This window comes from Paenibacillus sp. P46E, assembly GCF_001909095.1.
Taxonomy (GTDB): domain Bacteria; phylum Bacillota; class Bacilli; order Paenibacillales; family Paenibacillaceae; genus Paenibacillus_AQ; species Paenibacillus_AQ helianthi.
Genome location: NZ_LVYZ01000088.1, coordinates 57,672 through 115,342, shown reverse-complemented (window position 1 = coordinate 115,342; position 57,671 = coordinate 57,672). Strand labels below are relative to the sequence as shown.

General features: G+C 51.3%; 23 protein-coding genes (2 of these 23 cut by a window edge). 2 read left to right on the top strand and 21 right to left on the bottom strand.

Features of this window, described 5'->3' with window-relative positions; translation table 11 throughout:
• The 8 genes from A3849_RS29420 to A3849_RS29385 all read right to left on the bottom strand — a co-directional run.
• Positions 1 to 8, bottom strand: partial view of a glycosyl hydrolase gene (locus tag A3849_RS29420; protein ID WP_143191937.1) — the beginning only. 2,980 nt of this gene lie to the left of the window's left edge; only the first 8 of its 2,988 coding nucleotides appear in the window; it begins with the start codon at positions 6 to 8; its stop codon lies beyond the left edge, outside the window.
• Between the two features lie 149 nt (positions 9 to 157).
• Positions 158 to 2,443: a beta propeller repeat protein gene (locus A3849_RS29415; protein ID WP_074114620.1), complete on the bottom strand. Its 2,286-nt coding sequence runs from the start codon at positions 2,441 to 2,443 to the stop codon at positions 158 to 160.
• A gap of 689 nt (positions 2,444 to 3,132) precedes the next feature.
• The gene (locus tag A3849_RS29410) at positions 3,133 to 8,826 is read right to left on the bottom strand and encodes a HAMP domain-containing protein (RefSeq protein ID WP_256701078.1); all 5,694 of its coding nucleotides are present in this window, start codon (positions 8,824 to 8,826) and stop codon (positions 3,133 to 3,135) included.
• Between the two features lie 14 nt (positions 8,827 to 8,840).
• Positions 8,841 to 10,070: an ATP-binding protein gene (locus A3849_RS29405; RefSeq protein ID WP_074114618.1), complete on the bottom strand. Its 1,230-nt coding sequence runs from the start codon at positions 10,068 to 10,070 to the stop codon at positions 8,841 to 8,843.
• Between the two features lie 164 nt (positions 10,071 to 10,234).
• Complete coding sequence (locus A3849_RS29400) at positions 10,235 to 12,595, bottom strand: beta-galactosidase (protein WP_074114617.1); 2,361 nt, start codon at positions 12,593 to 12,595, stop codon at positions 10,235 to 10,237.
• A complete protein-coding gene (locus A3849_RS29395; protein WP_143191935.1) occupies positions 12,595 to 13,584 on the bottom strand; it encodes a hypothetical protein in 990 nt (329 codons plus the stop codon). Before A3849_RS29395 ends, A3849_RS29400 begins: the two co-directional genes overlap by 1 nt.
• Before the next feature lie 28 nt (positions 13,585 to 13,612).
• The gene (locus A3849_RS29390) at positions 13,613 to 15,565 is read right to left on the bottom strand and encodes a glycoside hydrolase family 2 protein (RefSeq protein WP_074114615.1); all 1,953 of its coding nucleotides are present in this window, start codon (positions 15,563 to 15,565) and stop codon (positions 13,613 to 13,615) included.
• Positions 15,566 to 15,598: 33 nt separating this feature from the next.
• Positions 15,599 to 18,943 carry a DUF5107 domain-containing protein gene (locus A3849_RS29385; protein WP_372237815.1) on the bottom strand — a complete coding sequence of 1,115 codons (3,345 nt, stop codon included), beginning with the start codon at positions 18,941 to 18,943 and terminating at the stop codon, positions 15,599 to 15,601.
• Positions 18,944 to 19,054: 111 nt separating this feature from the next.
• On the opposite strand from A3849_RS29385, the gene A3849_RS29380 reads away from it, so the two are divergent.
• Positions 19,055 to 19,945, top strand: a complete 891-nt coding sequence (locus A3849_RS29380; protein WP_083613723.1) for an AraC family transcriptional regulator — start codon at positions 19,055 to 19,057, stop codon at positions 19,943 to 19,945.
• Between the two features lie 199 nt (positions 19,946 to 20,144).
• Here A3849_RS29380 and A3849_RS29375 read toward each other — a convergent pair whose 3' ends face one another.
• The 6 genes from A3849_RS29375 to A3849_RS29350 form a co-directional block, all read right to left on the bottom strand.
• Complete coding sequence (locus tag A3849_RS29375) at positions 20,145 to 21,758, bottom strand: ABC transporter substrate-binding protein (protein ID WP_074114613.1); 1,614 nt, start codon at positions 21,756 to 21,758, stop codon at positions 20,145 to 20,147.
• A 110-nt stretch (positions 21,759 to 21,868) separates the two neighbouring features.
• The gene (locus A3849_RS29370) at positions 21,869 to 22,807 is read right to left on the bottom strand and encodes a carbohydrate ABC transporter permease (protein WP_083613722.1); all 939 of its coding nucleotides are present in this window, start codon (positions 22,805 to 22,807) and stop codon (positions 21,869 to 21,871) included.
• Positions 22,808 to 22,835: 28 nt separating this feature from the next.
• Entirely contained in the window at positions 22,836 to 23,762 is a 927-nt protein-coding gene (locus A3849_RS29365; protein ID WP_074114612.1) for an ABC transporter permease, read from the bottom strand.
• Between the two features lie 78 nt (positions 23,763 to 23,840).
• Positions 23,841 to 25,640: a sensor histidine kinase gene (locus A3849_RS29360; protein ID WP_074114611.1), complete on the bottom strand. Its 1,800-nt coding sequence runs from the start codon at positions 25,638 to 25,640 to the stop codon at positions 23,841 to 23,843.
• 102 nt (positions 25,641 to 25,742) lie between these two features.
• A complete protein-coding gene (locus A3849_RS29355; protein ID WP_074114610.1) occupies positions 25,743 to 27,338 on the bottom strand; it encodes a response regulator in 1,596 nt (531 codons plus the stop codon).
• Positions 27,339 to 27,680: 342 nt separating this feature from the next.
• Positions 27,681 to 30,857, bottom strand: a complete 3,177-nt coding sequence (locus A3849_RS29350) for a galactose-binding domain-containing protein (protein ID WP_074114609.1) — start codon at positions 30,855 to 30,857, stop codon at positions 27,681 to 27,683.
• Positions 30,858 to 30,958: 101 nt separating this feature from the next.
• Between A3849_RS29350 and A3849_RS29345 the strand changes: the two genes are divergently transcribed.
• Positions 30,959 to 31,804: a helix-turn-helix domain-containing protein gene (locus tag A3849_RS29345; RefSeq protein ID WP_074114608.1), complete on the top strand. Its 846-nt coding sequence runs from the start codon at positions 30,959 to 30,961 to the stop codon at positions 31,802 to 31,804.
• Positions 31,805 to 31,888: 84 nt separating this feature from the next.
• Here A3849_RS29345 and A3849_RS29340 read toward each other — a convergent pair whose 3' ends face one another.
• From A3849_RS29340 to A3849_RS29310, 7 genes are all read right to left on the bottom strand, one after another.
• Positions 31,889 to 32,596 carry a DNA alkylation repair protein gene (locus A3849_RS29340; protein ID WP_074114607.1) on the bottom strand — a complete coding sequence of 236 codons (708 nt, stop codon included), beginning with the start codon at positions 32,594 to 32,596 and terminating at the stop codon, positions 31,889 to 31,891.
• A 138-nt stretch (positions 32,597 to 32,734) separates the two neighbouring features.
• On the bottom strand, positions 32,735 to 33,148 hold the full coding sequence (locus tag A3849_RS29335; RefSeq protein WP_074114606.1) for a hypothetical protein: 414 nt from the start codon (positions 33,146 to 33,148) through the stop codon (positions 32,735 to 32,737).
• Between the two features lie 180 nt (positions 33,149 to 33,328).
• Entirely contained in the window at positions 33,329 to 43,000 is a 9,672-nt protein-coding gene (locus tag A3849_RS29330) for an S-layer homology domain-containing protein (protein ID WP_074114605.1), read from the bottom strand.
• Positions 43,001 to 43,045: 45 nt separating this feature from the next.
• Positions 43,046 to 50,731 (bottom strand): S-layer homology domain-containing protein, encoded by a 7,686-nt coding sequence (locus A3849_RS29325; RefSeq protein WP_074114604.1) that lies wholly within the window; start codon positions 50,729 to 50,731, stop codon positions 43,046 to 43,048.
• A 117-nt stretch (positions 50,732 to 50,848) separates the two neighbouring features.
• The gene (locus A3849_RS29320; RefSeq protein ID WP_074114603.1) at positions 50,849 to 56,125 is read right to left on the bottom strand and encodes a DUF5011/hyalin repeat domain-containing protein; all 5,277 of its coding nucleotides are present in this window, start codon (positions 56,123 to 56,125) and stop codon (positions 50,849 to 50,851) included.
• 103 nt (positions 56,126 to 56,228) lie between these two features.
• A complete protein-coding gene (locus A3849_RS29315) occupies positions 56,229 to 56,903 on the bottom strand; it encodes a S1 family peptidase (RefSeq protein ID WP_074114602.1) in 675 nt (224 codons plus the stop codon).
• 183 nt (positions 56,904 to 57,086) lie between these two features.
• Positions 57,087 to 57,671, bottom strand: partial view of a response regulator gene (locus tag A3849_RS29310; RefSeq protein WP_074114601.1) — the 3' portion only. 546 nt of this gene lie beyond the right edge of the window; 585 of the gene's 1,131 nt are visible here — the last part of the coding sequence; its start codon lies off the right edge, out of view — the gene reads right to left on this strand; the stop codon is at positions 57,087 to 57,089.

The window sequence follows — 57,671 nt, the reverse complement described above, 5'->3', positions numbered from 1 at the left end:
GGTACCACTTCAATCAGGCCTCCACTCACATTAGCCGGTGGAATTACGACTATACGTCGTCCGGCATCTCCAATGTAAGCGTTTACTATAAAGCTCAACAAGGTACAGCAGCAACGAAAACTATGCTTCAGCAACGATGTCCGGTTATTGGGCTGATTTATATTTTGTCCTTCAGGAGTATACGGTAGGCTCCATTACCGCAGGAGACACCGAGCACCCGTTCCCCCGCACCATCAAGTGCAATTCCTTTCCAGCGAACCGCTCCCAGCTCCGTCTGATTCCAAGCTACCCAGCTCTTACCGCCATCACGGCTGCACATCACTTGAGAGTCTGTACCATTCATCACCATGGGTTCACAGGCAACGATTATCAGATCCTCTCCATGGTCACCAATTCCCAGAGTTAGTGCAGATACATTCAAAAGCCCATCCAATTCAGCAGGATACAGCTTGCTCCAGGACTCGCCTCCATTCGGGCTGTGCCATAATCCTTCTGAAATGAAGCCGGCATATATCGTATCTGGGTAACTTGGAGAATAAGCTACAGTGTTCAAGACAGAGCCCAGACCTCTTCGCTTAAAAGGCAGACCTGTTCCAATGGATACCCAGTTGTCTCCGCCATCGCGTGATTCCCAGATCCCTTCGGTCCATTCACCCACCAGTATCCGGCCTTCGTGAAAAGGGCTTGCCGCCAGCAGCTGATTGGCCCCGCAGGCATTCTTGACCTGATAGACAACTACAGACAGCAAGTCGGCTTCAATCCAGTTCTTCATATGCGGTATTTCCGTCATGTAGGCGGGAGGGCGAAAAGCGGTATGCTCCCAGGTCATTCCGCCATCCGTAGAGCGGTAGATTCCAGCCCCCGAAGTAATTGGTCCATCCATATAAGCATAAAAGGTGTCTGTTCTCACGCCATCCTCCTGTAAAGCCTGCACAAACAGACCCGGTTCCAGCGTAAGTACAGCTGAGGCAGTCTCTCCATGATCACGGCTGAGTGCAATACATGCAGTGCGCCCGTGACCGACAAGTCCGTAGAGATAACTCTGACGGGATGTTCGCGGTATTACAGCTGCAGTACTTCCTGAATAACCGGGTAGACCCGGGAGATTCCAAAAGCTTCTGCCGCCATCCTCAGTAACCTTCGGCGGGTGGTCAGCCATCGTCACACAGAACTTACCCGGCTGCTCCGAAGCGGAGGTAACGGCTTCCATGCAGGTTGTTTCCAGCCCCTGAAACTGCGCAGCCCGCCATGTCTTTCCGCTATCGGGACTAACTGCAACTCCGTACCAATTCGTCAGATAGAGGCGTTTTTCAATAAAGCGGTCAACGAGAATTTTGGATATGGCCCAACCCGTGGCCTCCGCACGTGAACCACTGCCGAAGTGATCCATATAGACTGGAAATCCGCTCAGATTCTCCTCCTTATATTGCCCGAGGAGCTTCCACGGTTCGGTGTCGCCGCTGTCTAGACCGGATACGTACAGTGGAATCGGCGGAACGGTCTTCATGTGGGGCCGGGCATCCGGGGCTGTATACCACAACTGCGGATGATGGAGATCCTGTACGACCGTCCCGTATCTATGCCTATCCTGGAGCAGCCCTGTCATATCCGACTGCCAGGTCTTCCCGCCATTCTGACTGTGGAGGATACCATTCCATATACAGGCAGCCCGCACCCGCTTGGGATCACGGCTGTCGAAGGCAAGCTCGGCAAAGCTTGGGCCTTCATGCAGCAGCTCCCAGGATTCACCGAGGTCGCTGCTGGCATACAACCTGCCAGTCTTACCTCGGGGCTGGTCCTGAAGCAGTCCCAACACTCCCCCCTCCCCTGTCTCCACATAATCCATATTGAGATCTTCATCGCTTATGGTTCCTGCATACAGTAATCCCGGTGTTCCGGGATGGAAGGCGACGCAGCCAAACCGCTCCTCCGGCAGCGAAGACTGCTTCCAGGACTCCCCTTCATCCCTGCTGATCCATAAACCGCCCGTGTAGCCCCCGGCAGCTACAATATCCGGGTGATGAGGATCTACTGCGATTATTTCACCGTACATCCGGGTCGGTCCATTGCCGTAAAAGCCCATGCCTGTACAAACCTCTCTCCAGGTATGTCCGTCATCTTCTGATTTGTGGACCGAGCCGTAAAATTTGCGGCTTCGCACTTCCCCCGAGCAGCGGAACAGTACCTCCGGGTGATGGGAACTAATGGCAAAGCTCTGCACCTGGTGGTGATACGCCTTGGTGAGTCCGGCATTCCGGGCTTCCCAGCGGAAGCCGCCGTCAATGCTGGCGAAGACTCCCGCCACATCGCAGCGGGCGTACAACACACCACTTTTAGCGGGATGCTGAATCAGCCCTGTAATATAGCCGCCCCCGCCCAGCGCAGCCGGTGACCAGGTTTGCTCCGGTTTGAATGAATTGCCTTCCACATTCCATACCTCCATTCTTCCTTGCCTCCTACTTAAGCTTACCTTCAGGCTGGATTTACGTGCATCCCTGTGAGCAACGAAATCTATTGCTGAGCAAGGAATATGGCGAAAGGGCTGCCGTAAAAGTGGATTTACTACGAGCGGAAACAGGCCTCCATCCATTTTAAAAGCATTAAATTCAATAGAGCAGCGCTCCTGTCATCGGAGGACGCTGCTCTATGTTTTTTGGTCCATGGCTGCTCGCTCAATAGATTGTGGGCATTGACGATACGAACGTGGTGATGTTCTGAATATCTTCCTCCAGCGGAGATTGGACCACGGTCCGTTCGCGGAGCTTCCACCAAACTAGCTTACATATCTCCTACGTAGAACAAACTCACCCTAACGTGCGAATCCATCATCTCATTGCAGCAGGTAACGGTAACGGCATTGCTCCCAAATCAAGGGTATTTGTACCTCTCATTCTGTCCGCTAGCCCATTTACAGTGAGATCAGAGGTATTTGTACCTCTCATTCAGTCCGCTAGCCCGTTTACGGCAAGATCAGAGGTATTTGTACCTCTCATTCTGTCCGCTAGCCCGTTTACAGTGAGATCAGAGGTATTTGTACCCCTCATTCTGTCCGCTAGCCCGTATAGCTGAAATGGAAACCTCTCTCCAAACGACCGCGAAGCCGCTTTACTTGATTCTAGAACTTAGAAGGGGTCACTTGTCTAACCATGTACGCATCATAGATAACAATTGCGCGCTGTTGACCGGTTTGGTGATGTAATCCGAACAGCCTGCTTCAAGGCACAGCTCCCGGTCTCCCTTCATGGCCTTCGCCGTGAGCGCAAGAATAGGAAGGTCCCTGAATTTCACGTTCTGCCGGATCGCGCGGGTCGTTTCGTAACCGTCCATTCCCGGCATCATAATATCCATGAGCACGATTTCGATGTCAGGTGTCTGTTCCAGAAGATGGATGGCATCCTGGCCGTTCTCTGCCGGAATCACTTTCATATGATGGCGTTCCAAAATGGAGGTAAGTGCAAAAATGTTCCGGATATCATCATCCACAACAAGCACTTTCTTATACTCAATCATTTCATCGGAATTATATAGTTTAACTAGCTTGTCCCTTAAACTGGACGGCAGCTCCTCCGCTTTGAGGTGCAAAAAGAGGGTCGTTTCGTCAATCAATTGGATATTCGACTTCACCTCTTTGAGAACCGCCATTTTAAAGAGCTCATCCCACTCCTTCTCCTCCTCTGCCGTCAACTTCTTGCTCAGGCGGGCTACGACGGGGACCCTTTTGTTTTTGGCGTTCTTGTACATATCACGGACTAAACGGATGAGATTCATATCCGGCAAGTTATTGTCCAGCACTACACAGTCGAAATCTTTGGTGTTGATCTGGTTCAAAGCTTTGCGGCCTGTGTCCACTGCCGTGAGCTTGAGATCCTGATTGCTTAGCAATTCGACGATTTGCTTGCGCTCTTGCTCATCATGAATGGCCACCAGCAGGTTACGGCCCTTATGGTCCGCAAATTGATTCAGACGATCAAGGGCATTCTCCAGTTCCTCGTTCGTCACCGGTTTACGGAAGTAATCGTGAACCCCCTTTTGCAGCAGGAGCAACTCATCTTCATCAACGGTCATGACGCAAATCGGAATATGCCGGACATCGATATCGTTCTTCAACTGCTCCAGAACGAGCCAACCATTGGAATCCCCGCCGAGGTGCAAGTCCAGCGTAATTGCGATCGGATGGTACTTATGAACGAGTTCGAGGGCATCATAGCCACTAGCCGAAATGACAGCTTTGATGCCTCTTTTGCGGAGAAGATCGAGAATGATTTCATTGAACTTCTGGTCATCCTCGATAATCAGGAATACACGGTCTCCCGGCTCAATATGATCCCGGTCATCCATCAAAGCAGCATCTTCCTCTGCTTTAACCAGGCTGCTTCTGCGTTTCGGCGGGGTGATATCGATCACCTCAGGAACATGTGCCTTTTTCGGCTCCAGCTCAGTGAATTCTGCTTCCGTTGGAAGGTACAGATTAAATACGCTCCCCTTGCCCACTTCACTATACAGAGTAATTTCACCGCCTAGCATTTCGGAAATCTCACGTGATATCGCAAGGCCCAAGCCTGTTCCGCCGTATTCCCGATTCGTACTGCCGTCGGCCTGCTGGAAAGCTTCGAAAATAATCTGCTGTTTTTCATGAGGGATGCCGATTCCTGTGTCGCTTACGGAGAAGCAAATGACCGTTTTGGCACGATTCAGCGATTCATTATCGAGGTGCCAGCCCTCGCCCGCTTTCCGGATCTGAAGCATAATCTGTCCCTGTTCCGTGAACTTAAAGGCATTTGAGAGCAGGTTTTTCAAAATTTGCTGAAGCCGTTTGAAGTCTGTCATTACACTACCCGGCACACCGGGTTCAACCTTGATCCGGTAGTCGAGCTTCTTCGCATCCACCATATGACGGAAGGTACGGTCCAGCCCGTCTGTCAGTTCCGCCAAAGATACTTCACTGTAATCTGGTGTTATAGTGCCGGATTCGATTTTGGACAGATCAAGAATATCATTAATAAGGTTAAGTAATTCGAGTCCGGAGTCCTGAATGGTCTTCGCGAACTTCACCTGAATCTCATGAAGATTGTCATCCGGGTTCTCGGCAAGCTGTTCTGCTAGCAGCAGTAAGGAATTCAGAGGGGTACGAAGTTCATGTGACATGTTGGCCAAAAATTCGGATTTGTACTTGGACGTGAGAGCAAGCTGTTCCGCTTTCTCCTCCAGGTAACGTTTGGCCACCTCAACCTCATGGTTTTTGCTCTCCACTTCTGCTTTCTGCAGCACGAGCAGCTTTGCTTTATCCTCCAGTTCATCATTCGTATTCCGCAGCTCCATCTGCTGCTTTTGGAGTTCTTCGGTGAGGGACTGCGATTGGATCAGCAGCTCCTCCGTACGCTGGTTCGCCTGCATAGTGTTAATCACAATTCCGATGGATTCCGTAAGCTGATCCAGGAATGCAATGTCGATATCGCTGTAGGGGCGAAAGGTTGCGAGTTCGAGAATTGCAAGTACCTGATCTTCAAAAATGATCGGCAGCAAAATGATGTTGAGTGGCGTTGCTTCTCCCAAAGCGGACGATATCACGACATAATCTCCTGGCACATTGGTAAGCAGAATCCGCTGCTTCTCGATTAGGCATTGGCCTACCAACCCTTGCCCGGCGCGGAATTCGTTCGCCAAATGTTTGCGGCTCTGGTAAGCATAGCTGGCAAACAGCTTCAGGACCGGTTCGCCATCGACGGGTTCATTGATATAGAAAACACCATGCTGCATAGACACGAGCGGAGCCAGCTCGGACAATATCATACGACTAACTGCATACAAATCCCTTTGTCCTTGAAGCAGACGTGAAAATTTGGCGAGGTTAGTCTTGAGCCAGTCCTGCTCTGTATTGATTCGGGTCGTTTCCTTCAGGTTCCGGATCATTTCGTTAATATTGTCTTTGAGCGTTGCGACTTCTCCGGATGCAGATACGTCAATAGCACGTGACAGATCACCATTCGTTACCGCGGTTGCAACGTTAGTGATGGCACGCACCTGAGTGGTAAGCGTACTCGCCATGTAGTTAACGTTATCGGTCAGGTCGCGCCAAGTACCGGCTGCTCCAGGCACACTTGCTTGTCCGCCCAGTTTCCCTTCGGCGCCTACCTCCCGGGCCACGGTGGTCACCTGGTCGGCGAAGGTCGCCAGTGTATCAATCATATTGTTGATTGTATCGGTCAGTTCGGCGATTTCTCCCTTGGCTTCCACGGTCAGTTTTTGTTTCAGGTTGCCGTTCGCAACCGCAGTTACGACCTTGGCGATTCCGCGTACCTGATCCGTCAGGTTGGTCGCCATAATGTTAACGTTATCGGTGAGGTCTTTCCAGATCCCGCCGACGCCGCGAACTTGGGCCTGTCCGCCCAGCTTTCCATCCGTACCAACCTCCCGGGCCACCCGTGTAACCTCGGAGGCGAATGAATTCAGTTGATCCACCATCGTATTGATTGTATTCTTCAATTCCAATAATTCGCCTTTTACGTCTACAGTAATTTTTTTGGACAGGTCTCCGTTCGCCACCGCCGTTGTAACGCCAGCAATGTTACGCATCTGAATAGTCAGGTTGCTGGCCATGTAGTTAACGGTATCGGTCAGATCTTTCCACGTACCGGAGACATCCTTTACTTCTGCTTGCGCACCAAGTTTACCATCGGTGCCAACCTCGCGTGCTACACGTGTAACCTCGGATGCAAAGGTCGAGAGCTGATCCACCATCGTGTTGATCGTATTCTTCAGTTCCAGGATTTCACCTTTTACATCGACGGTGATTTTCTTGGACAGGTCGCCCTTCGCCACCGCCGTCGTGACGTCCGCGATATTCCGCACCTGGTCGGTCAGATTCCGGGCCATATTATTAACGCCTTCGGTCAAGTCTTTCCAGGTCCCGCCGACTCCCTTAACCTGAGCTTGTCCGCCCAGTTTCCCATCCGTACCCACCTCACGCGCCACCCGCGTAACCTCGGAGGAGAACATCGAGAGCTGGTCCACCATCGTGTTGATCGTATTCTTCAGTTCCAGGATTTCTCCTTGCACATCTGCTGTGATTTTCTTGGACAGATCGCCGTTCGCCACTGCCGTTGTCACGACGGCGATATTGCGTACTTGGTTGGTCAAGTTCGAAGCCATATAGTTTACGCTCTCAGTCAAATCGCGCCAGGTTCCGGCAACACCTTTCACTTGGGCTTGTCCGCCCAGCATGCCCTCGGTTCCTACCTCCCGCGCCACCCGCGTAACCTCGGAAGCAAAGGTAGAGAGCTGCTCGACCATGGTGTTAATGGTATTTTTAAGCTCCAGAATTTCGCCCGTCGCATTCACCGTGATCTGCTTGGACAGGTCGCCTTTCGCCACCGCAGTGGTCACTTCAGCGATATTACGCACCTGATCGGTCAGTGTACCGGCCATAAAGTTAACGCTATCCGTTAGATCCTTCCATGTGCCGGATACCCCTTTAACATCTGCTTGACCGCCCAGAATTCCTTCTGTAGAAACCTCGCGCGCCACCCGTGTAACCTCAGAGGCGAAGTTGCTAAGCTGATCCACCATGATGTTAATGGTGCTTTTCAATTGGAGGATCTCTCCCTTCGCATCCACGGTGATCGTCTTCGATAAGTCGCCCTTAGCCACTGCGGTTGTCACTTCAGCGATGTTACGCACCTGGTTGGTCAGGTTAGACGCCATGTAGTTTACGCTTTCGGTCAAATCCCGCCAGGTCCCGGATACGCCCTTAACATCCGCCTGCCCGCCGAGTATCCCTTCCGTACCGACCTCGCGCGCCATCCGAGTTACCTCGGAAGCGAAGGTCGACAACTGATCCACCATGGTATTGATGGTGTTCTTAAGCTCCAGAATTTCACCTTGCACATCCGCGGTTATCTTCTTCGACAGGTCGCCATTTGCAACCGCTGTTGTAACCACCGCGATGTTGCGCACCTGGTTGGTCAGGTTGGACGCCATGTAGTTTACGCTTTCGGTCAAATCCCGCCAAGTCCCGGATACGTCTTTAACGTCAGCCTGCCCGCCGAGCTTACCCTCCGTACCGACTTCACGCGCCACACGGGTAACCTCCGAAGAGAACATGGAGAGCTGGTCCACCATGGTGTTGATCGTATTTTTCAGTTCGAGGATTTCTCCCCGTGCATTTACCGTGATTTGCTTCGACAGATCCCCATTAGCCACGGCCGTTGTGACTGCCGCGATATTACGCACTTGATCGGTGAGGTTCGTAGCCATGTAATTCACGCTATCCGTAAGATCTTTCCAGGTCCCCGAAACACCTTTAACGTCTGCCTGGCCGCCTAATATCCCTTCCGTACCGACCTCACGCGCCACACGCGTAACCTCGGAGGCAAAGGTGCTGAGCTGATTCACCATCATATTAATGTTGCTTGCCGTTCTCTGGAATTCCCCGGTGAGCGGTCTTCCTTCGATTTCCAGTTCCACCTTCTGGGACAGATCGCCTTTGGCCACGGCGTTAATCACCCGAACCATCTCGCTCGTCGGTTGAATCAAATCAATGACCAGCCCGTTGAGCGAATCGGTGATCGTTTCCCATGAACCACCCAGATTTTTCTGCACGAACCTTCTCGACAGATTGCCTTCTTTACCAACAACCTTAGCTACGGTCTGAACTTCATAGACTAGACCTTCCTGAATATCCATGATCTCATTAAACGTATCCGCTACCTTACCGGCTATACCCGTGCGATCATAAGGCATTCTATAGGTGAAATTACCTTTCTTCATTGCCATTAAGGCGTTGAGCAGTTCAGCGGCGTCAATTTGATCCTCGTTTTTTTCGTTCATTTGGTTTTGATCCTTCATATACGGTAGCCTGCCCCTTTTGCATCATATATTTTTGAATAGTACGGCTTGACTTCAATTGTAAAAATGAATGTTGCGCCAGGTCCATTTGACGGTTCAACCCATATCGTACCGCCCATTAGCTCGACGAGGGATTTGCTGATCGATAATCCAAGTCCCGTGCCTCCGAACTTCCTTGTGGTTGAGGCGTCGAGCTGGGAGAAGGGCTGAAACAGTTCATTTATTTTATCCGGAGGGATCCCGATCCCGGTATCTCTGATCATAAACTCAAGTGTAAGCGAACTCTCCGTCTCCGCGAGCTTGTTAACCATTATGTATACACTGCCTTCAGGCGTAAACTTAACTGCATTGCCTACAAGATTATTCAGCACCTGACGCAGGCGGTTCATATCCCCTTTTATGCTAGATGGCACTAACGGATCCACCATTAACATCATTTCCAGATCCCGTTCTCTCGTTTGAGCCGTAAACAAATCAATGGTTTCATTCAGGCAGTGCTGAAGGGAAAAGGGTGCCTCATCCAACTCTATCTTTCCGGATTCGATTTTGGAAAAATCGAGGATATGGTTTATGACAGAGAGCAGTGCATTGCCGCTTTTGTGGATAATCCCTGCCATCTCAGCGTATTCTTCCGGCAAATCACAGGCTTGAAGCAGATCTGACATGCCAATGATTCCATTCAGTGGAGTCCGGATTTCATGGCTCATCATGGCCAGAAATTCCGATTTCACGCGAGAGGCGATTTCCGCAGCTTCCTTTGCCTTACTGAGCGCCTGATTGGTTTTTTCCATCTGTCTGGTTTGTTTCTGCAACATTTCACTTTGTATCTGTAGGGTTTTGTTAGCTTCATACATGTTGACGTAACCGTCAATTTTGGATTTGAAAATTTGCGGAATAAGGGGTTTCGTCATATAATCCACTGCACCGACGGAATAGCTGGCAATAATGTGCTCCATTGTATTACTGGTAGCTGTCATAAAAATGATTGGCACGTATTTGTTTTTCTCCCGGGTACGGATGATGCTAGCCGTCTCAAATCCGTCCATATCCGGCATGTGCACATCCATGACAATAACAGCAAATTCCTCTTCCAATAAACACCGCAAAGCTTCCATCCCGGAATATGCGCGAACCAAACGATAGGGTTCTCCGCTGAGAATCGCCTCTATGGCCATCAGGTTTTCCGGGTGATCGTCTACGAGCAGGATGTTAACTGGAAAATTCATGACTCTCCTCACCCTCCATAATATGGAATTGATTCTCGTTTATATTTCAAAAACATAGGTTATATACCCTCATCTCTAAAGTGTGAAACTCTTGTTCAACCGGATATAGAAAAAGCAACTCGTCCGTAGACAAGTCGCTTTTCTAATGTTTCATGAAGAGAACTTCACTCAGGTCCAATCACAATCTCGTATACCGGTAATACGCGAACGGAAGTAATATTGGCAATCAGTTCTTTCGCCGTCTCGTTCCATCCTGCCATTGTTGTATTACTGTTAACAACAGTCCCTTTGCGGATCGGCGACACATAGAGGTACATCCCCTTCTCAAACAACTGCTCCTCAAAACGCTTCAAGCCAATTTCCCATGTAGTGTTGTTGCAGAAATTATCATTAATGAGGTCTCCGTCAATGAAGGCATAGCCGATATCCCCGGAATAATCAATTTGCAGCAAGGCTTCCTTGAGTCCGTCTAGTGATCCAGATGCGAATTCCAGAACAGCCCTTTCGTCCTTGACCTTCGTACATGTAAAGGTGATCCCTTTCTTGGGTGCAAGCAGCTTATAGGTTTTGAAAAGACCGTCCTCCGACGTTCCCTTCAGTTCTCCGCCCGTAACCGAACCGAGCGAGTCCGGGAAATCAGGGAATACACTTAGAGTGACATCCTCTTGATCCGTTGATTCGAGCTTGATCTTATTCGCTGATACCAGCAAATTGGCATCCGTAAACAATACACGCTGCTTGCCGCGGATATCCGCCTTCCAGAATCCGAGGCTCTGTTTGCTGGTCATGGTATAGATCACGACTTTCTTGCCTTCTGCGGAAACAAGACGTACTATACTCGACACCCGCTCTTCTACTTCAACGATCGTCATATTCTCATACTGCTTTGTATGTCCGCCATCGGTTTCAATGCTTGTCACATCGTCCGTTTTTATTGCATAAGTACCCTTCATGCCTTCCGGCATGAAGAAGAAGTAATACACCTCATTCACTACGTCCAGCTTCGTGATGAGCTGCGCGGTTGCATATTTCAGCGTGATTCCGGCAAGATCAAAATTATACGGCAAAATCGCAAAACTCTCTTTGCCAAGAGTTAACTCCCCTTGACTTGGAATGGTTATCGTCTCACCGGGAAGCTCGATGCTGACGTTCATGTCCTGCAAATCATGATTATCCACATGATCCTGGAAATTGTTCAAGAACAGGAAGCCGGAGCCCTCATGTGAACGGACTGCATATCGCAAGGTGTCCACCTCATAAGGATCATTCTCCGAGGTGTCGCCCGGCAATATCGTCATAGTCAAAGCGAATTGCTGCTGGAACTCCGTGAACAAATAATGCTGCAGCTTCGTCCGCTTATACGATTCCCGTACCTGCCCGAATTCTCCGATCATCGCGTTAAAGTCATAGGAAATCTTTGGCGTCGCCAGATCGTTCGTGAACAGATTAACCTTGCCTTTCGGATTGGTTCCGCCATGGTACATATAGTATCCGAGCATATTGCAGCCCTCCGCTGTCTTCATGACGGACATGGCCGGAACGCTATTATAAGGAAACTCAAACCGGTATTTATAGAATTGGACCATCCCGCCGCCCATTTCACAGCATGCATAAGGATAATCTTCGGGGTTGTAGAATGGCTCGAAATTATAGCTTTTGGGGATGGCATTATTATGTTTATCCCGGAAAATATATTCTGGTGTCGCCGGATGTTCCTTCACGTCCGCGAAGCGGCCCTCTTCATAGTAAATCCATGGCCAATAGGCATAGCCGCCCCATAAAGGGAGCATATCCGGTACCGGCGTCGTAGCACCACCCCACCCTGTACATGTATAGATAGGCGTAACTATTCCTGCCTGGATCGCCATTTCCTTCAGCAGCAGCATATGTGCGTTGCCGTCATTGCCGCCGTTAAGCCACATATTGTTAACACCGACCGTCAGTCCCCACTGTGCCGAGGAATGGTTATGCTCATTTTCGATTTGTGTGCCGATGATCGGCCCCCCCTCCTGGTACAGCAGTCCCTGCACCTGTAAGCCGATTTCTGCATACAGCCTCCGCACATACGCCAGATAACCTTCATCATTGGAGCGGACCTCAAACGGACGGCCGAACATCCACTCCGGCATCCCGCCGTTGCGGATTTCCCCATGACAGAAGGGGCCAATGCGTATCATGACATACAGACCATGCTGGTCACAGAGCTGAATGAATTTGCGTAAATCTTTATTTCCTTCCCATTCAAACACGCCTTCAACTTCCTCATGCAGATTCCAAAAAATATAGGTAGTGACAATGTTGACGCCACCCATTTTCATTTTTATAATTTCATCTTCCCAGTAGCGTTCATCATAACGGGAAAAATGGAATTCTCCGCAAATGCCGAAAAAAGGTTCATCATTCTTTTCCATATAATAGTTCGTAAAGCTAATCCGTTCACCCGTAGGGTTGACGCCGCCAAGCTTGATATGACCTGAAAAGATATTTTTGGTGTCTCCGCTTACAGCGATGCGATAGTTCTTCATTAAGGCCGCCCTCTCTTTAGTCCATTTCCTAAATTGTTAATTCCAGCGCCTAGGGACAGCTCCACATGCCATGAAAAGGATGATTGTGCCGGTATCATTCGTGCTGTCCCATTGGCCACAGCCATTTCTAATGAATCGTAATAGCCGATACTAGGCTCGAGTGCACAAGTGGCCCGGTCGTTAAACATGCCTTCATCCACCCAAACGCCTAGATAGGGAACCTTATCCTCTGGAACAGTCAAGATTAAGAAGTTCCCGCTTGTTTCACCGTACAGCCCCGAGCGGCCTTCCGGAACTATACCAGGATAATAAAATTTTCTGCCATCCCCGGTTACTTCAGGAGAAATCAGTGATACATCATCCCATGTATATGTCTTACCATTCTTCAGCGTATGGCCTTCGTACACACACAGCATTTCCTCCATGGACTCAGGGAGAAGAATGCGGGTCGGTTCTGTAATCGCGAATTGAGGATGGGGCACCCACAAAAAGGGGATAGGCTGGTCGCTCCTATTGTCAGCGCGGTAATCCAGACTTATCCGATCTGCCGAAGAGAATGCGACTTCTCTCGAGAACTGATACGGAAGCTGCGGACTCCGAACCGAGCTGATCATTGAATTCTCTCCGATCCTGTAGTCCCATGAAAGGGACCACAGCTCGCCATGGTCTGGAAGGCTGATGGCCTTGTCTATTCCCGATGGGCAGCTATTAATCGTCGGAAAACATTCATCCCAGCCGCTCATATCCCAGCCGGAAAAGGAAGAACCGTACTCCGGCTGCCGCATAGGGCGATAACCGGAGTCCAGCATCCATTCCTTACCTGTAGGCTTATATAGGATAGAAACCAGTTTTCCGCCGATTTCCGGTACGGTTTCCAGACGGATCTGTTCACTTTCCAATATGATAGACGTGAAGTTCTTATAGGTTCCCTTCGTTATGCTGACTGTACAAGCTTGCATCACAAAATCATGCGGTACTGCGTCCCTCAACATTCTCACCCCTTGAACATAGCGGTATTTATTTATTCATTTCCTGTTCGAGTACACTAAACCCATTAGGACGATAGATGGTGAGCATCTGCTTCTGTACAGGATTTACTGGTACAGTAATGTTCATTGTCAGGAGGTTTCCGGGATGCATATCGGGAATTACTTGTCTGACTAACTCTTCTCCTGCCGAAGACACTGTTAGGTAATAGTCCTTCACGGCATAGCTGGGAATATCATTCCGGCATTTCAATGTCACCTCGAACCCACCTTCACGCCACACTACCTCATCTGCCAGTAAAAGTGGGGAAGATAACTCACGTAAGGCAGCAAAAGAAGGCTTCACCCGGTTATGAATATCCAAAGACCCATGAATCCGCTGCTTCCATTTGCCATCGCCGTCTTCTCCCATTTGCGTGCGGTAATCATTTAAACTGAAGAAGATTAATGCTGCAAACTGAGGATATTGGCGGTAAATTTCTGTTTTGTGTAAAAGGATCTCCGTTCTTCTAGCGTCTCCACCATCAAAAGCCGGCTCGCAGAGCCCGTATTCGGCCACAACGACCGGCTTATCCTGATAATCGGTAATCATCTGCCTGATCACCTCATGTTCGTCCAAATCACCATGCCAGGTTCCGATATAATCATTCCACATAAGCAGATCCCCGGCACCGGTAGCGTCGTTGCCAGGCTGAAAGTGAATCGTGTTGCTTACATAGTTAATCAGCCGCTGTGAATCCAGTTCCCGAATCTCCTGCTTCAGCTGCTCCATGTACGATCGTGTAACCTCCGATTGGCCATTCAGCTCATTGCCCATGCCCCAGGCCAAAATACACGGGTGGTGGGAATGAGCCGTGATCATCTCCTTCGCCTGTGACAAGGCTAGCGCGAATGTATGTTGATCCGGTTCATCAGGCTGCTGCCAATGCGGAATTTCTTCCTGCACCAGGATTCCGTTACGGTCACACCAGTCCAATAATTCGCTGCCCTGCTGCCAGTGGAAACGTGTAATGACACAATTGGCTTCCTTCAACCTCTCAAGCATAGCAATAAGCTCATCCTGCTTCTCAGCCATTCCGCTCAACGGGCTGGAACCCGGCATCCATTCTACTCCCATCAGGCGGACAGGCTCACGATTTAACCAGAGCTCATGTCCTTTAACAAGAATCTCCCGAAACCCAAAGGTCACAGCCACATGGTCTTCAATCTGCTCACCTTCCCGGAGGGTGAGTTGAAGCTGATACAAATGCGGATGATCAAAGTGCCATATATCTACCGAATTTATATGAACATCTGTAAGCTGCCAGATTAACGTTTCTGGAGGTAATGACCGCACTCCATGCCATATTCTTAGGTCATCCTTAAATATGCCGATTTCCACTGTCGCAGTAGAAGAAGGTGCACACAGAATTACGTCTGCAGACAGCTTTCCATTAGCCCAATTGTCAGCTTGTCCGAACTGAACCTCCGGGCTGACTTTAATGTGCTTAACGGCCGTTTGCCCGGTTACTATAAGTTTTACGGGCCGGATGATACCTCCGTCGTCTGCCCAGTCAAAGCTGGTTCCTTTCGGAAGCGCCTCATCACTAGGCGAATTATCCGCCTTCACCGTAATCCGGTTCTCTGCGCCGTACTGGATATTTGCTGTCAGGTCTATTGAAAATGCGGTATAACCTGAATTGAAGTGCAAACCGGCTTGATGACCGTTAATCCAGATCAACGCATCACGGTATACCGCTTCGAACTGTATACGGATCCTGCTGCCGTGCCAATCCTCCGGAATATGAAGACTGTACTCATACCACCCGGCACCCCGGTATTCCTCCAGACCTTCCTGCACATTCCATGTATGCGGAACAGTAACCTTCATGGGAGAGGGCAAGCCTGCTGCCTGCCACTCTTCCTGTTCTCCCACCTTTGCAGCATCCGGTTGAAACAGCCAGCCTTCGTTCATATTTACAATGTGACGCCCTTTAATTGACAAGGTATCAAGTCCTCCTCCATTTATGAGTTCAGCCTAAATCACCGTGCTACTGTTTAATCGTCTATGCACCATAGCCCCCTGGTGATTAGGTTCCAGTTCCAGAACTAATTCAAGTTCGACTCCCGCTTCTTCATTACGGCCAAGTCCCAGAAGTCCGAGCCCTCTCATATACCGGCAGTGAACTTCATTCCTTACGTTCAAATCATCCTCGAACACCAGGAAGTCCGGCAGGGAAACAGCGAAATAATCAAAATCCACATCGTCGAAAAGATGCTTCTCAGCGTAATCGATCAGCTTATTGAAGCGGCGCTTGGCCTCCTGCTCATTACCCAGCTCCAGCCAAGCCATTCCCTGATAGAAAATCATATCCGGCGGCTGGTCGTTGTAATACATCGCGCTGGCAGGCTCCTCTAGTCCCCGGGAAGCAATGCTGATGCATTCCTGAGCCAGTTCAGTCTCTTTTAAACCTGAATGGGCCAGTCCAAGATAGTAATAGACATTGTTCTCTTGTGCGCCCGACAGCTTGCCTTCCCCGAGATTTTCCGGATAAATCAGTGCCTGCCGTAAGTACTGCACGGCCTCTTCATAGCGGTTGTCAGCCAAAGCCTGCTTGGCCAGTTCAACATGGGCAAAAACATGCTGTCCTGTGACTTTACCCTCACCGCCTTCCCAAGGATGGAAATTCCGTACTTGCAGTGCATGGACTGCCTTCTCATGAAAACCCTGCGCATTCAAAAGCGTGATGTATTCCACGTAAAGATCGTCTCGTTTATTCACTAAAGCCAGATGTTGCTCCAGTCGGGTACAACGGTTCTCCGCCGTGTAGCCAAGCTTCTTATACAATTGATCCAGCTCATACAATACGCGTGCATCATCCGGCTTACAGGCAAAAGCCTTCTCCATAGAGCTAAGCGCCGATGCCGTGTCCCCTTTTTTGTTGAAATAGGCGAGTGCAAGATTGCGATGGACCGTCGCGAAATCGTTTCGTATGGAACGAGAAGCTTCCCAATGGGTGATCGCAACTTCGTGTCTTCTTTTATCATACAACCAGTTTCCCAGATAATAATGGGCTTTATCATCCTCAGCATCAGCGGAAATGGCACTTGTCAGTACTTGCAGATCGAATAAATTGTTCGGAAAACAGTAATCTGGTGCTGACACGTTCCCAGCCTTTCTGTAAACCCGGGCAAGCTCGAAATGTCCGGCTTTCTCGTGCAGGTAGCCAAGCGCATAATGAAGCATCGGGTACACCTTGGAATCCTGACCGGATACGATCCGCTCAATCACTTCAATAGCTTCCTCCAGTAATCCGCAATGGTCATAATCAGCAGCCAGATTCAAATAATTATGGGCATCTCCACGCATAAGCCGCAGAAGATCAGCCTTCGCTTCATAGGCTTTCGCGTGCTCACCTTGACTTGTAAGTGCCAGGTAACATTCATTGGCTGAACCAAAATCAGCGATATCAAGGGCAAGTGTCTCCTCCGAGAAGAGGAGCGCTGTCTCCAGTTGACCCAGTTTGCGAAGAAGTACTGCTTTCAGGTGACGTGCCTTGTAATTTCGGGAATTGCGGATGAGCGAACGGTTGACCAGCTCCAGCGCTTCTCCGAAATCCCCCTTCTCACAGGCAATTTGCGCAAGCGTGAAGAATCCGGCATCCTGCCAAGCCGCAGACCAAGTCGATTTGTACAGTGCTGCAAAAGCTTCTTCCAAGCGGCCTTGCCCTTTCAGAGCAAGTCCTAATTGATATAGAGCTTCACTGTCGTATGGATTCGGATTCCGCCAGGTAAGTGATTTCACTGCGGTCCGGAAGTGTCCTTCTGCTTCAGTGTACTGCCCGCGGCGCAGCAGGATTGTACCATAAGCCACGTTGATGCGGATATCGCTTGGATCGCGCCTTAAGCCCTCCAGATAATAATTTTCCGGTTCGAATGTTGCATGGCGGTATTGCTCCAGATGCAGTCCGGCCAGATAGAGCTGCTCATTCGTTCTCAGCTCTTCAGGAGCAGGCAGCGGCTTAGCAGCATCCGGCACTTGCTCGATAGATAGCTTTGCAGGCTGATATGCAATGAGCAAGGTGCCATTTGCATCCCTGACAGTCAGCTTCAAGTCATGAGGCAGATCCTGCTCATCCAGCGGAATGACAGACTTGAAGGTCTGTTCCGGCGACAAATCAGTGATTTCCTGTAAATAGATTCGGCGGGTACCCCGGAGTTCAATGACTGCGCCTTCAAAATGGGAGGTTGCATAAGCAAGCACGGTAACTTCACGTGTTTGCTCATCAACTTCCAGATTAACGGCGGCATCGACCGATGCATTTTTGACAACACCGATATTTTTATAGGGCATGAAATATTGTGTGAACGATTTCTCTTCATAGGGCTGGAGCCACGTAAAATCCGGCTGATTGTCTGTGTAGACCCCGGTCATGAGCTCAATATAAGGCCCGTCTTCATCCGTAAGATTCCGGTCCCATGCCTGCCCGAATTCACCGTTCCCCCAAGTCCATTGCTTCTTCCCCGGCGAAACATGATGGTTTGCTACATGCAGCAAGCCTGCCTGAACCCCATGATCATATCCGCCGACGAAGTTATAGTCCGACTTATAGGCCATGTATGAAGTAGGGACGGGGATGTTTTTGTAACGTGAAATATCAACGCCCGCAGAGTAATCCATTTTGTAATAAGTACCTGTTGCGATTGGAAATCGGGAGACATCACGTTTACCATGGTCGAAGACAGCCGTTACATCCGGCGGAAAGACGGATTGTGTGTGATCGTTAACGGCAACTGCAGGATTAGCCCACCACAGGAAGGTTTGCGGTTCAGGTGTCCGGTTATAGAGTTGAGCAGAAATCTCCAGATATGCTTTGCCCGGGTACAGGGTGAAACCGGCGGTTACTTTGGTTCCATACATACGGTCGATTTCACTTACCCATACAGTAGCGCTTCCATCTTGATTGGTGGCTAGTTTATACTCTACGGGACCATACGTATTCGGACGGTGATGCTGCGGCCAGTTGAACTCAATGCCACCTGAAATCCATGGACCTGTCAAACCAACCAACGCTGGTTTAATAACCCGGTTATAATACACGAAATCGTAGTTATTCGTTTTGTCCAGCGCCCGGTAAATACGTCCGCCAAGTTCAGGCATGATCTCGATGCGGATATATTCATTCTCCAGGATAACCATCTGATACGGCTGGAGTATCTTCTCATCTTCAATTTTATCGATGACCGGATGCGGATAGACTTTACCGGAGCTTCCCTGATACACACGCTTCTCCAGGAACATCGGGTTCAGGTCAGGCTCCCCGATCCCATAAGTGGGTATAGAGATCTCTTCTTCCCATATGTGTACTACTTCACTCAACATCATCACTCCCTAAACTTAATATCTATACTGTACCTTGGCCGAAGGCATCCAACAATTGACAAAACACTTAATATAATGGACTATATTCTTATTCACGAGGGAGGCTCGCTAATGGAAATGACCCGAAAGCCGGAAGGCTTTGAAGCAGAGAAATTATTCATTCTTCCTGAATATATGCAGACGGAATTATCCCGCTCCGAGCTGACGCGCGATTTATTCGTAAGCGATATAGGATTCTTCCCCCATGCTAAGCACCACTACCGGGAACGCCCAGAGGGAAGCAGCTCCCATATTTTCATCTTTTGCTCTGAGGGAGAAGGCTGGATCGAAACCGGGCATAGCCAAGCCATTACCCTGCACCCCAATCACCTGGCCGTCATACCCGCTGCAACACCTCACCGGTATGGGGCATCTGCCCATGCACCCTGGAGCATTTACTGGTTTCATCTTCAAGGCGACCATGCAGCAGCATTTATACGAATGTACGCGATGAATGCAGGACCCGTTCATCTCCCGGCCTTTGCACAGTCCGAGTTCAAAGATGTCTTCAATAAATGTTATGTCCTGCTGTCAGATAAGACTTATTCCCTTCCGATCCACACGCATGTGTCCCAGTCGATCCGCCAGTTAATCAGCAGCATCGGTATCAGCGCCGGAGGTACAGCCAAGGACAAAAAAAGAGAGCAATATCTGGAAACCTCCATCCGGTACATGACTGACCGTTTGGAGGAATCGATCCGGCTGCCTGACTTGGCCAAGCATACCGGCTTATCTCAGCAGCATTTAATTTTATTATTTAACGAAGAAACGGGCATCCCGCCAATCGAATACTTTCTGCGTCTGAAAATTCAAAAAGCAACCCAACTGCTCAGTTTAACAGGATTATCTATTAAGGAAGTTGCCGCAAGCATCGGCATTGCAGATCCTTATTACTTCTCCAGATTATTTAAGAAAATGACCGGCTCGTCCCCCAGTACTTACCGGAGCATTCCGAAAGGATAAAGGGTCAAATAACCATGGTATAACAAAACATCTGACCCCGTTTTAGGAGTCAGATGTTTTGCATCACCTCAATGAAGCTTCAGCCCCCGGTGAAAAAGTCAAAGTTGCGGCTTCACTGCCGTACTATTGGTTTGCCGGCCAGGCCAATTTGATTCCCAGCCCAACTAAGGGAAGAGCCTCTTGTCCACTGGCTATACACTTACTTCCTTTTGCTGGCCATAAACTCCGTAGCCTGTTTCTCAACCTCGCCCTTTACCTTGTCGATGCCGGCCGCTTTCAGCTTTTTATCCAGCGTGTCGAAGGCATCATCCACATTTTTGACCGCACCGATAAAGATCGGCTGGGCGTATTGGGTGGAGACATTTTTGATATTGGCGATCTCGGTCTTGATGTTCTCGGAGTTGAACGTGAAGCCCAGATATGGAATAGGCACCAGGTAATCCTTAATCTTGCTTTGAAGCTCAATATAGCTGTCAGTCCATGTGGACATCGGTTTGAACAGGTCCTTGTTGACGAACCAGAAACCGGCGGCATCCGGCGGATAGGTGTTAGATTCGTTCGTTACACCTTCCGGCAGTCCGATTTTGTCGTCACTCGTAATGACGTAGTTTTTGCCTTCAATGCCGAAGTAGGCGAGATATACATAGGATGGATCTTCCATCAGCAGATCTAGTGCTTCGAGCGTGCGTTCCGGATTCTTCGAACCCGCTGCAATGGCAACCCCGTTATTAATCCAGCTCGTTTGTGCCGACTTGCCGGACGGATACAGCATCGGCTTCAGGTACACATCGATGCCCTTTTCTTTGGCGCTGGTCATGACGGATGCCACGTCAATGGAGTTGCCAAAAGCGACTCCTGTTTTCCCGTTCACAAAGTTATCTTTGGAGCGTACTTTGTTGGCGTACGGGTTCTTATTAATGTACCCTTTGTCGTACCAGTCCTTCATGATACCCGCCGCGAATTTCTGCGCGCTCAGGAACGGTTCCTCCATCATGCTGACAATTTTGCCTGTCGGATCATCATTATCGTATACAATCCCTTCAGCCACAGGATCCCCTGAATCGACAGGTGCTCCCGGCCAGCCGATTTTTTCGTTCATCAGATGCTGATAAGGGGTCGGCAGATCGTACTGGGATTCCAGATTTAACGGAATCATATCCGGATAGCTCTTTTTCACTTCCGCCAGATAAGGCTCGATTTCTGACAGCTTTGTAATTTCCGTCAGCCCGGCCTTCTCCATAATATCTTTGCGGAACATCGCCACGTTGACCTTACGGTCCGGTGTCGACGTCGGAACCATGAACATTTTTCCGTCCACTTTGGCCGCATCCAGAGCGGCTTGCGGCAGCTTTGCCATATGATTCGGCATATGGGTCTTCAGCATGTCTTCATTCAGATCCAGGAATGCACCTTTGGAAGCTTCAGACACATAGTAGTTCCAATCTGCGGCGAATACGAAATCGACATCCTCGCCGGAGGCCAGCAGCAGCGGATATTTGGAGGCTACATCGCCCCACCCGATATAGTTGAGTTCCAGTGTGGCGTTAATGTCTTTTTTTAGCTTCTCATTAATCGCGGCCAGCACTTCAGGCATCCCTTTGGGTGCGCTTCCAAGCAAATATCCGACAATCTTCACTTCCTTTGAATGATCGATCTTGCTACTGTTGTCCGCACCTGCGGTTTGTGCAGGAGTGTTCAACTCTTTCGGGTCATTATTCGCGGCGTTATTTCCGGAGGAACAGGCGGACAGGGACAACGCAGCCGTCAAGACCAGCGATGCCGATATCAGAGATGCTTTTTTCAGACGTTTCAAAATGTACTACCTCCCCTTTAAATTTAATCTATGAATTCTTATATAAATCCCTTATATAGATTGAACTTAACGTTCTTCAATCTCTATAGAGGAAATTTACCAGAAGCATCTTACCCTTTCACCGATCCGATCGTCACGCCTTTCACAAAATACTTCTGCACGAATGGAAACACAATGGCTATCGGTACCGTTGTAATGACGGTGAGCGCCAGCTTGAACGTTTCTTTCGGGCTGTTATCGCTAACATGCTGGGCGAAAGTGGATGACAGATTGATCGACGAGAGCATTTTATACAGCAGATATTGCAGGGTGACATATTGCTCCTTATCTGTAAACATCATGGCCGTCCACCAGTCATTCCAGTAAGCGAGCGCGGTGAACAGTCCAATGGAAGCAAGCGCTGGCTTGCTGAGCGGAAGCACCATCTGGAAGAATATTCGGAAATCGCCCGCCCCATCGATCTTTGCCGACTCCACAAGCGGCTCTGGTATACTGCCCTTAATAAAGCTCCTCAGGATAAGTACATACATGACATTGAACATAGGAACGAGAACCAGTACCAGGTACGTGTTTTTCAAATGAAGGTTATTACTGAGAAATAAATAATAGGGTGCCAGGCCGCCGTTGAAGAGGGTGGTAAAGTACAGGAAAAAAGCGAGTCCATTGCGGTACTTAACCTCTTTCCGGTACAGGACGTACGCCGCCATCGTTGAAATGAACAGCGAGACTGCGGTACCGATTACTGTTATCAATACAGAGTTTTTGAACGCATTCAGCACATCCTGGGGGTAGCGGAAAATAAAATGGTACGCCTCAAGAGAAAAGACACGCGGCCAGAACCAATACCCGTCCTTAAGCACCGAATCTTCGGATGAGAACGATCCTGCCAGCATGACGATAAAAGGGATCAGGCAAAAAATCGCAATCAGACTGACAAGTGTGTAAGACACCGTCTGAAACAGGACATCTTGCTTGGCTTTATTTATTTTCACAGATTTGCGGCTAAGCTTCGGAGCCGGTCTGTCCAATGAATGGACATTCGATTTCATCGGGATCACTCACTTTCAATATTTGCTCCTAGAATAGGGCTTGATCAGGATCATAACGCTTGACCAGATGGTTGGCGGTCAGAATGATGACGAGCGTCAGAACCGATTGGTAGAAGCCTACGGAGGACGCCATCCCGAAGTCCAGTGAGCCCAACAGTGAGCGGAATACGAGCGTGTCGATAATGTCGGTAGAATCCATCAAAGCCCCATTGTTGCCGATCAGCTGATAGAACATATCGAACTCCCCGCGCATGATCCGTCCTAGTCCAAGCAGCAGCAGAATGATCATCGTAGGCTTTAGCAGCGGCAGTGTAATTCTAATAATCTTCTGAATCCGGGTTGCACCATCGATGGTTGCCGCTTCATAAATCTCCTGATCGATGCCGACTATCGCCGCCAGATACAGCACACTGCCGAAGCCTACCCATTTCCAAACGTACAGCAGAGGAAGCAGTAAGTACCAGTAGGAACCGTTCGAATAAATATCGATGGCCTCCAGATGAAAATGCTGCAGTAGCTTATTGACGATTCCGTATTCGTAATTCAGAAAATTGTATACAAAAGCGGATACGGTTACCCATGAAATGAAATAAGGAAGGAACATAAATGTCTGTGATGCCCGTTTAAACCATTTGGTCGTAATTTCAGAAACCAATAAGGCCGCGAGAATGGAAAACAATGTATAGGCCCCTAGAAAGACCACATTATAGATGATCGTATTTCTCGTGACCAGCCAGGCTTTTCCGGAAGCGAAGAAATACTGGAAGTTGTCCAGTCCGATCCACGGGCTCATAAAAATCCCGTCCTTGTAATTGAATTCCTTAAAGGCCATCACAATACCAGCCATCGGTATATAGGCGAAAATAATAAAATAGATCGCTATAGGCAAAAACATCACATACAGCGGCCATTTGGCGCGAAGCTCCCGAATCACGCTCAAGTCAATCTCCTCCATCCTTTTTCTAGTTTGCATTTGTTCTATGTCTTTATTGTACAGAGGAGTGATTTACGCATGTAGGAGCAAAACCTATGATTACCTTTGAATTTCTACGCTTTCTTTCTCGAAAGGAAGGATAAGGGTGACCCGCGTTCCCTGCCCCGGTGAGCTGTTAAAAGACAAGCCATACTTCGGACCGTAAGCGATTTGCAGCCGTTCCTGAATGTTGCGGACACCATAGCCTCCGCCCTTGGTGGTGAAATTCTGCTGTGTAAATAGACCCGTCAGCTGTTCCTTTGTCATCCCTACTCCGTCATCTGCAACCTCAATCAGCAGGTTCTCTCCACTCATCCAGGCACTGACCGAAATGGTCCCTTCTTCCTGTTCCTTCTCGCGGATTCCGTGCAGTACGGCATTCTCAACGAGCGGCTGCAAAAGAATCTTGGGGACTTTGCAGTCATACAGCATCTGGGATACCTCGATCAGCAGACGAATACCGTCACCAAAACGCATATTCTGAATGCCGACGTAGGCCTCCGTATGTTTCAGTTCGCTTCCGAGCGTTACATATTCTTTGCCGTTGGACAGGCTGAGCTTATAAAATACCGAGAGCGCCTCCACGACCTTGGAGATTTCGGCGGCATCCGATTCAATAGCCATCACGTTGATCAGATCGAGCGTATTGTATAGAAAATGGGGATTGATCTGAGCCTGCAATGCCTGCAGCTCCTTGTTCTTAACCTCCCTTCCCAAAAGAAACGTTTCATCCATGAGATGGGATATGTTGCCCGCCATCTGGTTAAAGTTGCGGGTAAGCTCTCCGATTTCATCGTCGCTCACCGGAAGGTCAGATAACTGAAACCTTCCATTCTTCATCATGCGGATCTGCGAGAGCAGCCGCAGTATACGTTTGGTCGCCTGGCTTGTCACCAGGTACGACAGAGGCAGCATTAAGGGAACCATCAGCATAAAAATCAAGATGGTGCGGTGCTGCGCCTTATTGCTGGAAGCCAGAATATCTGAATAAGGAACAAACATTGCAACCGTCATATCCGTTTTGGGAATATCCTGAACACCGAGAAGGTAACGCTGGCCGCTCACCAAAAAATCATCGGTCCAATAATTTGCCGTCTCCACATCCCTGAAATTCATTGCCACTTGATCCGCCTGCTTGACGGAGATCACGAACGAATTGGAAGTGACCAGAATCTCCCCTTGTTCGTTAAAGAGCATGGAGAAGGTATTCCGGGTTAAAACAGCATGATCCAGTACACTCTGGAGCCCGCTATGCTTGACCCTGGCGCGGACCATGCCGTCAAACTGCTGGATATTGCGGGAATTTGGTATTTTACGGAGGACGCTTAGCTCCTGGGGATCTTCGCTGGCGTCTAATGTGGAAGAGGACTGCCAGGTGAATACCGCTTGAGAACCAGCGAACTGCCGGAACCATTTCTCCTGATCTAATTTTTCCATATTAAGAAAATCGGAATTCTCTGCGGCTCCGGCCAGACCTTGATTCATATACAGCTGCATCGATTCGATATCCTCGTTATACCGGAACTGGTTGACCAGTGCAGATAGCTGCAGGGCATCCATATGCCACAGATTTACGTCATTATATAACGTGGGATCGGCCTGCACATTCTCCTTCACCAGGTTATTTAATGCGACAAAATTCAATGCTTCCATAATCGCCTGGCATTTATAGCGCAAATATGAAGTGGTTTCATCCAGCATTTTATGGGCCATGTAGATTCCATTTTTCTGATTGTCCTGCCGGATGGTATGCACATTGATAAATAACAGCAACAGGAACGGAATCATTATCACCAGCACATAGGAAGCGAATAGCTTATAACGAATGCTCATATTTTTAAAAGAAACAAAGTCTCTCATACTGTCAACCTTTCCGGAGTAGCTAGCCGACTCCCTGCAATTAAACAAAACGACAGCCGCCCTCATCCCCTGAACCCCGGATCTGGCGGCTGTTTCATATCATCAAATCTGTTTTTCCCTGAATTCGCTGGGCGTCATTCCGGAATATCTCTTAAAGAATGTAGTGAAATAGTTCGCGTCAGCAAATCCAAGCCGGGAGGCCACTTCGAACAGCTTCATCTCATGATCCCGAAGCAGCTCTTTCCCATAGTTCAACCGGGTTTCGGTAATGAACTCCTTGATCGTCTGTCCGCGCTGCTTCTTGAAGTAAGAGCACAGGTAGGTTTCACTCAGCTTCACATGCTCTGAGATGGCGTGAATCCCGAAGCCTTTTTCATGGAAATGTGCATGCGTAAACCGGATGATGTCCCGGATCTTCGCCGTTTCTCCTTCACTCACTTCAGAGGTGGTATCCAAAGAATCGACGGAAGACAGTAAATAATCCTCCAGCAAATCCAGCCGTGGTATACGGTCAATTTCCTTCCAGATATAAGGCCGCTCCACATTCTTCGGGTGCTCAGCAAAGCCTAATTGAACCGCGGTTCCCATAACCGCCATCAGCATTTGAAAATAAGTATCCTTCACCCGGAAGAGATCCAGATCCTTCACCGCTCTTGCCCGCACCGTCCAGCCGCGGATCATCTCTTTGACCAGCGTGTAATCACCTTTGCGCAATCCCTCGCGGATGCTGCGGATCACATTCCAGTCGGTGTCCAGCTGGCCATTCGTCATAAAAGTATCGGCAAATACCGGAGCCTGACCATTTGTATAAAACTGCGAATTCACTGCCAGAATGGCCTGATGGTAGATATGCGGGATATCCTCAGGGGTTTCGGCAGATTCTCCGATCCCCAGCTGCAGCTTAATCGACGGTCCAGCCATGACTCTCAGCTCAGACTGCATCTCTTCGATCCATTCCCGCCCCTCCTGATAGGATGGGCCGTATGTTCCGTGAAACAGGAGCACCAGGTGATGGGTTGTATCAAAACCGCTCAAGATCTGGCGCTTCCGGAAGGAGGCTTGCCGGCCCAGCTCGAGCAGCATCTGTTCCTGTACAGGCGCCGGATTCTCCGGATGGTCGGGAGGACTCCAGAATAATGAAGCCACCGCGACAGTATAAGGACCTTTAGGCGGGAGAAGAAAGGTCTCCTGATGTTGCATGGCGTTCAGCGTATGACCCGCAGTTGGATTAGATATCAGCCTTCTGACCAATTCCTGTCTGAGTATCAGCAAACTCCTGTCCGGATCGGCCTCCAGCAGGCCATGAGTCTGGGTCTTCTCCTGCTCTTCACTCCGCTGCTGCACCGCCTCCTGGACAGTCCGCCGAACCTCATCCAGATTAACCGGTTTCTCAATATAGGATAACGCTTTCAATTGAATCGCTGACTTTAAGTATTCTTTATCGGAATAGGCGCTCAAAAAAATAATTTTACATAATGGATCTTCCTGGCGGTAAGCCTGTGCAAATTCGATCCCGTTCATCTTCGGCATGCGGACATCACATAAAATAATATCAGGCCGCTGAGCTTTGGCGACATCGATGGCAAGCTGGCCGTTGGGGGCCGTCTCCACTCCAAAGATCCCGAGTTCCTCCCAAGGCACATAATGCCGCAATAAATTCCGCGTACGGCCTTCATCCTCCACGATCAACAGCTTCATCTCAGATACCTCCATATGATGACATTCCAACCCTTGAATTGAGGGGTATCATAACTAGATTAGTAGATGCAGTTCAAAGAGTAAAGAGGAGAAAGTTTCGAATATCTTTGTTTTCTTCAGGTGCTGAGTGGAGATCATAGTAACATTAGCCAGCCCCATCAAATGGTTCAAAAATCAGGAAGTACGGATAAAAAAAAGAAGCTGCACATAAAGACGCAACTTCTTTTACTTTGGCGAGGTATCGAGAACCGTTCACCTAAATCCAGAATCACCTCTTCATTCTTTATGACCCGAGCCATCTGCTTCGGTGAACACTCCGGGTAAATAACCCGGGGTTCCTCGTTATCTCCCAAATACCTCGAACTGATAATGTCCAGCCTTCAATGAAGCCGGCAATCCGTTATAGACGATACGCACGTACCTCGCGGTTTCGTCGAAACGGTCTGTCCTGATTTGCTCCGTTGACGTTTGTCCTGTTTGATTGGCTGTCACTTTCCATTCCGAACCGTCCCTAGACACTTGAATGACGTATAAAAAGTTACCCGGTTGATGAAATTTCACCCTGGTGCCGCTAATTTCCCTTTCCTTGCCCAGATCTACCTGCCACCAATGTCCGGTAGCATCATCAGCCGCAAGCCACTTGGTATGCCCAATACCGTCGTTTCCTTTGGACGGAGCGTGCCCGGCTTCCAGGCTACTATCGCTTAATGCTTCCTTACCGATGGCCAATTCACCTCCCGAGAGCATCGGCCAACCGTCCGACTGCCCTTCTGTTCGGCTGTTCAATAATTCCCGAAGTGTATCCGTCTGAATCGATACATTGGGATGAAACGCCTCACTACACATATAGCTGATCAGACTCTGCCGCAGTGCCGATGCGGCTGGACGGTCCGCCAAATCATGCTGGATATCCAACCCGCAGACGATAAGTCTGCCTTGACCAACGCAGTATTCAAACAAATTGGACATCTTCCGGTTGTGATAAAAATTCGGTATCACTTGTACGATCGGATCGAAAGGCTCATCATCGGTAAATATGACCGATACGGAACGGTCCAATAGATCTTGCCAAGGATACTCGGCGAAATCGAGCGTCGGAAATGTCTGAAACACCCCATGATCATCCCTGATGACAATACCGCATGAATTCTCGGATGAGAAATGAACCGGGCTCCAAAATACAGGATAAAATTTCCCTGGCACCGATCGGATCAAGTTTGCATTCGCCGCCAAGAACAGCACACGATCCCCTGCCTGTAGTCTGCGTTCCGTCTCTTCGTCGAATACATTTGTCATATGAATGACCGAATCTGCTGTTTCAGTTTCTTCCGGATCAGCCGCATATACCCATATTGGCCATTCATTCCGGATATCGCTGCCCGCTAAGGATATCGAAACGGTCAAGCGGGCATTTCGGTCTATGTTAATCGCATCGGTCCCGAATTCACCAACCGGTATTCCTGATCCGAATGGGATTGATCCCGTTTGGATCCTACCGCAATCGAGTACTAGGCCGGAATCATCCGTAAGCGTCCACTCTACTTCAGATGCCGGCAACACAGAACTCCCAAAATAGGCAATATCTACGTTGGCCCGGAACGATTCACCCCTGACGTAAATCCGTTTTGGCATACGGAGCAAAAGAACGGCCGGCCCGCAAAATCGTCTGAATGCTTCCGGCTCGATTAGTCCCTTTGAATCCCAAAACGCATTCAGAATACCGATAGTAGCCGTGCTTTGACCCGGGAAGTCGTGAAGATCCAGCAGTTGAAATCCGCCTAAACCTGGCGTTCTCAGCGCAGCTTCGATTTCATCCCGGTACAGCTGCAACGCCAGCATCCCCGATCCACGGACGAATTTGCGGATGTCACCAAGCATCCCTTTTTGCTTAAGATCCTCCTTGATGGCTTCCAGATTCACCGGGCGAAGTACGCCGTTATAACAATCAATCTCGTCGACATCCGGGTAAACCGTGTACTGCCCAACCTCATGTGTGATTACAGGTACGGATCTCTTGGTGACAGCAACACGATAATCCAGTGTTGTGGCACCTGTCAGCTCGGCGGGGAAATACTGTCCTCTCGCACCTACATCATCAACTGTCTGCGCGCAAAACAAATCATCTGCCGGGTCTAGTGGCCGATCCCAATTGGTCGTTAACGTATATAATCTTCCGTTATCTGAAGCCTTAAGATCGGCGATGATTTGATGAAGAAGATTGAAATCGCCATTCAACTCGTTGCCGTTGCTAAAAATGCAGAAAGACGGATGACTGCCATAGGTCGTAACAATTCGCCGTGCTTCTTGCGGTAAATAAGTATAATGCTCAGGATGCGCCCCCACAGGCATATTCCAGGTATCCATCCATACCGGACCTTCCGCCTGCACATAAATGCCGATCTGATCAGCAGCTTCGAATGCAGCTTCAGGTGGGCACCAGGAGTGAAAGCGGATATGGTTAAGGCCATAATCCTTGACGGTTTGAAACAGTCTAATCCAGGGGGCCAGATCCATCGGCGGGTGACCTGTAAGCGGAAAAATACAGCATTCCAGCGTACCTCGCAGAAACGTATTCCGACCGTTTATTTGTATTTGATTGCCTTCCCTTCGAATGGAACGCAAACCGAAGGAATAGCTTGTTTCGGACTCCAGCCATTCCCCCCCGGTGTTAATGCGGGTATGGAATTGAAGCTCGTACACATGAGGCTCGAATTCATCCCACAGCCGCGCATCTGCACCCAACTCATAATCAAGACGGAACGATTCATCCTTATTCGCAGGAATGCGGAACTCACACTTGAGCAGTGGAGCTCGATGCGGAACGGAACCGTTCTTCGTATCGGCTACAACCTCGACCATTGCCAGTACATCTTCATTCATTCCATTTATCCATGTTCCAGTTATAGCTACCCGTCTTTGATCTGCGTCCGGATACAGCTGCAATCCGGCCATTCGCACGGCTTCTGCAGCCTGAAGTTCCAGCTTTCCGATCATTCCGTTCCAGATGGTCTGCGTCTCATCCGTGTATGCGCTCGGATGATTACCCACATGATGTATGTCGCGATTGTCAATCCGCACAATGATTTTATTAACGCTTCCATGCAGGATAAGTGAGGTCACATCAAATTGATGAGGAACAGACAGACTGTCTTGCTGTCCTGCATACTGTCCGTTTACCCATAACGTGGATTCAAACATGACACGCTCAAGATAAAAGCTCAGTCTTTTATTCACCCAATTGGCGGGTACTTCGAGTTCGTATTCATACCAAGCGGCTCCGATATACCGGTGCCGCTGTCGCAGAGAGCGAACGGCTTCGCGGCTTAAGCCTTCTCCCCATTGCTCACTCTCTCCAATACCATTGCCGGATAATGTTCCAGGCAACTGAACTTTCCCTTGTTGTACGGCATGTAGGCCGTCATACCAGGCCCTCTGCTCACCTATATCCTCAGGATCAAGGACAAAGCTCCACATTCCGTCTAAATTAATAACCGAATGATCATGCTGAATTCCATTCATCTATTCATCTCCTTTTCCAACTAAAATTCACCTAATCGCCTGAATTTCGGGGTATTATTAAGAATAGTGTACAATGTTGAATAAACGAGAGGAATGATGATATGGCTAATAACCCGTACAATCCTGCTGTATTTAGTCCTAGAATTCAATATACGCATCCTCCAGGGATACTCGTATCCGATTATTATTCCGCGCCGGAAGGCTATACCTGCTATCGGCCCAACGGCACAAAAGATTGGCTCATTATGTACACCCTCGCAGGACAAGGGTATATCAATAATGGGGATGAGGGTGAGCTCCTCTGCACAGAAGGCACGATTACTATCCTTTCACCCGGAGTCAGACAGGATTACTATACCGCTGAAGGAAGTGTATGGGGGAAGTTCTGGGCGCATTTCATTCCGCGAATCACTTGGATGGATTGGATTCCCGCCAGTAATACCGGGGGGCCAATCTATCATCACTTGATTGAAGACTCGAATACCCGGCAAGCGATCGAGTCCGCATTCCACCGTATGCTGTCCTACAAGTTCTCTAACAACTCCCTACAGGATGAACTTACATTGAATGCGCTGGAAGAAATCGTGCTGATCGTAGCCGGGCTGCATAAGGTACACAAGACGGTAGATCCTAGAATCAAGGAAATTCTCGACCTTCTGGCTAAGCATTATGCGGAAGATCATCATATTGAAGATCTCGCCCGTAGAGTGTGCTTATCACCGTCGCGACTGTCACACTTATTCAAAGAGCAGGTCGGCGACTCCATAATCGGAACACTTACAAAATACAGGCTCAAGCAAGCAGAGAACCTGCTGAAGTATACGTTGCGTTCTGTCACTGACATCGCACTGGGCGTCGGATTCAGTTCTCCTGATTATTTTGGAAGGCAATTCGCAAGCTTCTACGGTGTTACTCCTTCCAAATTCCGAAGTCTGCATACACAGTGATATCACGTGAATAAGAAAAAGCCTGACATTCACCAGTTAGTGAGTCAGGCTTTGTTAAGTTAGCGATATCATTCATAGCGTTGCTCAACATCTTACATGTTTGCGTTTAAAACCAATCCTGCCTTTGTCGACTGCCTTTTGAATATTTTCGTAAGCGTGAAGAATTTTGCTGTTTGCCGTATCCTTATTGACCTCAACCTGGCCAACAGTCTTTGCGGTCTCGCACGCCTTCTCATGGAGAGGGGAATAGGATACTGCCACTGTGTATAAAAAGTTGTTCATCGCATATTTGGTGCGTTCCGGAGAATCATGAATCGTATTTTTCACGCGCTCAAGCATACCGGCAATTTTGCTGTCGGCAAATTCATCGTCCGGCCGGTTGCCGAGCAGCCAGCAATAACAACTCCAGCCCGCTGACATTCTAAGCTCTTCCCCGCTCGCGATCCATTTATCGGCAACTTCTTGAGCAATATCCGCTTCTGCCAAGGTTACTGCAACTACATAATCAGACAACATATAAAAATAAGCCGCATCCATCCACCGTTCATAGTCGGCTTCCGTCATGGCATTGGGGTCGGCAATAATACCCGCAAAATACATCGCATCGTAATTTCCTGTGGCATAAAGCTGCTCAGCCAGAGGCTGATTGATTTTGGTTTTCTTGAAAATAGGCTTCATCGCGCCGGTAGCTACGCCAAAAAGCGGTTCCTGCGCTCCATTTGAGCTGTATATTTTCTTGGTCCGTTCCTTACCGAGTGCTTCAAGCTCCTTCATAACCATCTCTGCATTCATTCCTTAACACTTCCTTTTTCACAGAATACTCATCTCAAGTGAGCTCAGATAGTACCGGATAAAGAAAGTGTACTGTATGGGTTCCCCTGCTGCAAGCTACGTATCCCTTCAGATATTGCTTCATCGGTGTCGATTCAATCATACACTTGAATGTAAAATGACCGGAACGGTGGTCTGGTATTCCTGTACAAGTCCCCGCCGTTTGAGTTCCTGCCCGTACCCTGCTTCAAACAACCGCTTGAGCATGGATGATATACAGTTGTTTGTAGTAGTCTCCAACCGCTCCAATTGCTGCAGTGAGATTAGCTTCTGGTAAATGTTGGCATGCCTCTTTAGTTCCCGGATTTGTTCTTGTTTGAAGTACATTCTTTCAAGTCTTCTGAAATCCATCTCAATGTGCAGCCGGATGAACTGATCTGTATTCGCTGAAATGCTTGATACCACGGGCTGTCTTTTGTCTTTCATCGCGTCGATCTCTTCCGGCTTCTTCTCAAAACGCTGAGCAATGTATACCATCATCTCATAATCCCTCAATTTCTGTCCTTGTGCCATTCACTCCAAGGTACGAAATAAACGATATGTAAATAGAAGAAATAACCTTTGCTAAAGATTCCTAGCCATCCAAAGAAGCAAAAGACAGTGAGCCTCCATTAACGGAGACCCACTGGCATTCAATGGCATAACCAGGCTTTTATTCTGAGTAAACCTCTGCTGCATGCGTATTACCGTTCATCAGATGAGTCCAGCCAGCTTAAGCAGCTTCTCTATAACAGTTACTGCTTCAGCTCTGGTAGTCAGATCGGAGGGAGCTAGCTTTGTGCTGCTTCTTCCAGATACCAGTCCTGCTTCGATACCTGCGGCAAAACCGCTCTTGGCATAACCAGCAACACTGCCGGCATCGGCAAAGGGCTTCAGCAGCTCTTCCTTGCGTGCCTGACTGACCTCTGTCTGCAAGCCCGTCAGCTTCATGGCTCTGGAGAGGACCGTCATCATCTGCTGGCGGCTGATGGATTCCTGTGCCCCAAAGCTGCCATCCGGATAACCGGATACGAGACCATACTCAGCAGCAGTCTTTACATAAGAAGCATACCAGGCTCCCGCGCTCACATCACTGAATGTACTGCTGTCTGCAGCCGCATATCCGCCGAGACCCAGTGCTTTCACGAGGATGGCCGAAAATTCTGCCCGGGTTATACTGCGCTCCGGTTCAAAGCTTCCGCCTCCTGTCCCTCCCACAATCAACCGGCGGGTCAGGTTAGTAATAGCTTCCCGTGCCCAATGTGACTGAACATCACGGAAAGAAGTCCCGGCCTTAGCAGAAATCACAGCATACAGACCACTTGCAGATAAGTTTTTGATCACAGCGGTCAGACTCTGGTCACCTTCTGTAATCCGGGTAGGCAGCGGACTGATGCTTCCGTCCGAAGCAATGCTCACTCCAATGGCGTTCGAGGCAGCCGCTGACTTAGGCAAAGCCATCGTCCGCTCCACAAAAGCGTCGAACATTCCGATCTCCTTCAGCTGTTCTCCTCTTCCATACATAGCCCGGAAATCAATAGGCTTTGCAAGGAAGGTATATGAACCGGATGCTGCGGCTTGCTCCAACCGCTTCGTCTCCTGCTCATCGGGCGATGAAAACTCAAGACTCACTACCTCCTGATCCGCTGCCGAAACAGCTAGAAGCGCGGCGGGAATACGGAAGGCAACCGTCCCGGTATCCAGCCGGATCACCGCCTGGTGCTCCGCCATCAGCTTGACCAGCGTTACGCTCAGCTCCGCCCGGTTCACATCGGTTTTCCCGCTGAAGACAATGGTTACGTCGGCCGGACCGGCTGCACCCTGCAGTAATTTGATCAGAGCGGCCTCATCGACAGTAATAGTGGTTGTGGTTCTACCGTTTGCGGTTGTGCTCTTGGCCTCAGCCACTGCCGCGGCTTTGCCGTTCACCAGGATGTCAAACCCGGTGCCGCTGCTCCCGCTTCCGGAGCTTGCACCACCAGTGCCACCGCCGGAACTGCCGCCGCCATTCCCGGAGTTGCCCCCACCGCCGTCACCGTTGCCACCGCCATTGTCCATGTCCGTAATCTTCTTGAATTCTGCAATGAGCAGTGCACTGTCATTCTTGCCTTCCGCCACCGTTATTGCCTTGACTACGGCAGAAGCACTTAACGGGATGGGCTTCGCATACAACGGTGAAGATTCGGAAGGTGTTGAACCATCCATAGTATAATGAACCCGGCCTTCCGCCTCAGCTGTTATCAGGATCACCTCGGTCTTGTCTTTGAACTGAAGAGCCGTAGAGCTTGTTGGTGCAACAGCAGTTTCTCCGTAGGCCAGCGGCGTTTTGTTAACGACGATCAGCCTGCTGATCCCGCTCTTAGATGCGGTCAGATAAATCGGACCCGATCCGGATTCATCCTGAGCCGTCCAGTGGATCGCTGCGTCAGGAGTGGTCGTATATTTCCCCCTTACCTTATATGCAGTATCTCCTTCCTTTAATACAACCGCCACGGTGGACAAATCGCTGTCCACTCCACCCGAGAACGCCGCCAACTGTGGATAGAAGCCTTGGACCGTCTTCCAGATGGAAGGTTCCAATCCGTCAGGCAGCATACCGCCAGTCAGCCGTGCGGTGCTTAATCCTTCTGCTTGTCCCACAACACCGATGGTCTTGATTCCCTCTGCGGTGTAATAAGCTACCGGATACTGGAGCATCTGTGCATCATAGAAGTTGTGGCTGAGAACTACTGTCTTAGCAGCCTGTCCGGCAATGCCACCGGCAAACGTTCCGCCCTTGACCAGTTTGCCGTTGATGCTGGAAGCGATCTGCCCTCCATTCACAGCGTTAGAGATTATCCCCGCTGCTGCCTCCCCGGCGATGCCGCCCGCGCGGGCAGTGGCCTGACCTTTTGATTCCACCGTTCCAGTATTGTAGCTGTCGGCAATCATCCCTCTGGTTGTTCCGGCGATGCCTCCTGCACTTGAATCCTTGGCACTTACAACGATGTCAGAGAACGAGAAGCTCCCATGAATCCGGCCGTCATCTCCGTTCTGTCCGGCAATCCCGCCGGCTGTACTGCTTCCGTCTTGGCCGAAGGCCTTGATAGTGGCTCTAGAATACGAGGTCTCTATGCTTCCCTCATTGAGACCGGTGATGCCGCCCGCCACAGCTGGAGAGCTGACGGTCAAGCCTTTTACAGAGATACCTTCCAATTGTCCAGTATTGAGCCCTGTTGCCCCGCCGGCATACTCTTCGCCCGCCACCGTGAGATTCTCAGCAATAATGCCGCTTAGCATCCCCTGATTGTCACCGGCAACTCCTCCAGCTGACGTGCCCGACACCCTGCCGCCACTTACAGTCACATTCTTGATCATCCCGTCCGGATGATTTACTGTGGCAACCACGCCGGTGTAAGGTCCTACGCCTACAACCGCATCCTCCAGCTTCACATTAGCAATGACCCCGAAATTATGGGCAATCAAGCTAAAGTGGTTAAACTCACTTGAATGATTATTCAATCCTGAAATGGTATGAAGTTTGCCGTCCAGCACACCTCTAAATTCCGCCATAGGGAGCCACAGCTTACCGGACAGAGAAATATCTCCAGTCAGTGAGATACTCTTGATTGAGAGCGGTGCAGCGGCTGCCGGATCAAACAAAGCATAGACAGAAGCGCCATCATCATACAAAAGCGAAAGTGCCGCCAGTTCTTCGGCGGTGCCTGCCGAATACGAAGTCTGATTCTTGCTTGCACCCGTAATCACATTCAGATCAGGTGTGAACCGCCAGTTGGATAGCCCTACAAGTATAGGCGCATAAGACTGTTTTGCATCAGAAAAGCCCCATACCGGGTTAATTCCCGAGAAATTCCAGCCCTCCGGCTGGTTGTAACCGTCCAAAGATAACAACTGCAGATTCCCACTCTGCACTCCACTGCTTGTATCATGTTTGATCGGAGCCAGACTTCCCTCATAATAAGAGTCCTCGATCAGACCATTCCGGAAGTTATAGCCGATAAAAGCACCCATATAGGAATTAGAGCCGCCTGCCACGGCTAAAACCTCAGATACATCTTCATAAACCCGTGACAGGCTGCCATCATTGTAACCGGCAAAGCCACCTGCATACGAACGGGTTGCCCCGTTACTTCCGGTAACGCTGACCTTTACCTGAGCCGCATAGGCATCTTCAATCGTACTTCCGTGGTTAATAACTCCGGCGAACCCGCCGCCTCTGGCATCAAAGGCTGTGCTCGATATATTCCCTGAGGCGTAGGCCTGCCCAATACGATACTGATTGACAGTACCGGCAAAGCCACCTGCATAGACCCCCGCCGCCCCGCGAACCGTAATCTCACCCGTAGCAGATGCTACGGAAATGACGCCGCTCTTGTCTTCTCCCAAGAGACCGGCGAATCCGCCAGCATAGACGGTGGAATACGGATACGTGCTGTTCATCAAGATTCCTTGGGTAGCCGAGGAGGAAAGGATGTCTGCACCGTCCGCCTGACCTACGAACCCGCCGATATGTGCATAGGCTTCCGTTCTGGCTGCCGCGATGCTCTCTCCAACAACAATCGGCATGTTATCGGCTGCTTGAGCCTTGGAGTAGGCGATGCTGCCTCCGGACACCTTCCCCGCCAGACCGCCCACATTGTAATTCGTGCTGCTGTCAGCCTGAATCGGACTTGTGCTGTCAATTCCAGCCATCCGGGTGTCTTCGGCATAGCCGACCGCGCCGCCGGCTGTCGCTGTCTTCCCTCCACTCAGGTCTAAGGAGACCGAGGAGGAGGAATTGAACACGGAGACGGAGTCCAGCTTCCCGGCAATACCGCCGGCATACAGCTCTGCTGCCTGACCGGACGTGTGGATAGAGATCAAACCCGCAGGAAGCTTCGCTTCATATACCCCCGGATATAACGAGACCAGCAGCCCAAAGTCCAGCGGAGTGTCTCTCTTCGAGGATTCCAGAATTCCGGCAATGCCGCCGGCTGCAACTATACCCGAGGACGCGTTCACTGTAATCTGCGGTGAAGATTCCAGCTTGTATAGAATGGAGTCCTTGGCCTGCCCGACGATCCCGCCGGCTGTAGCACTGTTGCCCGTTGCCCGGAGGGCTCCGCTGAATACATTATCCTTCAATGCGGCATCCGCAAGCTTGCCGGCGATCCCGCCCACAATTCCGCCTTCTCCCGCAGAAACAACCGTTATGTCCCGAACCTGAACCGACTCGATATCAAACGTATTGCTGCCAGCACCTGCTTTATCGCCTGCAATGCCTCCGGCTGCCACACTGGCTGAGACATTAGCCCCGGGAGAGTGATCTCCCTGTACCTTGGCATTGCGGATCACCTGGCCTGCTGCCGAATGGCCAAATATCCCACCGGCCATGGAACCCGGGGCAAGGGCCTGTATGCCTCCGCCAGTCAAACTGACAGTCAGGCCGTCGGATGTTCCGGATTCTGCCACACCGGCCACACCACCAGCTACACTATCCAGACTTTCCGCGACAATTACCCCTCCATCCAGCAAGGTAACGGAGATGGCGGTAAGTTCGCCGTTCACTCTTCCAGCCGCACCGCCTGCTGCGGCATTACTGCCTGTCGCTTCAATTCTTCCGGCTCTCAAGCTCAGGCTGCCTTGGTTGAGGCCCGAGCGGCTGTTGCCGATTAGGCCACCCACGGAAGCCCCGTCGTCCGTACTGGACACCTTGCTTCCTTCACCTAGAGTCATCGCCAAGGCAGTGATCTCGCCATTATTCTGGCCAATCAGACCTCCGGCTGCTGTCCCTCCGGCCACCTTGGCCCCACCTGACAAGCTTCCCTCCACCTGCTCAACCTTACCCAGGTTCAATCCCGCCAGGGCTCCGGCGTAGCTGCTGCCGGTTAAGGAAAGAGGCGCTACAGAAACTTGGCGGACAACCGCATTGCTTCCGATCACTCCGAATAAACCTGCATATTCCCCTTCAATTACTCTGAAATCTCCGATTAAGTGATGATTGCCGTTAAACGTGCCTTCAAAAGAATGGCTGTTATCCTTCCCAATAGGAGTCCAGCTCGAAGCTCTGATACTGATCGGCCCCGCCACATCGACCGTTCTTCCGATGAAATTGAACGGTTCGACCTCTGCCGCTGTACCGTTTACAATTGCCGCAAGTCCTGCCAGCTCATCCTCTGTTTTGATGGTAAAGCGCAGCGCTTGCGGATTTTGTGTATACCAGTCCAAATTCAGGTTAGGTGGATTGCTGCCTGCATTACCGTCATCAGCGCTCAGGTTCAGCTCCGGGTATGTATACTTCGCACCGGCTGAGCCATACCGCCAGGGTGAACTGCCGAAGGTCCAGCCGGATAAGGCTGTAAAAGCTTTACTATCGGCCAGTGTGGAGGACAGAACAGGACTCAGACGGGCATAATTGTTCAATTCATTATAAGTTCCCCCGCCAAAATCCAGAACTCCGCTGTTGATGGACAGACTCTCATCCTTAACGTAATACGTATCGTCAATGAGCTTCTTGTTAGTACTGGCGTAATATCCAGCAAAACCTCCGGCATACGCACCTTTGTCTCCGGTAATCCTCCCGGCGGAGTAACTGCTGGCTACCGTGCCCTCGGTCATCCGTCCGATCAGGCCGCCGCTGTATGAGCCTTTGCCGCTGGCAGAGACATCCTTGCCTGTGTACGAATTGATCACAGAACCGGAATGCTCGCCGATGAGTCCGCCAACATACGTATAGGCACCGCTCGCCGTCACTTTGGACATCGTGAAGCTTTTATCAATACTACCGCTGTTCCTGCCAATCAAACCGCCCAGCAGAGCGTAGTTGTCTGCCGTGCCGGACAGGCTGCTCTTCAGATCCGTCTCGTTATAGGACGACCCGACCCGGCCCGTGTTGACTCCCGCCAGCCCCCCGATAACAGTAGACTTACCTCCTGCGGACAGAACTGCATTGGAGGACATGAAATAGACCGTACCCGTGTTTCTGCCAACTAGACCACCAACGACTCCGTTGTCCCCGTCAGAGACAACAGGAAGGAGGTTGCTGATGCTGTTCTTGTCAACAACACTCCGGTTCTCGCCAACCAAGCCGCCGGTAACCGAAGAAGGTCCATGGACCGTGAGGCTTCCGGTCATTTTACTGCGCTGAATGGAGCTTATCGATGAAGAGACTGGCTTCCCTGAATCCTCGTCACTTCTGGCATCATTCAGTCCGATCAGACCTCCTGCAGTCGAGGAAGCCGCCGAAGCGGACAGGACAAGGGTCATAGCATTCATCACATTGTCCTCCATCACTCTGGAGGCAGCGGGCAGACCATAGCCAGCCACGCCCCGGTTATAGCCGGTTATGCCGCCGGCGATGGTCCCTGTTCCTTTCAATGAAAGCTTGATCGTGGAACCGGACACCTGCTTGATCGCGCTGTCTGTGTTATAGCCTACGATACCGCCGGCATACAGACCGGACGCTGATTCCGTCCCGGTCAGCAGCAGAGTCTCTGCGGCTGGAGCCGATGCTCCGCCTCCTGTGAGCACCGCATCTTCGGCCCGTCCGGCCACACCGCCCGCCTGGACGCCACTGCCGGACACATTCAGTATGGCATAATCGGGAAGAATCCCCCGGACCACTGACTGCTCTATGTCTGCACCGGTAATCCGGCCGACCAGCCCACCGATCATGCTGTCCGCACCGGCCACATTCAATACCGGACTCTCCACAATCATATTTCTGATTGCAGAGGACATACTATCACCCGCGATACCACCGATCCGCGCTTTACTGGCAGATGCTGCAGCGGTGATGCTTAGTCCGGCCACATTTCGGTCTGTCCCGTTGCCGCTGACCGCAGCTCCTCCGCTGAGGCTTCCGGCTACACCGCCGACTGTACTATCCGAACCTTCTATGGCGAGCTGCAGCTCCCCGTCCCCTGGAATAACGACCGGGCTGATGACCGCACCTGTGGACCATCCTGCAATCCCGCCGAGCTGATTGGCAGCCCCAGCCGACTTGATGCTCACGTCCATTGCAGTCAGCTTAGTCAGCTGGCCGCTGTTTCTGCCCGCAATACCACCCAGATCTGAATGGTCACCCTGGGCATCAATCGAAATATCGGATACGTTCTGCAAAATGTCCGCATTAAGATCCAGGCTGTTGTCACCAATAACTCCCCCTAAGGCACTGCCGGCCGCTGCGGAGCTCATCTTTATACTCCGCACATTAAAAGTCTTTCCGGCCACACTTACCGTGGTTCCCAGCGAAAGTTTACCTGCCAGCCCCCCAAGGGAGGAGCGAGCCGCCAAATCTTCTGCGGACAGAGTGATACGGTTAATTCTGGCTGTTCCAAGCACCAGTGTCCCGGCATCCCGTCCTACTACACCGCCCGCTGCCGAATCGGCGGCAGCGGTGGTAATCTTCACAGTGTAGCTGCCGTTGGCATCCGCTTCCCCTACCGCCACGTCCGCAATTTGTCCGCTGGCTGTACCAGCGATACCACCTGCTGAACCGCCGGACCCTGAAGCAGCAATCTCAGTATTCTTTACGGTGGAAGAACGTATCACACCGTTTGCGTAACCGGCAACACCCCCGGCATTACCGCTGGAATGAATCACAGCCGGTGACCCGGCCGTTCCGCCGATGACCGCGCCGGCAATGGTGCCGCCTCCCGTCATATAGCCGGCTACACCGCCGGTATGAACGCCTGCTCCCCCGGCAACCTTAATCCTTCCAGTGAAGACAGGAGCAGTGATGACGCCGCCCAGCCCGTAGTATCCAACAATTCCGCCGGTATACACCTGATTATCAGTACCGGATGCTATAGAGGACACGGAAATATGGCCGTTGTAGGATTCGCTAATTATTCCGGGTTCCCCATTGGTCATCTTCCCTACATATCCGCCGCTGTAGAGTCTTTCTCCCCCCGTAACCTCAATATCCCCTTTACTGGATACATTGGCAGCTGCCATACTATAGTTCCGGTTGGAGATAATCCCCCCGGTATTCACATCCGATGCCGTTCCGGTTACAGCAATACTTCCGCTGTTACCATATGCTTCAGCTCCAGTGCTGTGAAATTGCAGCTGGTCGCCTGCGAAGCCTACTAATCCACCGGTGTATACTCCAGTACCGGAAGCTGCCACCTGGATTGTGGCCTGATTCCAAGCCGATGCCACGAAGGAGGCTGTTCCCTCTACCTTGCCGGCGATCCCGCCAGTGTAGACCTCGGACGAACCTCCGGCAGTCAGAGACGAGCTGTTGACAACGCTCTGTCCCCAGGTGAAGTCACCGGCTACGCGGCCGACAATACTGCCGGTATAAGCTCGTCCGCCCGCCTTGTTGACGATGGCCGGTGCGGTCTGCACGAATGGGATAGAAACTTTCAGCCCTCCGGTGTTCTCATACGCACCGACCAGTCCCCCCGCAGCGATACCAGTACTGCCTGCCCCAGCCGCAGCTCCGGAATCCGCTCGAATCTCCCCAGTGTTCGAGGTCTGAAGCGAAATGGTGACGCTGCTATCCGCTGTCACCCTGCCCATAATCCCGCCTGCAGACCCGCTCCCGGCGTCCGCGAGCGTGATCTGGCCGCTGTTCTTCATGAAAGTATCTTCCTCTGCCATGAACAGTGGGGCGGACACCAGACCGATAATGCCGCCTGCGTCTGCCATGTAGACACTGCCGGATACGCTCACCGGTCCGGTATTGTCACTCTTCTTCAGTGTCAGAACACTATTAGTGGAGCCTGCAATACCTCCAGCCATCCCCCAATTTGCACCGATAAGCGAAATGCTGCCATGGTTTGCCACTGCCGACAGCAGCCCTGATCCGCTGCCAACGATCCCGCCGGCATACACATTGCCTGTCACCGTTCCTCTAACCTGAACGGATACATCACTGTTCACATCCAGGATGGTGCTGTCTTCATCCATGTAACCGGCAATTCCGCCCACAGATGCGTCACCGGATACAACGGTGTCAATACTGCCGGACAGGGAGAACCGGCCAACTGTGGCCCCGCTCATGCGGCCGATCAGCCCCCCATATACGCTATCAGTAACCGTCATACCGGTCAGCTCCGGGCTAAGCCCGGCCTGACCCACGAGAGTTCCGCGAAACGGATGCTCCGCATTGCCAATCGGCATCCAGTTATATTCTGCCAGCGACAACGGACCCGTGGCAGCAATTTGAAGCGTTGTGCCGCCGAAATCAGTAATGCCGTCGTTCACAAGCTTAGCGACACCCGCAAGCTTGGCCGCCGAATCAATAATATAGGTAGAATAGTCGCTTGAATACCAGCTGGTATCCGCGTGATCCCCCCAGCTTCCGCCGCTGGCGTCCGCCGATTTAGCGCCGGGCTGCAGCGGAACCAGCAGCAATGCGCAGCATAACAGCTTGATCCATTTATTTGAGAATACCATAGGTCACCTTCCACATTATGAAATGAATTTCCACTTCCTCGCTACTTACGGAGTGCCCACCGGTTCTAGATCACCAAGGCGGATCGCAAGGGCTGCAGCCTGTGCACGGGTGAGTACACCCTCAGGGAGAAGGTATCCATCCTGCCCCGAGATCAGCTTCTGCATGATACACAGGACAACCGCCTCCCTCGCCCAATCCGGGATTGCTTCTGCATCCTTGAACTTCGCCAGGATGGCGTCGGCTTCCGATTTTGTGACCTGTTTGTCCACTCCCAGCAGCTTCACCGCCCGTCCTGCCATTACCATCGCTGACAAACGGGTAATTTCCTCATTCGGACGGAATGTGCCGTCCTTGTAGCCGGTGGCTAATCCGTTCTTGACGGCAATGGACAATGTGCGGCTGTACCAGCTGTCCGTCTTCACATCAGAGAAGGACACCTGCTCCTGCTGATTCATCAGCCCCAGAACCCGGAGCAGCACTGCCGGGTACTCGGCCCGGGTAATGCGGTTGTTCGGCTCGAACTTCTTATCGGAACGGCCTTGCATGTACAGCTTGGCCGCCGCCTCCAGTATCGTTGTCTTGGCCCAATGGGTATCATTCACATCGGTGAATGCCGGTTTCTTGCTGATAAAACCAATGGTTCCGTTGCCTGTCAAATTCAGATCGACATATGCCTTGTTGCTGACAACATCCAGCGACCATGGTACCGTAGTCCAGCTGCCTCTACTGTCCTTCAGCACAACCGCTGTAATATCTCTTGCGGCAATTGTATCTGGCACAGCCACCTTCGCCGTGACTGAACGGTTCTTGTAAATGCCTGCTTCCTGTACATCAAAAGTAACTCCATCTCCATCGCCCAGCAGCGTAGCGCCAAGTGTCTTTGCTATTTGTGCGAGCTCTGACTTCCGGCTACTGCTGTTCTTGTCGATGCTGATTTTCAGATCCTCTCCTGTTGCTGTTGCTGCACCGGCAGGGAAAGTCAGCTCCGCATAAGGCAGTACAATGTGAATCCTTTGGCTTAGACCCGCTGCCTGCGACAACACCTTACGGTCAATGGCGAATTCATATCCGCTCACGACCGCATCCTTGCCTTCGATCAGCAAGATCTTGGAAGAGGTGTCGCCCACCGCTCCGGCGCCGGTGATTCTGGCCGCCAGACGGCCATTCTGCATTTCTGCCAGAACTGCGTTGCCGCCGACAAGAACGCCGGAATCTTTGCCGGTTCCTGCACTGCCTGCACCCGCACCGCCGGCACCGCCGCCCGTACCGCCACCAGTGCTGCTGCCACCTGTGTTGCCACCGCCTGTGCCGCTTCCGCTGTCACTCCACAGCACCGCCGGCATGAGCGCCGATACCGCCAGCGCCTGCTTGCCGCCGTCAGGACGCTTAGCTACTGCTATCCGGTCGCCACTGGCGGCCGGAAGAATACCGTCAGCCGGAAGAACCTTCCAGCCGCTTACATCATCCTTGTAGCGCGGAACTGTTGTAACGCTGTCGCCTACAGGGTATATCTTGTAGACCAGCTTAGCGTCGTTCAGGTCTCCTGCTGACAATACATTGATCTTCGTTGCTGCCCCATTGCCGGAAACTGCAGAGGTATACGCCTTGATGTCGGTAACTACGTTCACAACAGTCATTCCCTGAAGCGAAGCGTTTTCCGACAGTTTGTATTCTGCAGACACGATTGATGCGCCTTCAGCCACTCCCTTGACCTTACCGTCCTCGGAGACCTCGGCAGCATCTCCTGTGTACAAGGAATAAGTCAGCTTGGCCAAGTCGCTCTCGGCAACCGGCACTTCCTTGTACTTGGCTTTGCCGCTGGCATCCTTGCCATCGGGGATCCGCAGGAAGGCTTCCAGCTGCCGTTCATCCTTAACGCCAAGGGTACCCACTGTTCGCAGCACCAGGCCAACCGGCAGCTGATACCCTCCATTGGTCAGTACAACCGAGGCACTGTTGGTGTTGCCAACATGGTCTACAGCCTCAAACGTCAAATTCAGCGTGGGCTCCGTACCGGCCGCAGTGACTTCACCGTCAAAGTGACCATTTGTGCCAACGGTTACCGGCTGACCGTTCACTTTCAGCACAGCATCGTTACTCGTCCGTCCGGATACCTTAATCTTGCCTCCCGAAGTCCTGGCCCCTGGAAGCGGAGAATCAATATAGAGAACCGGATTTATTATGTCCACGGTCAGATATAGCATTGTAATTGTGAAATCTCCGGTTGTTTTGTTTCTTGTTCGCAGCTCAACCGCATAAGTACCGTCTGTTGTAAAAGAAGTGAAATTCAGCGTCCCGCTGCTTCCGTCCGAGCCGTCTGTAAGCTCTGTTTGGCCCAGTGACTTGCCGTCATAAATCGCCTCGACCTCCACATTGCGCTGATTGGAAACAACGCGAATACTCTGCTTCGCAGCGCTGCTGCTCAGCACCTCTGCATAAGCGGCGGTTGCCTTTCCTACATGGGTTGAATCTGTACCCTGAATGGACAAAGCAGGCTTCGCCGGAACCGGCAGGAGCGTGCTAGCCGTATCCACCCGCTTGGCGAAATGCCAATTCTCATTTTTGTCCGCAGCCTTATCGGGCTTCACTGCCGAGGATACGCCCACGACGTATTTCTCCCCAACCTTCAGCCCCTTGTAGCTCAGCGTATCACCAGCAAACGCCTTGCCTTCTAGACTGGAATGATCCACCTGGCTCGAAGTAGAGGCTGGTGTCCAGCCGCCAAGCCGGATGCCTTCATATTTGCCGCTTTGTTTATTCAAGTATGGCTGTAATTCCTCCTCAGTGAACTGCAGTGAGCTGAAATTCTCGTACTCCGCAAGCTTTCCGTTCGCCTGCTGAAGCACTTCTATGCTGTAGCTATGCTCATAGCTGGTCTGAGCTGTTTTTTTCTCCTCCGGTTTGAAGGACAGCTCAAAATATCCGTTGCCCGCAGGCTTCACCGCTACGTCGCTTACCTCCGCCGGAGCCAGAGGGTCAACCAGCGTGAACTTGTTTGCGCTCGTCTTCGTCCCGAAGCTCGTGGACGATTTCAGCTCCGCGCGCAGATAATAGTCACCCTGGGCCATCAGGCCCCGGATGTCCTCCGTTGCTCCAAGCAGGGATACCTGGGTAGCATCGATCAAGACGCTGCCGGAAGTGAGACTGCCGGATACGCTGCCGCCCTGGTCTACTTTCAGATCCTTGGCAATCAGTACGCCTGCATCTCCTGGCGCCTGAACCGCTCCGTCAGCGGAAGCAGCCGGCAGTACCGGATCTTTGGTCAAATATAGGCTGACCGTATCGTCAGACTTGGCATTGGACACGTTCCAGGAGGCTGTGAAGGCGTTCGCGTTCCCACTGTCCTGATCCAATCTGACCTCATCCAGCTTGGACACCTCAGGAATGTTGAACAACCGTGTGTCCACCGTCTGATCCGCGCGCAGCTTCCAGGTCCCGCTGCCGGCCCGGCTGGACGGTATGGCAATATACGCCTTGCGGATCGTTTCGTTCTGCCCGGCAATGACCTGGGTAAAGGCATTGGCACTCGGATCATTGACTTTGCGCTCATCGTATACAACTTTGTACTCGCGGTTGTTGTTGTCCATTAGTGCAAGCTGCGGCACAGAATTGCCGTAATACTGCACTTCCAGGATCGCATTCCCGGTTACCTTCGACATCGGGATTTCATGAAGCTTGCCTTCTTCAGAAACCTTGATGCCGCCGATGCCCACATCCAGCGATCCATTGTCCATGAGGCTCACACCGTCCGCAACACTGTGATATTCAATTTCATGTTGCACATCTTCCTTCGTGACCCATGAAGTGGCCACCGCTTCTGCACCCTGGCCGAACACGACCAGCTTAGGCCCGGTTTCCGGATCCTGAACCTGCAGATACAGCAGTCCATCCGGAAGCTTCTCACCTGAGGTGCCAAATTCAATATCACCGTCGAAATAATAGGTCACACCCAGACTGATGAACAAAATAGCGAAGCTGCCCCACATCTTGTCATTGTTGACCCCCAGTGATACACCTGCCAGCGGCATTCCGCCAACCATCGGCACATCAGAAGGGACCTGGAGCTTTGCGCTCAGGAAGCCTTCAAAATCAATCCGGTTCTTGATCAGATTCTGGCCGACGAACAAGGACGCCTTGCCGATAATGACATCCCAGCCCAGAACGTCCACTGTTGCCGAGGCGCTGACGAACCATGGCGTCATCCATTGGGCGGCAATCTTGGCTTCAGTCAGCATGGTCAGTTTATCGGATTCAGGAGACGGGCTATAATCCATTTTTCCCACCAGCTTAATTCCCGATTTCTTCAGCGTCATATCAATGCTGCCGTAGAAGGTTGCCGGCTGGACACCGAAGGTGATGTCTGCACCGGCCTCCAGTGTCAGCGGCACATCGCCCTCTCCGGCAATCGTATCTGCCAGTTCGCGGATCGCGCCGCGGATGCCGGTCAGATAGGTAGCGCCGGTAATCAGTACGCCCGGATCGCCCAGCTCGGCTTTAAAGCCGATGGCATCCGGCAAGATACGCTTGTCCGCAACCTGCTTGAAGGCAAGCTCCACTCCTACACCCACGCTGCTCACGGTTGCATCGAACTTCAGGCCATAGGTATTGGACACATCCTCTACTTCCTGCACATAATGGACAATTGAGATTTCACCCGACGGTTTGCCGCCGTCCTCCTCGTCGCCCTCCTTCGATTTGGAGATCAATCCAATACTCTCGTTCAGATCGAATTTGAGCTTGGCGTCAATGCCGACAAAGCCTTTGTCATTAAAAATCACATTGTTAATCTCCGACTCAACAATCTTCATATTGACGTTACCTCCGAACGAGATGCCACCCGGACGGAGAATATAATCGTTAAACTTCAATCCGAAGCCGTTAACCGAGAAGCTTGGTGCCGCGAACAGGCTGCGCTGGTTGAAATAAACATCCGGAATCATCAGCTGACGCAGCGGATTGAGGCGCTCACCCACAGCTCCGGTAGCCCAGGTTAGTGCTCCGTTAAGCGAACTGTCCTCCGCGCCGCCTCCCTGATCCTCCTTCTTTTGCTCCTCCTGTTCATCCGGCTCTTCTTCACCGTCATCGCCGTCTTCTTCCTCTTCCTGCTTCGTCAGTGATTTACTGAAGCCGTTGAAGAAATCAAGCGTCCATTCGCCGTCAAAGAAAACAAAACCGCTGCCCGCCACGCTCAGCGTGCCTTCACCTTTTACACTTAACGTATCGAACAATGGCGTATCGTCTGTATTAATCGCCTTTTTAATACTGAGCACATCGAGCTTCCCACTGGCGAACACCATGTCCTTTCCGGTATAGGCCACAGCATTGTTTATGATCGCCGGCTCACTCTTGGTGTCCACCACGTACTCGGCGTCAGTGCCGCTGCCAATCTGGTTAATCATCCCGCGAATCTCCAGCAGCACCTCATCGCCGGGCTCTTCTTCCTCGTCGCTGCCAGTGCCGCTATCCTCTTCAGCCAGGCTCTCTTTGTATTCCTCGAGTTCATCTTCACTCTCAAAAGCTTGCAGATGATAGGCGGGAACCTCCTCCGCCTGCATGAGATACTCTCCGCCGAATTCAGGGTCCGTTACTTTGGCACTGAGAACCATCGCATTCATGGCGGTAGTATAGGCTGTCTTCATTCCCGCATATCCAGCCTGGCCGGGGAAGGTGTACCCCGGGAACGCCTCTTCGTAAGCCTCCTGCAGCTCGCTCTTGTTGCTGCTGTTATACGGAGTTGTAAAGTCGAAGCTTCTCTTGACTACTGCCAGAATGCTTGCCTTTTTGATCCGGGCCTCTTCGTTGTCGCTGACCACAAACCGTTGGGAGGTGGTCAGATCATACAGACCTCCGGTTTCCCCCGAATCCTTGTAGTCAATCTCCACCTGATATTCTCCCAAAGGCAGATTTGGCCCCAGATCCTTACGTTCCCGGCCGTCTTCATCCTTTAGGATGTTGCCAGCTTTATCGACCAGATCACCGGTTCGGTAGGTAATCCGCATATCGCCCACCTGGCCGTCATTGGCAGGCTGCAGAATGACCGCTTCTTTTACCGGTACCTTGTAGCGGTTGCCTGTAGCGACTTCTCTGAAATAGAGGTCGAAATTGGGGTCTGTCGCCGCGCTTCCGGTATTGTACGCCTCGATGTTGGACAGATTGAGGGTAATGTACTTCACATCCGAGGTGTACACCTCCTCTGGAGACATCGCGTATACATAGGTCGAGGTAGCCGTGCCGACAGGAGGCAACAATACAAAATTAGCCTTGCTCGACTTATACTGGGCCTTAACCGTCTCATCCTGGATGTTTTCCAGCTTAGCCTCAGTTTCGGGACTACTGACGTTCAGCAAATATTCCGGCGTTGTCGGCCAAGCTTTACCGGTAGCTATGACCTTGAAGGAAGCTGTTACAGTTTCACCTGGCTTGAATTTCGGCTGGATCCCCTGCTCCGCCTCCTCCGGTGTGGCATCCTTGCGGAATATCGCAGTCTGCGAGTTGCCCGACCTTGTCATGATTTTTCCGTTCGCATCCCGTTTGATCTTCCCGTCTGTATCCAAATCAACGAATTTAAGTGCGTTGTCCAGCTGAAGACTGACGCTAATACTGGATTGCTCCGTGGCATATGCCTCCAGATTTTCCACCTCGGCAGTGATATCAAAGACGCCATCATTCTCATATCCGCTGCCATCCTCCAGTGTCGCCAGCTGGTTCACAGGATCGATATAGCGGATGGAGAACGCCTTGTCCGGCTGCACAATTTCTCCCAGCCCGTATACCGTTTCATAGCTGTGTACGGCACCTGCCGCAATAGCATCAGGATTCCAGTACAAGGCAACAGCCGAATCCGCTGTCCCGTAATCATTGGTGTCCGCCGTGAAGTCGAGGTTCGGATTAACCTCATAATCCCACTTCGTATTGGCCATTTTGCTCCAGTGGCCCACAACCATTTCATCGACAATATTGATGTCGTTCTCCGAAAAATTATTGAAGCCATAGGCCACAGCATGGGTCGCCAGCGGGTCCGTGCTGTCATACTTATCCTTCATAACCCAATAGGCAGGCAGCGTATAGAGCGCCTTCTCATCGTCGCCGATGCCGGGAGGAAGCTTATCCGCATCCACCAGCCTCCGCTCAACTTGCAAAGGGGTCTTGTAGACCTTACCTACTTGAAAGGCCGGACCATCATTGCTGCCGACCATGGTGTCCAGCAGAATACGCGAGCCCACCTCGACGGTGGATTTCGTATTATTCACAACCAGATAGCTGACATTCACATTGCCGGCGTTCATCACATCGGAAGTGTTCATATACAGCTTGATAATCTGCTTGATCTGGATGCCCTTAATCGTCCATACCGTCTCAATCTGCTTGGTTCCGTCGGTATTCTGGACAATCCGGGGCATTGTAATCTCGGAAAATAAATCTGCGCCGAACTTATAAGGGTTACCGAAAATATAATCCGTCCCGTCAATGCGGAAGGTCGTAAATGAAGTCTCTGGATCATCGCCCCTGAACATCATGTTAATATTCTGGTCTTTCTTGCGGATCGGCTGCCCTTCCACCGTGCGGATGGCAAATCGGCCCGTATCATTATTAACCGTTACTTTCACGAGACTGTTGCTCAGAACCGTTGTGTCCTTCTTGCCGATCTCACCGGCCAGTGCCGAGACGGGAGAACCGAAGGCAAGGAGTAACACCAGTAGAACCGTGATTGTCTGCTTTAATCCTCTCATTCAATCTTAACTCCTTCATTCTAGGGATGTAGGAAGAAAGCCGGCACCCGCAGAGGGATACTTCCACCTCTATCGTTCGCCCGGCTTTCTCTCCCGGTATTAGAGCTTGATGCTAGCTTATGATTCCTTGCCGCCGATAAAGAAGGTGACATACTCTCTTTCTCTCTCTTGCGTTCTGATAATAAGGGTGTACCAGCCAGTCTTCGGGAAGATGACTTGATATTGATTCGCTGTCAGCTCCTGGAGCGGGATTTCCTCGGCGATCGTTTTCATCTGACCCTCCCGGTACAATCCGGAGTGATAGAGCAGCGTATACGCAGCCCTCTCATTCACCCGCTCTTTTCCGCCTACGCTCATCTTGTCATAGCCAAGCACACTGAATGTAATCCGGTTCGTGTCGAACAATACCGTTTCCGCAAGGCTGGAGGACAGCACCTGGCCGTTGCCGATAATCAGCAGACCGCTGTCATTCATGACCATAACCTCCTGCTTGGCAGTCGCCGTATTGCCCACCTGGTCAGTTATTGTATAAGTTACCGTCTGTTTGCCTGTCTTGGTCAGATCTAGTGCGCTTACTGTGACCTTCAGCTTATCCGCAGCAGATACATTATCCATTGCGGTGAAGCCGCCAAGATCCCGCAGAGGCTCGAAATCCTTCTGGCCCCGTATTACCGCCGTCACTGGACGTTTCAACTGAATCTCCGGCGCCATATTATCCAGTCCGTCCACTTGAATAGCGGATACAATGGTACGTCCCAGAAGATCGCTCAGTACTACTCTGGTGCTACCGTTTGCGCGGTAGGTGACCGAATGGGAATAGTTTCCATCCGCATCGCTGATTTTGTTGGCATAGCCAGCTCCCTGCGTCACCGGGACAGCTCCTGCGAACATCTGGTTAGGCTCATCAATCCGGCCACTCAGCGTTACCTTCACCGCACCCTTGGCATAGGTCTTGCCGTTGATGGTGACCTGCTTGCCAGCCTCCAGCGGCTGCCCGGTCCCGTCCACAAATTCCTGGGTAATCCGCGGCTGTGACAGGTCAGGAGCAATATTGGCAATGGTCTCCTCCAGAGCCGCAGTATTGCCCTGCCGGTCCTGTACAATGAGCTTGACCGGATCGTTCTGAAGCATGACCGCTGGATTCTTACCTTGTACGACTTGGAAATCCTCACTGCCCGGCAAGCTTTTTTCTGCCGTCAGCGTCACTCCGGTCGACAGCAGCACGTTGCCCAGAGTGTCCAGAATCGTCTTGAAGGATTTGGAGCCGCCTATTCCGTAGGCATAGCTCTTGACCAAAGATACTTCTGGAGGCGTTCTGTCGATATTATTCACCGTCGCCTTTGTAGAGCCCAAGTTCCCTGCTTCATCCTCAAATTCGAAGGTGAATGAACCGTTGTCCTTGAAAATGTAGCTGTCTCTTCCGCCATTGTTCACAATACGCACCGGCTCGGAGGTAGAGAGCTTGGCAGTCACATTCCCTCTTGTAGGTCCGGTTATGTTGTATTCAACCACTCCTTCTGGCGGGGTCAAATCGATATTGCTCACTACCGCCAGCAGCTGAGTCTTGCGCTCCGGCGCTGTCAGGTCAACCAGATTAAAGGTATAGAGGCCATTTTGCGAAATCTTGAAGGTATTGCCTTTCACCCGCTCTGCCAGAGCTGGATTATCTGCCGCAGGGGTCACCTTGATCCCTGTGGCCACGGCTATGCTTAGCGATATACCACCGCTCTTTGTAGGCCTCAGAGTACTGTAAGAGGCCAGACCATACAGAGGATCGGCCGTAGCATCGAAATGGCTCGTATCAATAGATACGGGAGTGCTCTCCACACCCGAAGGAGAACGGAATTTGGCCTTTAGCTGAAGCTGGTCAGCTGAGGTCTGTTGAACAGCCACCTGTACGAAATTCGTGTAGGGTCTATACAATCCCCATGTGGTGCCGTTGTCGCTGGAGACAGAGTATTCAAACCCGTCCTTGGAGACACTCTTCAGCTCCAGCTGAAGGATCGCCTTGTTTCCCTGCCCGCTGCCGCTTTCAAAAGCAACCAGATCGGACTGCAGCACCTCCACTGGAGAGGTATCCGCACGGTACAAGCGGAAGGTTCCGGTGTGGGTGACGGCACTGTTGCCCAGTCCATCCCGGGCATACACATACAGGACGTAACCTGCCGATTGGCCAGGAGCCAGCTGACTGCTGTCCAGAACGGCCTTGCCGTCCTCCGGAAGCGGCAGCCAGCCTCCGGAGGCTTCCTCCGGCGGAGCAGCATTCTCCGGCAACCACTGGTACTCCACCACTGTCCCGGATGGGTTATACAGCTCGTTAGAGGTCACAAGCACTGTATAAGCCGGGCGGGGGTAGCTCACACCGTTCAGACTGAATGTGATTTCAGGAGCGGCATTGTCGAACCGGTACAGTGTGCTGTAGTCGTAGTACCGCACATTCCCTTCTTCTTTGAGCCGGATATGCAGGTACTGCTCTCCGTTCAGACCGTAAACCGCCTGAACGACACCGCGGTAGACCGAATCCGTCACGCTGACGTCTTTATACACAGACTCCATCGCCGTTGTACGGTACAGGCTCTCTGCTGGCCGGACAGCAGAAGGACTGAAGACGTACTGCATCTCCAGCACCGCAGCTCCCCGAGCGGTAACTTCGATATCCTGGCTTCGGATATAGGATTCCGGCGCTTCTGGAGTGAAGGCGATGCTGACTTCTCTGGAAGAGTCAACCACAACATGCTCATCCATCTGGAATTCAGCCGTATTTCCGGCTCTGTCGGAAGTTCTCAAGTACAGAATATATTCCCCGTCTTCTACTACATTGTTCAGAGTCGTCACACTACGATCCGAAGGAACAACGTGCCAATCCAGCTCACCGGGTGTTTCCCCCACCTTAACCCACTGAAATTGCAGCGAAGCAGGGTCAATGCCGCTGTGTTCATCCGATCCCCCGACGGTTGCTTTGACTACGGCCGTATGATTAATTCCGGAAATGGAAGCGCCAAGGACTGGAGCCTTGTTGTCCAGCAGAATGGCGGTCTTGCCGTAAATCCAGTTGGAGTCGTCATGCTTGAAGTCCGCCGCCGGCCACAAGGACAGATCGCCGTAATCGCCGACCGCTTCAAGGGCTTTGCCGTTCGCATACGTTTCCGCATCCGCATCGGATGCTCCGGTATGAGTAGCCTTGTACTCGTTGATCCAGCCATTGTAAGAGGCAGCATGGCTGGACTTATAGGTCTTCATCTTCTCGTACTGCATGAGCTCCCGGGCCGAATCCCAGGTCATATCCGCCGTCCACGTATGCAGGTACCAGGTCCCGCTGCCTTCAGCCATTAGTGCCTTGGCGGGTGGAGACAGCAGATTGGTGCTGTTGTTGGCCACCATCAGATTGAAATCATCCAGTTCACCGGTATACAGCCCTTCCCGGGGCTGCTGTCCTGTAAGTGAGTAGCGCTTAACCGCCGCGAACTCGTCGTCTTCTTTTCCGGCCAGCGGATCATCCGGACTCTGGCTCCAGTAATAGTAGACCAGACCCAGACCCGGAGATTCACCTGCGGAGCCGGTCATGTTAAGCGGCCGGTAAATGCCGCGGCTTGGTCTGGGCTGTCCGGCCTCATCCGGGTCTAGAGGAGGTGCGATGACCTGAGGATCACTGGCATCAATGGTGATCTTGCCTGATCGTGCCCAGGAGTCCGCCGTTGCACCCGGACTATCGTAGATATACTTGAAGCTCGGGTCGGTATTATCAATGGACAGCTTCGCCCAGTCAATCTTGGTATTCGGAACCTGACGGGAAGGATCTGTCGGAGCCGGATCCGCCGATTTGCTGGTATTTACCGGGTCCGTCAGCAAGTTGCCGGCGTAATCCTGAAGCACTCCCTTGTCCGCATAAGCAGGCATATCGCCGGCTCTGGACGAATGGGTCAGGGCAATGACTTTAAGCAGTGCCACGTCCAGATCGTCCTCAGTCACGTCCGCCCGGAACGTCCACAGCGATGAATTTTCCCCTTCAACATAATAGGCTTTCATCCCATTGTTGAAATACAGGAATAAACCGTCAGCCGACAATCCCTTCTTGGCAATTACGTCCTCCGTCAGCCGCACCTTGAATTCCAGGGTATCCCCTTTGTTCAATGTACTTCCCGTCACAATCTCCGGCTGTATGCCGTTGGCGGCGAAGCTGTATTTAGGCGGAACCGCATCAACAATGACCCGGAAGCCATCACTTGCTTGGCCAGGATCGGCCGTTGCATCAAACGGATTAATCGCCTTGCCGCGAAGAAAGGTATCCCCTGCAGAAGCAGAAGCCCGCTGGCCAAAATTACTGATAGTCAGCGGATTGCCGGCTGCATCATGAAAATCGGCATCAATGACTTTCTGCTTCAATGATTTCTCATTCAGGTTGACTCCGGACGGAAGTGTACTGATCTCGCCGCCGTTCACAATAGGCAGATTGCCCGTATGCTGGTAATTGGCCGCTTTATAGCTATAGCTGAGCTTGTCGGTGTATTGAGTCCAGCTCGTTGCTGCGGGCAGCTGCATCCCCTGATTCTCCCCTGCGGCAGGCAAGCCTGTTCCCGAAGGATTGGTGAACAGATCATGCTTCATAAGGTCGACAGCTTCTCCGGAAGATGCCTTGAGCGGCTCACTGAACGGGTAGGTCAGATTCACTTCGTCGCCCCATTTCACCAGCAGCTCTTTCTCATCAATCGTAGTATTGTCACGCTGCGTCCCCGTCGTATCAAAGATGTAATCCTTAACGGTAGGCGCAATTACATCACGGAAGTTCAAGTGGATGCCGGTGACCGTACCAGACCCCCAGCTCTCTAAGTGAATGGTGATCACATCATCGGGTTCCAGATCAACCCAATCTGTCGTCTGGTCATCCCGGTTCGGTCCGGCTCCCACATAATCTTCGCGGTACCATCTCCCCAGATTTTTACTGTGGACCTCCACTTCAGCACTGTCATCATCCGATTCATATAGACTGCGAATATAAACTCTGAACTGCCCTTCCCCTTCCGCCAGTTGCTTCAGTTGAGGATTGTCCGCGACCCGAATGGTCGCATCGAGCACATCCGCATCCCCCAGATGCGGACCTCCGTCCAGATCACCGTCAACTTTATCAATGGTAACTCCAGGAACCACATTGCCATTCTGCACTTTGGAGAACCATCCAAACGCATTGACTAGCAGAGCATCCGATTCGGTATCTTCGTCATAGTCGGATGTCGTTACCGGATACCAGTCGCCATTGTGCAGAAGCTTCGTTCCTGACACATACACATCCTCATAGCTTCCCGCTGCATTCACCTGTTGTCCCGGCCACGGCATACCAGCCGTCAGCATCACTGCGGCCAGTACGGTGGTCAGGCTTTTTTTAGCCCATGTTCTCATTCATGCACCCTCCTGTACGGATTTTGGTTAACGAATCTGATCTATGTAGTAAATATCCCTTAACCGCCTGCCCCCACCGGCAGGCCCGGGTGATGCGCCGGTTCTACATTCCTGTCCGGCTGACTACCCGCTTCACTGTCTCGGCATCCACCGCCAGGTGAATGCCGTTCATCGTACGCAGTGAGCCAGACAGCAGTCCAGCCGCATATCCGTCCTGGTCAATCAGTGGCCCTCCGGACATGCCATTGACCAGCGTTGCTGACATCAAAATACGTTTCCTGCCGTTAATAGCCACACCGGGTGCATTCACGATTCCCTCGGTGATGATCTTGGTCTCTTTCAGAGGATAACCAATGGCAAACACCTTCTCCCCATGCTTGACCGGGCCAGTACGCAAGGACAGATACGGATATGGATTGTCCTTACCAGGGGCCGGCAGCTTCAGCACCGCTGTATCCGCCGCCTCATCGAGTACCAGCACTCTGCAGACGGCTTCAGCGCCGTCATTTCTTACACAGCCAAGCCGCGCCGCCCCTTCCACCACATGATAGGCCGTGATAGCTGTACCATCCGGCTGAACCAGAAATCCGCTGCCTACATCCTTGACAGTGCCATCCTCCCGAAACGCCCGCACATAGAACACCGCTTGCTCTGCATAGGTGTAAAGCCCCTCCGCATCATACTGAGCCGGCGTCTGTGCCATGGAGACAGGTGCATGGTTCTGCAGCAAAAACACGGCAAAGACCACCAGAATGAGCGCTCCGAACTTTCGCCGCATTGGCCCACCATCCTTTCCATACATGACTTTAGTCACATTCCTAAGCTCCATTATAGAAACGCATTCTCTCAAATTTCTCTCAAATTCGTGGCATGATGTCGAAATACGTCAATAATGATCCATAAAAAAACGACCTCTTCCTCCACTGAATTGTGGATTTCAAGGTCATTTTGGGGCATAAAACTACCCTTGGTTATCTTTTAAGTAGCCATTAGCGAGTTCCTGCAATTCCCGGGATGGTGCTATTCCGAATTCTATGCGGTACCTTTCTTCAAAATTGGTATAAAACGTACGTAATCTCTCCCATTTTCCGCTCGCTGCATACACTTCCATGAGCAACATACATATATTTTCTTCAAAAGGATATATCTCCAAACTATTACTCAGTCTTTGCTCTGCACGGATCCAATCTTTTCGGGTCAGGCAGAGTCGGCCCAGATCATAGACCACGGACAAAAACCGCTTGCGGTAGTCTTCTTCCAGCCGATGCTTCCATAGGTAGTCCTTACGGTCAAACAGATGCCCTTGATACATCATGCACAAGCTTTCCAGCCGTGCAATTTCCCCGTGAGCATCAGACTGTACAGAGTTGTAACGCTGAAACTCCAGCAGGTCGTACGTAGTCTCAAGGACCTCCAGCAAATATCCTTCCCCGGTTTTGCCTATATCTAAGCCAAGCTGATGCTCCTTTAGGATTTTTTTCAGCCGGTAGACCGTGTTATGCAAATTATGAACCGATCGTGCTTCATCCATCTCGGGCCACAAAGC

What these genes read in the sequence shown, in the direction of transcription:
- A3849_RS29320 (WP_074114603.1), bottom strand. Translation starts at nt 56,125, where the DNA reads ATGAGAACATGGGCTAAAAAAAGCCTGACCACCGTACTGGCCGCAGTG.
- A3849_RS29335 (WP_074114606.1), bottom strand. Translation starts at nt 33,148, where the DNA reads ATGGCACAAGGACAGAAATTGAGGGATTATGAGATGATGGTATACATT.
- A3849_RS29370 (WP_083613722.1), bottom strand. Translation starts at nt 22,807, where the DNA reads ATGAAATCGAATGTCCATTCATTGGACAGACCGGCTCCGAAGCTTAGC.
- A3849_RS29340 (WP_074114607.1), bottom strand. Translation starts at nt 32,596, where the DNA reads ATGAATGCAGAGATGGTTATGAAGGAGCTTGAAGCACTCGGTAAGGAA.
- A3849_RS29400 (WP_074114617.1), bottom strand. Translation starts at nt 12,595, where the DNA reads ATGAAGAACTATCGCATCGCTGTAAGCGGAGACACCAAAAATATCTTT.
- A3849_RS29350 (WP_074114609.1), bottom strand. Translation starts at nt 30,857, where the DNA reads ATGAATGGAATTCAGCATGATCATTCGGTTATTAATTTAGACGGAATG.
- A3849_RS29385 (WP_372237815.1), bottom strand. Translation starts at nt 18,943, where the DNA reads ATGTTGAGTGAAGTAGTACACATATGGGAAGAAGAGATCTCTATACCC.
- A3849_RS29380 (WP_083613723.1), top strand. Translation starts at nt 19,055, where the DNA reads ATGGAAATGACCCGAAAGCCGGAAGGCTTTGAAGCAGAGAAATTATTC.
- A3849_RS29405 (WP_074114618.1), bottom strand. Translation starts at nt 10,070, where the DNA reads ATGAATTTTCCAGTTAACATCCTGCTCGTAGACGATCACCCGGAAAAC.
- A3849_RS29330 (WP_074114605.1), bottom strand. Translation starts at nt 43,000, where the DNA reads ATGGTATTCTCAAATAAATGGATCAAGCTGTTATGCTGCGCATTGCTG.
- A3849_RS29415 (WP_074114620.1), bottom strand. Translation starts at nt 2,443, where the DNA reads ATGGAGGTATGGAATGTGGAAGGCAATTCATTCAAACCGGAGCAAACC.
- A3849_RS29365 (WP_074114612.1), bottom strand. Translation starts at nt 23,762, where the DNA reads ATGGAGGAGATTGACTTGAGCGTGATTCGGGAGCTTCGCGCCAAATGG.
- A3849_RS29360 (WP_074114611.1), bottom strand. Translation starts at nt 25,640, where the DNA reads ATGAGAGACTTTGTTTCTTTTAAAAATATGAGCATTCGTTATAAGCTA.
- A3849_RS29315 (WP_074114602.1), bottom strand. Translation starts at nt 56,903, where the DNA reads ATGCGGCGAAAGTTCGGAGCGCTCATTCTGGTGGTCTTTGCCGTGTTT.
- A3849_RS29345 (WP_074114608.1), top strand. Translation starts at nt 30,959, where the DNA reads ATGGCTAATAACCCGTACAATCCTGCTGTATTTAGTCCTAGAATTCAA.
- A3849_RS29410 (WP_256701078.1), bottom strand. Translation starts at nt 8,826, where the DNA reads ATGAACGAAAAAAACGAGGATCAAATTGACGCCGCTGAACTGCTCAAC.
- A3849_RS29325 (WP_074114604.1), bottom strand. Translation starts at nt 50,731, where the DNA reads ATGAGAGGATTAAAGCAGACAATCACGGTTCTACTGGTGTTACTCCTT.
- A3849_RS29355 (WP_074114610.1), bottom strand. Translation starts at nt 27,338, where the DNA reads ATGAAGCTGTTGATCGTGGAGGATGAAGGCCGTACGCGGAATTTATTG.